The organism is Thauera sp. 2A1 (genome assembly GCF_009469595.2).
Taxonomy (GTDB): domain Bacteria; phylum Pseudomonadota; class Gammaproteobacteria; order Burkholderiales; family Rhodocyclaceae; genus Thauera.
Genome location: NZ_SSXV01000001.1, coordinates 168497 through 225618, shown reverse-complemented (window position 1 = coordinate 225618; position 57122 = coordinate 168497). Strand labels below are relative to the sequence as shown.

51 protein-coding genes (1 of these 51 cut by a window edge) are annotated in these 57122 nt (G+C 66.7%); 35 read left to right on the top strand and 16 right to left on the bottom strand.

What is annotated here, in order from left to right; translation table 11 throughout:
* Nucleotides 1-327: the end of a methyltransferase domain-containing protein gene (locus GH664_RS01125; protein ID WP_228111318.1), read on the top strand. Its footprint begins 630 nt before the window's first position; 327 of the gene's 957 nt are visible here — the last part of the coding sequence; the start codon falls outside the window, past its left edge; the stop codon is at nucleotides 325-327.
* A 32-nt stretch (nucleotides 328-359) separates the two neighbouring features.
* Nucleotides 360-1007, top strand: a complete 648-nt coding sequence (locus GH664_RS01120) for a pyrimidine 5'-nucleotidase (protein WP_153166304.1) — start codon at nucleotides 360-362, stop codon at nucleotides 1005-1007.
* A 54-nt stretch (nucleotides 1008-1061) separates the two neighbouring features.
* Here the strand turns inward: GH664_RS01120 and hemB are convergent, their stop codons facing one another.
* Together hemB and yihA are read right to left on the bottom strand one after the other, a co-directional pair.
* Complete coding sequence (hemB, locus tag GH664_RS01115) at nucleotides 1062-2078, bottom strand: porphobilinogen synthase (protein WP_153166303.1); 1017 nt, start codon at nucleotides 2076-2078, stop codon at nucleotides 1062-1064.
* A gap of 219 nt (nucleotides 2079-2297) precedes the next feature.
* Nucleotides 2298-2948, bottom strand: coding sequence for a ribosome biogenesis GTP-binding protein YihA/YsxC (yihA, locus tag GH664_RS01110; RefSeq protein ID WP_153166302.1), 651 nt, complete (start codon nucleotides 2946-2948; stop codon nucleotides 2298-2300).
* Nucleotides 2949-3070: 122 nt separating this feature from the next.
* On the opposite strand from yihA, the gene GH664_RS01105 reads away from it, so the two are divergent.
* The 3 genes from GH664_RS01105 (at nucleotide 3071) to ccsB (ending at nucleotide 7064) form a co-directional block, all read left to right on the top strand.
* Entirely contained in the window at nucleotides 3071-3700 is a 630-nt protein-coding gene (locus GH664_RS01105; RefSeq protein WP_153166301.1) for a cytochrome c, read from the top strand.
* Nucleotides 3701-3830: 130 nt separating this feature from the next.
* The gene (locus tag GH664_RS01100; RefSeq protein ID WP_153166300.1) at nucleotides 3831-5876 is read left to right on the top strand and encodes a cytochrome c biogenesis protein ResB; all 2046 of its coding nucleotides are present in this window, start codon (nucleotides 3831-3833) and stop codon (nucleotides 5874-5876) included.
* Nucleotides 5877-5888: 12 nt separating this feature from the next.
* Nucleotides 5889-7064, top strand: a complete 1176-nt coding sequence (gene ccsB / locus GH664_RS01095; protein WP_228111317.1) for a c-type cytochrome biogenesis protein CcsB — start codon at nucleotides 5889-5891, stop codon at nucleotides 7062-7064.
* Nucleotides 7065-7149: 85 nt separating this feature from the next.
* On the opposite strand, the gene GH664_RS01090 is transcribed toward ccsB, so the two are convergent.
* Nucleotides 7150-7953 carry a ferritin-like domain-containing protein gene (locus GH664_RS01090; protein ID WP_153166299.1) on the bottom strand — a complete coding sequence of 268 codons (804 nt, stop codon included), beginning with the start codon at nucleotides 7951-7953 and terminating at the stop codon, nucleotides 7150-7152.
* A 113-nt stretch (nucleotides 7954-8066) separates the two neighbouring features.
* On the opposite strand from GH664_RS01090, the gene glp reads away from it, so the two are divergent.
* Genes glp through phoU form a run of 3 tightly spaced genes read left to right on the top strand, consistent with a single transcriptional unit; the run spans nucleotide 8067 to nucleotide 10803 of the window.
* Entirely contained in the window at nucleotides 8067-9314 is a 1248-nt protein-coding gene (gene glp, locus GH664_RS01085; RefSeq protein ID WP_153166298.1) for a gephyrin-like molybdotransferase Glp, read from the top strand.
* Nucleotides 9315-9365: 51 nt separating this feature from the next.
* Entirely contained in the window at nucleotides 9366-10052 is a 687-nt protein-coding gene (gene rpiA, locus GH664_RS01080) for a ribose-5-phosphate isomerase RpiA (protein WP_153166297.1), read from the top strand.
* Nucleotides 10053-10098: 46 nt separating this feature from the next.
* Nucleotides 10099-10803 carry a phosphate signaling complex protein PhoU gene (gene phoU, locus GH664_RS01075; RefSeq protein WP_153166296.1) on the top strand — a complete coding sequence of 235 codons (705 nt, stop codon included), beginning with the start codon at nucleotides 10099-10101 and terminating at the stop codon, nucleotides 10801-10803.
* A 108-nt stretch (nucleotides 10804-10911) separates the two neighbouring features.
* Here phoU and GH664_RS01070 read toward each other — a convergent pair whose 3' ends face one another.
* From GH664_RS01070 to GH664_RS01055, 4 genes are all read right to left on the bottom strand, one after another.
* A complete protein-coding gene (locus GH664_RS01070) occupies nucleotides 10912-11184 on the bottom strand; it encodes an oxidative damage protection protein (RefSeq protein ID WP_153166295.1) in 273 nt (90 codons plus the stop codon).
* Nucleotides 11185-11228: 44 nt separating this feature from the next.
* On the bottom strand, nucleotides 11229-12608 hold the full coding sequence (locus tag GH664_RS01065) for a diguanylate cyclase (RefSeq protein WP_153166474.1): 1380 nt from the start codon (nucleotides 12606-12608) through the stop codon (nucleotides 11229-11231).
* A 48-nt stretch (nucleotides 12609-12656) separates the two neighbouring features.
* Complete coding sequence (argA, locus tag GH664_RS01060; RefSeq protein ID WP_194270288.1) at nucleotides 12657-14012, bottom strand: amino-acid N-acetyltransferase; 1356 nt, start codon at nucleotides 14010-14012, stop codon at nucleotides 12657-12659.
* A gap of 156 nt (nucleotides 14013-14168) precedes the next feature.
* Nucleotides 14169-14891, bottom strand: coding sequence for a 16S rRNA (uracil(1498)-N(3))-methyltransferase (locus GH664_RS01055; protein ID WP_153166294.1), 723 nt, complete (start codon nucleotides 14889-14891; stop codon nucleotides 14169-14171).
* Between the two features lie 128 nt (nucleotides 14892-15019).
* Here GH664_RS01055 and GH664_RS01050 point away from each other — a divergent pair, with 128 nt between their 5' ends.
* Nucleotides 15020-15829: an inositol monophosphatase gene (locus GH664_RS01050; RefSeq protein ID WP_153166293.1), complete on the top strand. Its 810-nt coding sequence runs from the start codon at nucleotides 15020-15022 to the stop codon at nucleotides 15827-15829.
* Between the two features lie 23 nt (nucleotides 15830-15852).
* A complete protein-coding gene (locus GH664_RS01045) occupies nucleotides 15853-16728 on the top strand; it encodes a phosphoribulokinase (protein ID WP_153166292.1) in 876 nt (291 codons plus the stop codon).
* 20 nt (nucleotides 16729-16748) lie between these two features.
* On the opposite strand, the gene GH664_RS01040 is transcribed toward GH664_RS01045, so the two are convergent.
* Nucleotides 16749-17027, bottom strand: coding sequence for a type II toxin-antitoxin system HicA family toxin (locus GH664_RS01040; RefSeq protein ID WP_153166291.1), 279 nt, complete (start codon nucleotides 17025-17027; stop codon nucleotides 16749-16751).
* A 222-nt stretch (nucleotides 17028-17249) separates the two neighbouring features.
* Here GH664_RS01040 and tkt (GH664_RS01035) point away from each other — a divergent pair, with 222 nt between their 5' ends.
* The 3 genes from tkt (GH664_RS01035) (at nucleotide 17250) to GH664_RS01025 (ending at nucleotide 21679) form a co-directional block, all read left to right on the top strand.
* Nucleotides 17250-19265 carry a transketolase gene (tkt, locus tag GH664_RS01035; protein WP_153166290.1) on the top strand — a complete coding sequence of 672 codons (2016 nt, stop codon included), beginning with the start codon at nucleotides 17250-17252 and terminating at the stop codon, nucleotides 19263-19265.
* A 136-nt stretch (nucleotides 19266-19401) separates the two neighbouring features.
* Entirely contained in the window at nucleotides 19402-20430 is a 1029-nt protein-coding gene (gene gap / locus GH664_RS01030; protein ID WP_153166289.1) for a type I glyceraldehyde-3-phosphate dehydrogenase, read from the top strand.
* Between the two features lie 64 nt (nucleotides 20431-20494).
* The gene (locus GH664_RS01025; protein ID WP_153166288.1) at nucleotides 20495-21679 is read left to right on the top strand and encodes a phosphoglycerate kinase; all 1185 of its coding nucleotides are present in this window, start codon (nucleotides 20495-20497) and stop codon (nucleotides 21677-21679) included.
* Nucleotides 21680-21938: 259 nt separating this feature from the next.
* Here GH664_RS01025 and GH664_RS01020 read toward each other — a convergent pair whose 3' ends face one another.
* Entirely contained in the window at nucleotides 21939-22334 is a 396-nt protein-coding gene (locus GH664_RS01020; protein WP_153166287.1) for a group I intron-associated PD-(D/E)XK endonuclease, read from the bottom strand.
* A 631-nt stretch (nucleotides 22335-22965) separates the two neighbouring features.
* Here GH664_RS01020 and GH664_RS01015 point away from each other — a divergent pair.
* Together GH664_RS01015 and GH664_RS01010 are read left to right on the top strand one after the other, a co-directional pair.
* Entirely contained in the window at nucleotides 22966-23958 is a 993-nt protein-coding gene (locus GH664_RS01015; protein WP_153166286.1) for a tripartite tricarboxylate transporter substrate binding protein, read from the top strand.
* 177 nt (nucleotides 23959-24135) lie between these two features.
* Entirely contained in the window at nucleotides 24136-26007 is a 1872-nt protein-coding gene (locus GH664_RS01010) for a radical SAM protein (protein ID WP_153166472.1), read from the top strand.
* A gap of 33 nt (nucleotides 26008-26040) precedes the next feature.
* Here the strand turns inward: GH664_RS01010 and GH664_RS01005 are convergent, their stop codons facing one another.
* Nucleotides 26041-26508: a hypothetical protein gene (locus GH664_RS01005; RefSeq protein ID WP_153166285.1), complete on the bottom strand. Its 468-nt coding sequence runs from the start codon at nucleotides 26506-26508 to the stop codon at nucleotides 26041-26043.
* An 84-nt stretch (nucleotides 26509-26592) separates the two neighbouring features.
* Here GH664_RS01005 and pyk point away from each other — a divergent pair, with 84 nt between their 5' ends.
* Together pyk and fba (GH664_RS00995) are read left to right on the top strand one after the other, a co-directional pair.
* Nucleotides 26593-28038, top strand: coding sequence for a pyruvate kinase (pyk, locus tag GH664_RS01000; RefSeq protein ID WP_153166284.1), 1446 nt, complete (start codon nucleotides 26593-26595; stop codon nucleotides 28036-28038).
* 141 nt (nucleotides 28039-28179) lie between these two features.
* Entirely contained in the window at nucleotides 28180-29244 is a 1065-nt protein-coding gene (fba, locus tag GH664_RS00995; protein WP_153166283.1) for a class II fructose-bisphosphate aldolase, read from the top strand.
* Nucleotides 29245-29358: 114 nt separating this feature from the next.
* Here fba (GH664_RS00995) and GH664_RS00990 read toward each other — a convergent pair whose 3' ends face one another.
* From GH664_RS00990 to GH664_RS00980, 3 genes are all read right to left on the bottom strand, one after another.
* Nucleotides 29359-29604 (bottom strand): hypothetical protein, encoded by a 246-nt coding sequence (locus GH664_RS00990; protein ID WP_153166282.1) that lies wholly within the window; start codon nucleotides 29602-29604, stop codon nucleotides 29359-29361.
* Nucleotides 29604-30053, bottom strand: a complete 450-nt coding sequence (locus GH664_RS00985; protein ID WP_228111315.1) for a putative toxin-antitoxin system toxin component, PIN family — start codon at nucleotides 30051-30053, stop codon at nucleotides 29604-29606. The genes GH664_RS00990 and GH664_RS00985 overlap by 1 nt, the downstream gene beginning before the upstream one ends.
* A 106-nt stretch (nucleotides 30054-30159) precedes the next feature.
* Nucleotides 30160-31080 (bottom strand): LysR substrate-binding domain-containing protein, encoded by a 921-nt coding sequence (locus GH664_RS00980; protein ID WP_153166281.1) that lies wholly within the window; start codon nucleotides 31078-31080, stop codon nucleotides 30160-30162.
* Nucleotides 31081-31187: 107 nt separating this feature from the next.
* On the opposite strand from GH664_RS00980, the gene GH664_RS00975 reads away from it, so the two are divergent.
* The 10 genes from GH664_RS00975 to GH664_RS00930 all read left to right on the top strand — a co-directional run bounded on the left by GH664_RS00975 (nucleotide 31188) and on the right by GH664_RS00930 (nucleotide 44628).
* On the top strand, nucleotides 31188-32654 hold the full coding sequence (locus GH664_RS00975; RefSeq protein WP_153166280.1) for a form I ribulose bisphosphate carboxylase large subunit: 1467 nt from the start codon (nucleotides 31188-31190) through the stop codon (nucleotides 32652-32654).
* Nucleotides 32655-32769: 115 nt separating this feature from the next.
* Nucleotides 32770-33195 carry a ribulose bisphosphate carboxylase small subunit gene (locus tag GH664_RS00970; RefSeq protein ID WP_153166279.1) on the top strand — a complete coding sequence of 142 codons (426 nt, stop codon included), beginning with the start codon at nucleotides 32770-32772 and terminating at the stop codon, nucleotides 33193-33195.
* A 209-nt stretch (nucleotides 33196-33404) separates the two neighbouring features.
* The gene (gene cbbX / locus GH664_RS00965; RefSeq protein ID WP_153166278.1) at nucleotides 33405-34349 is read left to right on the top strand and encodes a CbbX protein; all 945 of its coding nucleotides are present in this window, start codon (nucleotides 33405-33407) and stop codon (nucleotides 34347-34349) included.
* A 27-nt stretch (nucleotides 34350-34376) separates the two neighbouring features.
* Nucleotides 34377-35465: a class 1 fructose-bisphosphatase gene (locus GH664_RS00960; RefSeq protein ID WP_153166277.1), complete on the top strand. Its 1089-nt coding sequence runs from the start codon at nucleotides 34377-34379 to the stop codon at nucleotides 35463-35465.
* Nucleotides 35466-35488: 23 nt separating this feature from the next.
* Complete coding sequence (locus GH664_RS00955; RefSeq protein WP_153166276.1) at nucleotides 35489-36370, top strand: phosphoribulokinase; 882 nt, start codon at nucleotides 35489-35491, stop codon at nucleotides 36368-36370.
* Between the two features lie 448 nt (nucleotides 36371-36818).
* The gene (gene tkt, locus GH664_RS00950) at nucleotides 36819-38846 is read left to right on the top strand and encodes a transketolase (RefSeq protein WP_153166275.1); all 2028 of its coding nucleotides are present in this window, start codon (nucleotides 36819-36821) and stop codon (nucleotides 38844-38846) included.
* A 298-nt stretch (nucleotides 38847-39144) separates the two neighbouring features.
* Nucleotides 39145-40383, top strand: a complete 1239-nt coding sequence (locus tag GH664_RS00945; protein WP_153166274.1) for a phosphoglycerate kinase — start codon at nucleotides 39145-39147, stop codon at nucleotides 40381-40383.
* Nucleotides 40384-40539: 156 nt separating this feature from the next.
* Nucleotides 40540-41589, top strand: a complete 1050-nt coding sequence (gene fba, locus GH664_RS00940; RefSeq protein ID WP_153166273.1) for a class II fructose-bisphosphate aldolase — start codon at nucleotides 40540-40542, stop codon at nucleotides 41587-41589.
* 271 nt (nucleotides 41590-41860) lie between these two features.
* A complete protein-coding gene (locus tag GH664_RS00935; protein ID WP_153166272.1) occupies nucleotides 41861-43204 on the top strand; it encodes a dicarboxylate/amino acid:cation symporter in 1344 nt (447 codons plus the stop codon).
* Nucleotides 43205-43332: 128 nt separating this feature from the next.
* Nucleotides 43333-44628 carry a DUF3422 family protein gene (locus GH664_RS00930; RefSeq protein ID WP_153166271.1) on the top strand — a complete coding sequence of 432 codons (1296 nt, stop codon included), beginning with the start codon at nucleotides 43333-43335 and terminating at the stop codon, nucleotides 44626-44628.
* A 77-nt stretch (nucleotides 44629-44705) separates the two neighbouring features.
* On the opposite strand, the gene GH664_RS00925 is transcribed toward GH664_RS00930, so the two are convergent.
* Complete coding sequence (locus tag GH664_RS00925) at nucleotides 44706-45713, bottom strand: amidohydrolase family protein (RefSeq protein WP_153166270.1); 1008 nt, start codon at nucleotides 45711-45713, stop codon at nucleotides 44706-44708.
* A 351-nt stretch (nucleotides 45714-46064) separates the two neighbouring features.
* Here GH664_RS00925 and GH664_RS00920 point away from each other — a divergent pair, with 351 nt between their 5' ends.
* From GH664_RS00920 to argB, 8 genes are all read left to right on the top strand, one after another.
* Nucleotides 46065-47000, top strand: a complete 936-nt coding sequence (locus GH664_RS00920) for a phosphoribosylaminoimidazolesuccinocarboxamide synthase (protein WP_153166269.1) — start codon at nucleotides 46065-46067, stop codon at nucleotides 46998-47000.
* Between the two features lie 64 nt (nucleotides 47001-47064).
* Nucleotides 47065-48333 (top strand): MFS transporter, encoded by a 1269-nt coding sequence (locus GH664_RS00915; RefSeq protein ID WP_153166268.1) that lies wholly within the window; start codon nucleotides 47065-47067, stop codon nucleotides 48331-48333.
* Nucleotides 48334-48491: 158 nt separating this feature from the next.
* Entirely contained in the window at nucleotides 48492-49265 is a 774-nt protein-coding gene (locus tag GH664_RS00910; protein WP_153166267.1) for a DUF2189 domain-containing protein, read from the top strand.
* A 131-nt stretch (nucleotides 49266-49396) separates the two neighbouring features.
* A complete protein-coding gene (locus tag GH664_RS00905; RefSeq protein ID WP_153166266.1) occupies nucleotides 49397-51499 on the top strand; it encodes a M3 family metallopeptidase in 2103 nt (700 codons plus the stop codon).
* Complete coding sequence (locus GH664_RS00900) at nucleotides 51496-51990, top strand: DUF4124 domain-containing protein (RefSeq protein WP_153166265.1); 495 nt, start codon at nucleotides 51496-51498, stop codon at nucleotides 51988-51990. Before GH664_RS00905 ends, GH664_RS00900 begins: the two co-directional genes overlap by 4 nt.
* Before the next feature lie 158 nt (nucleotides 51991-52148).
* Entirely contained in the window at nucleotides 52149-52916 is a 768-nt protein-coding gene (xth, locus tag GH664_RS00895; protein ID WP_153166264.1) for an exodeoxyribonuclease III, read from the top strand.
* Between the two features lie 92 nt (nucleotides 52917-53008).
* Nucleotides 53009-53200, top strand: coding sequence for a DUF2892 domain-containing protein (locus GH664_RS00890; RefSeq protein WP_153166263.1), 192 nt, complete (start codon nucleotides 53009-53011; stop codon nucleotides 53198-53200).
* 222 nt (nucleotides 53201-53422) lie between these two features.
* The gene (gene argB, locus GH664_RS00885) at nucleotides 53423-54325 is read left to right on the top strand and encodes an acetylglutamate kinase (RefSeq protein WP_153166262.1); all 903 of its coding nucleotides are present in this window, start codon (nucleotides 53423-53425) and stop codon (nucleotides 54323-54325) included.
* 27 nt (nucleotides 54326-54352) lie between these two features.
* Here the strand turns inward: argB and GH664_RS00880 are convergent, their stop codons facing one another.
* Together GH664_RS00880 and GH664_RS00875 are read right to left on the bottom strand one after the other, a co-directional pair.
* Entirely contained in the window at nucleotides 54353-55882 is a 1530-nt protein-coding gene (locus GH664_RS00880) for a DHA2 family efflux MFS transporter permease subunit (RefSeq protein WP_153166261.1), read from the bottom strand.
* Between the two features lie 13 nt (nucleotides 55883-55895).
* On the bottom strand, nucleotides 55896-57122 hold the full coding sequence (locus GH664_RS00875; protein WP_153166260.1) for an HlyD family efflux transporter periplasmic adaptor subunit: 1227 nt from the start codon (nucleotides 57120-57122) through the stop codon (nucleotides 55896-55898).

Here is a 57122-nt window from a genome sequence, read left to right as displayed (position 1 = left end):
GGCGATGCGCTGGTGAAGGCCGGTTTTGCCGACCCGGTGATGGACATGGAGATGGTGACGCTGACCTATGCCGACATCGACGGCCTGCTCGCCGACCTGCGCGCCACCGGCAGCACGAATGCCAGCACGGCACGCCCGCGCGGGCTGGCCGGACGTGCCGGCTGGGCTGCGGCGCGGGCCGCCTACGAGCGCCTGCGCCGCGACGGCCGCCTGCCGGCTACGTTCGAGGTGATCCAGGGACACGCCTGGAAGGCTGCGCCCAAGACCACCGACGACGGCCGTGCCATCATCCGCTTCCAGCCCCGCCCCGGCAGCCCGGGCGCCTGAACGGGCCGTCCCCTCGCCTCCTCGAGCGCACCATGTCCCCCACCCCCGTCTGGCTCTTCGACCTCGACAACACGTTGCACGACGCCAGCCCGCACATCTTTCCGCACATCAACCGCAGCATGACCGCGTATCTGCAGCGGCATCTGGCGCTCGACCGTGACGAGGCGAACGCATTGCGCATGCACTACTGGCGGCGCTACGGCGCCACGCTGCTGGGGCTGATACGGCACCATGGCACCGATCCGCGGCATTTCCTCGTCGAGACGCACAGTTTCGACCGGCTGCACGAGATGATGGTGTTCGAACGCGCCCTGCGCGGCATGCTGCGCCGCCTGCCCGGCCGCAAGATGGTGTTTTCCAACGCGCCGCGGCACTACGCCGAGGCCGTGCTGGAGATCATGGGCATCCGGCGCGAGTTCGAGGAGGTGGTGGGGATCGAGGACCTCGATTATCAGCCCAAGCCGGGCATCCGCGGCTATCGCAAGCTGATCGCCAGCCGGCGGCTCAACCCCCGCCGCTGCATCATGGTGGAAGACTCCGCCGTCAACCTGCGCACCGCGCGCCGCCTGGGCATGCATACGGTGCTGGTCGGGCGCGGACTCACGCAGCCGGCCTATGTGGACCTGAAGATCCGCTCCATCCTGGATCTGCGCCGAAACAGCGGACGGCTGGCAGGCTGAGGCGCTCATTGCCAAGCGGGCCGCCCGCGCGCGGCGACCCGGCTGGCGGGGGCCTCAGGCGCCAGCCTTCATCCAGCGCGCAGCATCGAGCGCAAAGTAGGTCAGGATGCCGTCGGCGCCGGCGCGCTTGAAGGACAACAGCGCCTCCATTGCGCACGCCTTCTCGTCCAGCCAGCCGTTGAGCGCCGCCGCCTTCAGCATGGCGTACTCTCCGCTGACCTGATAGGCATAGGTCGGCACCTGCAGCTCCGACTTCACGCGGCGCACGATGTCCAGGTAGGGCATGCCGGGCTTGACCATGAACATGTCCGCCCCCTCGGCGATGTCGAGCGCCACCTCGCGGATCGCCTCGTCGCTGTTCGCCGGATCCATCTGGTAGGTGTACTTGTTGCCCTTGCCGAGGTTGCCGGCCGAGCCCACCGCGTCGCGGAAGGGGCCGTAGAAGCTCGACGCATATTTCGCCGAGTAGGCCAGGATGCGCGTGTAGATGCGGCCGTCACCGTCGAGTTCGGCACGAATGCGCGCGATGCGGCCGTCCATCATGTCCGACGGCGCCACCACGTCGGCGCCGGCCTGCGCATGGCACAGCGCCTGCTTGGCGAGCGCTTCCAGCGTCTCGTCGTTCATCACGTAGCCGCGCGGATCGGCCGGGTCGATCAGGCCATCCTGCCCGTGGCTGGTGTAGGGGTCGAGGGCGACGTCGGTGATCACCCCCAGCTCGGGGAAGCGTTCCTTGAGCGCGCGCACCACGCGCGGCACGAGCCCGTCCGGATTCCACGCCTCCTCGGCGCCCTCGGACTTGTGCTGCGCGTCGATCACCGGGAACAGCGCGAGCGCCGGCACCCCGAGCGTCTGCGCCTCTTCGGCGACGCGCAGCAGATTGTCGAGCGAGACACGGCTCACTCCCGGCATCGACGGCACCGCCTGGGTCGCGTCCTGGCCCTCGAGCACGAACACCGGGTAGATCAGATCATTGGTCGTGAGCACGGATTCGCGCATCAGGCGCCGGGAGAAGTCGTCGCGGCGCATGCGGCGCATGCGCGCCGAAGGAAAGGCGGGTGTAGGTCTCATGGTTTCAGCTTGGATGGTTTCAGCGGACGGTCGGAACATGCACAGGGTGTCGCGTCAGCACCGGCGCTCACCCCGGCTCCGAAAAACATGCAGAAACGAAATCGATCATGAACTTCTTGCGCGATGGTCTATCTTAGAGTGCAGATGGTGCTGAGCCGTCTCCCGCTTCACCTCCCTGAGCGGGTGCCTTACCCCCCAGTAAGGCATTTTCACCCCCGGCTATATCCCCTGGTCGGGGGTTTTTGTTTCCTGCCCTCCGGCGCTGCCATCGGCCGAGCCCAACCCCAGCCAGCCGGCGATGATGCGCTCGGTTTCTTCCACGCCGGCCTTCTTGAGGCTGGAGAAGAGCTGCACGGTCACCTGCGGCCCAAACCCGGCCAGCTCCCGCCGCACGGCCTGCAATGTCGCGCTCGCTGCGCCACGCGACAGCTTGTCGCTCTTCGTGAGCAGCACGTGAAGCGGCCGACCGGAGGGCGCGAACCAGTCGATCATCTGCCGATCGAGGTCGGTGAGCGGATGGCGCACGTCCATGATCAGCACCAGGCCGATCAGGCTCTCGCGCTTCTTCAGGTAGGCCTCGATCAGCCCCTGCCATTGGCGCCGGATCTTCTCCGGCACGGCGGCATAGCCGTAGCCGGGCAGATCGACCAGCAAGGCGCCGCAGTTGAGGCGGAAGAAGTTGATCAGTTGCGTGCGCCCCGGCGTCTTCGACACGAAGGCAAGCCTCACATGCCCCGCCAGTGTGTTGATCGCGCTGGATTTGCCGGCGTTGGAACGGCCGGCGAAGGCGATCTCCGCGCCGCTCGGCGGCGGGAGGCCGGAAGGTTTGGCGATCGAGATCTCGAATTGTGCGCTGCGGAACAATGACATGAAAAAACCGGGTGAAAACCTGCTGGACTGCGGGCTGAGGCCCACATCGCATCGCGCAAGGCGCATTTCATGCGATAGAATACCGCGTTTGAAACATTCACTCACGGCTTTCAGAGGACATCATGATGAAGCGTTCCCTGCTGCTTTCGTCGCTGCTGCTGGTTGCCGGCAGCCTTCAGGCCCAGACGCCGGCTCCCGACCTCGCCAAGGCGAAGCAGACTGCAGAGACGGTCTGCGCGGGCTGCCACAACGCGGACGGCAACAGCGCGATTCCGGCCAACCCGAAGCTGGCAGGGCAGCACGCCGACTACCTCTACAAGCAGTTGCACGAATTCAAGGGCTGGGACGGCAAGAAGGCCGTGCGTGAAAACGCCATCATGTCGGCAATGGCTGCGGGCCTGGAAGAAGCTGACATGAAGGGCCTGGCCGAGTATTTCTCGTCGCAGAAGCTGCAGCCCGAACCGGCCAAGAACGTGGCCACCGTCGACCAGGGCCAGAAGATCTGGCGCGGCGGCATTCCGGCCAAGGGCGTCCCCGCCTGTGCGGCCTGCCACGGCCCGGCCGGCGCCGGCCTGCCGGCGCAGTACCCGCGCCTCTCGGGCCAGTTCGCCGACTACACCGAAGCGCAACTGAAGTCGTTCCGCGACGGTGTCCGGGCCAACGACCCGAACCGCATGATGCGCATGATCGCGCTCAAGATGACCGATCCCGAGATGAAGGCCGTCGCCGACTACGCGGCCGGCCTGCGCTGATCCTCCAGGCATCGGAGCAATCAAAAAAGGGGGTGGTGATGGCCGCCCCTTTTTCTTTTCAGTCGTAGGCCTGATGCGCCGGGCTGACACCAGCCGATCCGGCGCAAGCCTTCCTTCCTCAGAGACCAGCATGCAACGCGGCACTGCGCGCGCCCTGTTCGAGCTGTTGAGCTCGATGCGTTTTGCCATCAGCCTGCTCACCATCCTTGCGATCGCATCGGTGGTCGGCACGGTGGTGAAACAGAACGAGCCCTTCAACGCCTACCTGAACCAATTCGGCCCGTTCTGGTTCCCGGTGTTCGAGAAGCTCGGCATCTACTCCGTCTACAACACGAGCTGGTTTCTCGTCATCCTGGCGTTCCTGGTGGTGTCCACCTCGCTGTGCATCATCCGCCAGACCCGCCCGATGCTGCGCGAGATGCGAAACTTCCGCGAGCATGCGCGCGAAGCTTCACTGCGGCAGTTCAGCCATCAGGCAAGCATGGTGCCGGCGAGCGGCGTCGCCGTCTCCCTGGATCGTGCTCGCGCCTATCTTGCGCGCTCGGGTTTCCGCTTCCGCGCGAGCGAGCGCGAAGACCACGTGCTGCTCGCCGCCAAGCAGGGCAGCGCCGGCCGTGCCGGCTACTTCCTCGCCCACGGCGCGATCGTGCTGATCTGCATCGGGGGCCTGCTCGACGGCGACCTGCCGCTCAAGCTGCAGATGGCCACTGGTGGCAAGCAGGCGACGTCCGGCAACCAGTTGATCGCCGACATCCCGGCTTCAGCACGCCTGGGCACCGGCAACCCCAGCTTCCGCGGTAACGTGTTCATCCCCGAAGGTCGCTCGGCAAGCACCGCGGTGCTCAACGTCGGCGACGGCATCCTGCTGCAGGAATTGCCCTTCTCGATCTCGCTGAAGCGCTTCCACATCGATCACTACGAGAACGGGATGCCCAAGCGCTTCGCCAGTGACATCCTGATCACCGACGACAGCGGCAAGGCCCTCGAGCGCACGATCGAAGTCAACAAGCCGTTCGAATACCGCGGCATCACCCTGTACCAGTCCAGCTTCGAGGACGGCGGCTCGCTGCTGAGCCTGGCCGTCCATGGCCTGGCGCGTGGGGTGCCGCGACTGACGAACATGCAGGGCGCAGTCGGCGACACCGTGCCGCTGCATGCGGGCGATGCACGCTACACGCTCGAGCTGACGCAGTTCCGTGCGTTCAACGTCGAAGACATGGGCACGGCGAAGGACAGCGACGCGCCGGCATCGGGCATGGCTCGTTTCGAGCAGCACCTGGGCAGCGGCGCGAAATCGCCGACGCAGAAGAACCTGCGCAACATCGGCCCGAGCTACACCTTCAAGCTGCGCGACGAAGCCGGCCAGGCGCGCGAATTCAACAATTACATGATGCCGATCGAGCAGCAGGGCCGCTGGTATCTGTATTCGGGAACACGCGACAGCCAGGCAGAAGCCTTCCGCTACATGCGCATTCCGCTCGACGTCGAGGGCAAGGCGGAGACGTGGTTCGCCCTGCACGACATCGTCTTCGATCCCGCGCTGCGTGCCCAACTGGCGCAGCGCGTCGCGGCGCGCAGCGCCACGGGCACAAGCGCAGCCGACAACGGCATGCGCGACCGCCTCACCCAGACGGTCGAACACACGCTGACGCTGTTCGCCGACCGCGGGTACGAGTCCATCGGCCGCTTCATCGAGGCGACGGTGCCTGCCCCCGAGCGCGAACGCGCCGCCGATGTGTTCGTCAAGATCATGCAGGGCGCCGTGTGGGAAGCCTGGCTGATGACGCGCGAACGCAGCGGGCAGGCCGCGCCGGCGCTGGACGAGAACAATGCCATCTTCCTGCGCGACAGCATCGCCGCGCTTTCCGACAGCCTGTTCTACGGCGCGCCGGTGTACCTCCAGCTCACCGCCTACGACGAGCGCCAGGCCACCGTGCTGCAGGCAACCCGCTCGCCCGGCAAGGCACTGGTTTTCCTCGGCTCATTGCTGCTGGTGCTCGGCGTGTTCGCTATGCTCTACATAAGGGAGCGGCGTCTTTTCGTGCTGATCAAGCCGAACGAAGTGCTGGTTGCGATGTCCTCCAACCGCAAGGCCATCGATGTGGACGAGACCTTCCAGCGCCACGTCGACGGGCTGCGCGAGCTCTTCGCCGCCCCCGAAAACCGCCCAACCTGAATCGCGAGACGCATGATGGAACTGGCCCGCATCTCCCACCAACCGCAACCCGGCGGCGCCGTGCCACGTTCTGGAGACTGGCTGCGCAGCCTGGGCCTTGGCGACTGGCTCTATGCCGCCGCACTGGTGCTCGGCGCATTCTTTGCGCTGCAGCAGTACGGTGCATCGATGGACGTCTACGACAAGGGCATCCTGCTGCTGCACGTCCCCATCCTGATGGCGGTCGGCTGGCACTGGAAGGCGTTTCGCCCCTTCCTTGCGGCCGTCGCGGCAGTATCGCTGGCGAGCATCTCGCTCTATCAGGGTGAGCTTGCGCGTGCGGAACAGTCCTTCCTGCTCAAGTACCTGATCTCCAGCCAGACCGCGATCATGTGGATGAGCGCGCTGATCTTCATGGCCACCGCGGCCTACTGGCTGGGGCTCGCGCTGCGCTCGGACTTCGCCGAAAAGACCGGCAACGTGCTGACCTGGGCGGCGGTGACCATGGGCACCAGCGGGCTCTTCGTGCGCTGGTACGAGTCCTACCTGATCGGGCCGGACATCGGCCACATCCCCATCAGCAACCTGTACGAAGTGTTCGTGCTGTTCAGCCTGCTCACCGCGCTGCTCTACCTATACTACGAGCTGCGCTATGGCACGCGACGGCTGGGCGCCTTCGTGCTGACGGTGATCTCGGCCGCAGTGGGCTTCCTGCTGTGGTACACCTTCACGCGCGAAGCCCACCAGATCCAGCCGCTGATCCCGGCATTGCAGTCCTACTGGATGAAGGTGCACGTCCCAACCAACTTCATCGGCTATGGGGCTTTCGCCCTGTCGGCAATGGTGGGCAGCGCCTATCTGCTGGCCGAGCGCGGCGTGCTCGCCAGCCGCCTGCCGCCGCTGCGGGTATTGGAAGACGTGATGTACAAGGCGATCGCCATCGGCTTCGCCTTCTTCACCATCGCCACCATCCTCGGCGCACTGTGGGCGGCCGAAGCCTGGGGCACCTACTGGCAGTGGGACCCGAAGGAGACCTGGGCGCTGATCGTGTGGCTGAACTACGCCGCCTGGCTGCACATGCGCCTGACCAAGGGCCTGCGCGGATCGATGCTGGCGTGGTGGGCGGTGGTCGGCCTCGTCGTGGTCACGTTTGCCTTCCTCGGCGTCAACATGTTCCTGTCGGGCCTGCACTCATACGGCTCGCTGTGAGCCGCGTGGCGCAGCGCCCGTTGCTGCGCCCGCGCGCCTGCCCTCCGAAGCCGTGCCCCCGCAAGGCGCCGCGCCAGCGTGCTCCTCAACGCCCGCCGGACAGGGCGTCGAGCTCCGCATCGCTGAACCCCGCCGCACGCCGCGCCTCGCGATGCAGCGGCGGATGTGGTCGTGGCGCATCGAAACTGTCGATCAACGCGAGGTAAGTGGCTTCCGGCTCCAGGCCGCGCTGTGCGCACAGGAGCCGGAACCAGCGGTCGCCGATGGCGACATGGCCGATCTCATCGCGAAGGATGACTTCGAGCACCGCAACGCTCCGATCGTCGCCAATCGATCTCAGCCTCGCCATGATGGGCGGCGTCGCATCCAGGCCGCGCGCCTCCAGCACGCGGGGGACCAGCGCCATGCGTGCCAGCAGGTCATGCGCAGTGCGGCAGGCCATCAGCCACAGGCCGTTGTGCGCGGGAAAATCGCCGTAATCGAAACCGAGCGCCTGCAGGCGCGCACGCACCAGGCCGAAATGGTGAGCCTCTTCGGCCGCCACCCGCAGCCAGTCGTGGTGGAAGGCGGGCGACATGCTGCGGAAGCGATGCACGCAATCGAGCGCAAGATTGATCGCGTTGAATTCGATATGCGCGATGGCGTGCAGCAGCGCCGCATGCCCCTCGCGGCTGCCGATGCCGCGCCGGGGCACATCGCGGCCGTCGACCAGGATCGGCCGCCGCGGCCGCCCCGGCACGATGATCGGTTCGGCGCGGTCCGGCCCTGGCACCACCTGCAGCCCCCCCTGCGTGCAGGCCGAATGCACTGCCTGCGTTGCTGCGCATTTTTCGTCCGGATCACACAGCAACAGGGCGTGGAGTGCGGCGTCGTGAATCGATGCGTTCATGCGCGCAAGTCTACCAAAGCCGCTGCGCCTCCCCCGCTGTGCTGCCTCTGCGGCACCACATTGTGGTAAAAGGAAACCAATTGCACCGTCGATCGCAACACGGATCACCACAGATGCCCAAGGACCGCCCCGCAGACACTGAACGCAACCAGGTCAGTGTCGCCGCCGCACGCAGGATCATTCTCGACAGCATCTCCCCGGTCAGTGGATGGGAACGCGTCGCCGTGCGCGCCGCGCTCGGCCGCGTGCTGTGCGAGGACGTGATCGCGCCGTGCAACGTGCCCGCGCACGACAACTCGGCCATGGACGGTTACGCGGTGCGCGCCGCCGACCTGTCAGCCGAGGGAGACACCGCACTGCATGTGGTGGGCACGGCCTTCGCCGGCCAGCCTTTTTCCGGCATCGTCGGCGCCGGCCAGGCCGTGCGAATCATGACCGGGGCCGCGATTCCTGAAGGCGCCGACACCATCGTCGTGCAAGAAGTGGTTCGCCGCGAGGCGGACCGCATCTTCGTTCCTCCGGGACAGAAAGCGGGCCAGAACTTGCGCCGTGCCGGCGAGGACCTGCCGCTGGGCGGCGTGGCGTTGGCGGCCGGAACGCGCTGCGGGCCGGCCGAGCTCGGCCTCATCGCCTCGCTCGGCATCGCCGAGGTGACGGTGCGGCGGCGCCTGCGGGTCGCCTTCTTTTCCACCGGCGACGAGATCGCCTCCATCGGCCGCCCGCTGGCGCCTGGCCAGGTGTACGACAGCAACCGCTACACCCTGTTTGGTGCGCTCAGCCGGCTGGGCTGCGAGTTGCTGGACATGGGCGTGGTGCCCGACGACCCGGCCGCCCTGGAAGATGCCTTCCGCGACGCCTGCAGCGCAGCCGACGTCGTGATCACCAGTGGCGGTGTCTCCGTGGGTGAAGCGGATTTCATCCGCGACATGATGTCGCGCATGGGCGAAGTCGCGTTCTGGAAGCTGGCCATCAAGCCCGGCCGGCCGATGGCCTTCGGCCGCATCGGCAACGCGGTGTTGTTCGGCCTGCCCGGCAACCCGGTGGCGGTGCTGGTGACCTTCTACCAGTTCGTGCAGGACGCCCTGCTGCAGATGATGGGCGTGTCTCCGCTCCCGGCGCCACAGCACTTTGCAGTGCCCTGCGCGGTGGCCATCCGCAAGCAGCCGGGCCGCTGCGAGTTCATGCGCGGCAAGCTGCTGCGCGAGGGCGCACGACTGTCGGTGACGCTGGCCGGCGCGCAGGGCTCGGGCGTGCTGCGCTCGATGTCCGAAGCCGACTGCTTCATCGTGCTGCCCGAAGACTGCGGCGGCATCGAACCCGGCGAACCGGTCCTCGTTCAGCCTTTCTCCGGACTCGTCTGAGCCCGGAACGCGCTGTTCCCACATCCTCACGCCTTGCAACCGGAAGACCCGATGACACAGGACGAACTGAAGAAAGCCGCGGCGCTCGCCGCCCTCGACTACATCGTCGACGACACCATCGTCGGCGTCGGCACGGGCTCGACCGTCAATCACTTCATCGACGGGCTGGCGACGATCCGTTCGCGTATCCGCGGCGCCGTCTCCAGCTCCGAGGCAAGTTCCGCGCGGCTGGCAGCGCACGGCATCCCGGTGTTCGACCTGAACGGCATCGACCGGATTCCGGTCTATGTGGATGGTGCGGACGAGATCGACGGCCGCTTCTGCATGATCAAGGGCGGCGGCGGCGCGCTGACACGCGAGAAAATCGTCGCGGCGGTGGCAGATCGCTTCGTCTGCATCTGTGACGCCAGCAAGCGCGTCGACACCCTGGGCCGCTTTCCGCTGCCCGTCGAAGTGATTCCGATGGCCCGCGCGCACGTGAGCCGCGAGCTGGCCCGGCTCGGCGGACAGCCGCGTGTGCGCGAGAATTTCGTCAGCGACAACGGCAACCTGATCATCGACGTGCACGGACTCGCCATCACCGATCCGTGCGCACTCGAAGGCGAGATCAACCAGATCGTGGGCGTCGTCACCAACGGGCTGTTCGCCAGTCGCGGCGCGGACGTGCTGCTGCTGGCGGGCGCCGGCGGAGTCGAGCGCCTCGCGCGCGACGCATCCCCCGACGCAACAAGAGATTAATATTCGGCTGGTAACCTACAGCGTCCTGGACTGGATCATGGCAACAATGAACGAACACACTTACCGGCAGTTCGACTCCGAACTCGAGGCGGTACGCAGCGGCGTGCTCAAGATGGGCGGCCTGGTCGAGACCCAGGTGGCGAACGCGATGGAAGGCTTGAAGTCGGGCAACATCGCCTTGCTCGATCAGGTGATCGAGAGCGATCACCGCATCAATCTGCTCGAGATGCAGATCGACGAGGAGTGCAACCACATCATCGCCAAGCGCCAGCCGACCGCGGTGGACCTGCGCCTGGTGATGACCGTGGTGAAATCGGCTTCCGACCTCGAGCGCATCGGCGACGAGGCGAAGAAGATCGCCAAGGCCGCCAAACGCCTGCATGGCGGCGACCAGCCCATTGCACCGCGCGTGGAACTGGGCCACAGCGCAGACATCGCGCTCGAGATGCTGCGCGGCGCACTCGATGGCTTCGCCCGTGCCGACGCATCCAGCCTCAACACGATCAAGCTGCAGGACGCGGAAGTCGACGCCAATTTCAAGGGCACGATGCGCCAGCTCATCACGTTCATGATGGAAGACCCGCGCACCATCACCAACAGCCTCGATCTGCTGTTCATCGCCAAGTCGATCGAGCGCATCGGCGATCACGCCAAGAACATCGCCGAGTTCGTGGTCTTCCTCGTTCAGGGCAGCGACGTGCGCTACGAAAAATCGATCGCGAAGGAAGCCGCCAGGAACAAGGAGTCCTGAGCGTTCCGAGCCGCATCCACAAAGCAGAAGGGGATGGCCACCGGCCATCCCCTTCTGCTTTGTGCCATCCGCCGGCCGCCCGCAAGCGGGAGCCGATGGTTGGCGCGCTTACTGCGCAGGCGGCACGTAGCCGCTGACCTGGTCGGCACCACCGCCAAAGAAGTGCTTTTCCATCTGTTCGGCGAGATATTTGCGGGCCCGCGCATCCATCAGGTTCAGGCGGTTCTCGTTGATCAGCATGGTCTGGTACTTGACCCATTGCTGCCAGGCCTCCTTCGACACGCTGTCGAAGATCCGCTTGCCCATCTCGCCCGGAACCGGGGGAAGATCCAGCCCTTCGGCCTCGCGGCCGAGCTTCACGCAGTTCACCATGCGCGCCATCGTTCAATCCTCAGAATGATTCATCAAGAAGCCGAGGCCGCATTCTAGCCCGAATGTGGCCCCAACTCGCCCACCCGGCGCGACGACAACGTCCAGCGGTTGCGTCCTTCGCTTTTCGAGCGATACAGCGCCTCGTCGGCGGCCGCGATCAAGCCTCCGGCGTCGGCCGCGTGCTCGGGAAAGATCGCCATGCCGATGCTGGCGGTGACGCCCACCTCACGGCCCTCGAACGTGAACGGCAGCGCCGCGATGCCCTCGCGCAGGCGGGTGGCGAGCTCGGACAGGCCGTGAGTATCCGTGTCCGGCACCAGGAGCGCGAATTCGTCACCCCCGAGGCGAAAGAGCATCTCGTTGCGGCGGATGATGCGCCTCACACCCTCGGCCAGGCCCACCAGAACCTCGTCGCCGGCCTGGTGACCGAAGGCGTCATTGATCGGCTTGAAACCGTCAAGATCGACCGCCACCAGGCCCACCTTGCCGTTGCGCCGCGAGGCATCGACGAGCATGCGCTCGAGCTCCTCGTGGAAGCGGCGCCGGTTGTACAGGTTGGTGAGCGGGTCGCGTTCCGCAAGCGCCACCAGTTGTTCCGAAACCCGGCGCGACTCAGTGATGTCCTCGTAGATCCAGAGCCGTCCGATGGCATGCTCCTGCTGTCCCCCCCCCACCACCGCCGACATGTCGGTCACGATGCGGCCATCGCGGAAGCGGATCTCGAACGGCTCGCTGACCGCGAGGTGGTTCGCGACGACATGGTCGAGATGGGCAAGGAAGGCCTCGGGCTCGACCAGCAGCGGCGCTCCCGACGCCTTGAGCACTGCCTCGCGCGTGCCGATGAGGTTGGTGTCGGGCGGATAGCCCCAGATCTCGAGCATCGCGCGGTTGGCGTAGAGCACGCGACGGTCGTTGTCGATGAACAGGATGCCAAGCCGGATCAGGTTCAGCAGGGCCGCAAGTCGCTGGCGCTCGTCGTTGCTGCGCAGCAGATAATGCTCGCGCAGCGCCTGGGCACGACGCAGCTCGGCCACCGTCTCCAGCAGCTTGTACTCGGTTTCCTTGCGCGACTGGATCTCCTCGGCCGACAACTGCAGCAGCGGCGACGCCCCTGCGTCCTCATCGACCCGTCGCCAGTGGGTGGCCATCCACACCACGCTGCCGTCGGCGCGGGAGAAGCGCAGTTCCGCGTCCTGCGCCGCACTGTCGGACAAACCCTGCGCAAAAAGGCGGCGGCCGTATTCGCGGTCGGAATCCATCACCAGAAGTTCGATCGCGTCACGGGCGGCCAGGCATTGCGCTGGCGTGCGACCGGTGACGCGCTCGATCGACGGACTGATCCACAGCAGCCGGGCGTCGGCATCGAGCAGCGCCTCCACGCCATGGATGCCTTCGGCAACCCGGCGCAGCAGGGAGAGCTCCCCGCCCTTCATCACGCGTCCCGCCTCATCGGCTGCGCACACGAGCGGCGACGGCGATCGTCATAGCGACTTCACGAAGACCTTGGAACGGCGCTGGTAGTTGTACAGATCGCGCTTCTTCTGCGGCAGCGTCTCGGGGCCGGTTTCGGAGAAACCGCGCTCGCGGAACCAGTGCGCGGTGCGCGTGGTGAGTACGAACAGGCGCTCCAGGCGCTGCACCCGGGCGCGCCGCTCGATGCGCTTGAGCAGTTGATCGCCGAGGCCGGCGCGACGATATTCGGGCGTCACCGCCAGGCAGGCGAGTTCGGCAGCGTTCTCCTCGCTGAAAGGGTACAGCGCCGCGCAGCCGACCAGCACGCCGTCGTGCTCGACCACGGTGAAGCGCTCGATTTCCTGCTCGAGCAACTCGCGCCCCCGTCGCACCAGCGTGCCGTCGGCCTCCATCGGCGAGATCAGCGAAACCAGCGCACCGACGTCGTCGATCGTGGCCTCGCGCAGGCGGAACAGCGGATCGCGCGACACCACGGTGCCGACACCCGCCCGCGTGAAGAACTCGAGCAGCAGCGCGCCATCCTTGTCGCGGTCGATGAGGTGACAGCGCGACACGCCGCGTCGCACCGACCGGATCGCACACGGCAGGTACAGGTGCAGATCCTCGGTGAGCCCCTCGCGCGCATCGAGCTTCTGCTGCGCCTCGTCGGCCGTCACCGACTCGATCAGGCGGCCGTCGCTGTCGAGCAGACCGGGCGCATCGCACAGGTAGATCAGCTTTTCCGCCTTGAGCGCAACCGCCACTGCCTCGGCCACCTCCTCCATCGCGAGGTTGAAGATCTCGCCGGCCGGAGACACGCCCAACGGCGTGATCAGCACCACGTTCTGCTGGTCGAGGTCGGCGTTGATCTCCTCGGCGATGATGCGGCGCACTGCACCGGTGTATTGGTAATCGACGCCATCGACCACGCCCACTGGCCGCGCGGTGATGAAGTTGCCGCCGGTCACGCGCATGTAGCTGCCGGCCATCGGCGTGTTCGGCAATCCCTGCGACAGCAGCGCCTCGACCTCGAAACGCGTCACCGCCATCGCCGCCTTGACGCACTCCAGCGCGGCGGCATCGGTCACCCTCAGCCCCTGGTGAAAGCGCGGCTCGAGGCCGCGCCGCGCCAGTTCGGTGTCGATCTGCGGGCGGGCGCCATGCACCAGCACCAGGCGGATGCCCAGCGCGGCGAGCAGGTTGCAGTCGTAGGCCAGGGTCTGGGCACGCTCGCCGGCCGCGACCTCGCCGCCGAAACCGAGCACGAAGGTCTTGCCGCGAAAGGCGTGGATATAGGGCGCCGCGCCCCGCACCCAGGCGACGAATTGCGAAGTGGAATCTGCCGGCGCTGCAGCGGCCGGGACAGGCAGGGAATCGGCGTTCAAGCGCTCACCGCATCGTTGCACCGGCGAGGCCTTGGCCACCGCCTCGCCGGACTGTTTGTGATTGCCGCGATTCTAGCGGAAGCCATACGCCTCGGGCGGCATCGCGCCGCCTGTCCGGGGCACGCCACAGCGAAATGCGGCGGCCGGCGCTACCGCTCAGAGATCGCCCCAGCGTGCCTGCAGCACGGAGATCGCCGCCAGGCCCGCGGTCTCGGTGCGCAGCACGCGCGGACCAAGGCCGACGGCAATGCAACCGTCAGCACGGCAGGCTGCCAGCTCGGACTCCGTCCATCCGCCTTCCGGCCCGATCGCCAAGTGCACCTCGACCGCCGGCGCTGGCCCTGCTCCGAGGACTGATTCGCCGCCGGGCGCAAGCACGTAGCGCACCGCTGCGGATTCGCGCCCGAGCCACTGTGCGAGCGGCAGCGGCGCCGCCACTTCCGGTACGCGATTGCGGCCCGACTGCTCGCAGGCCGAAACGGCCACCTGCTGCCAGTGCGCACGCCGCTTGTCGGCACGCTCGCCAGCAAGGCGCAGGACCGAGCGCTCGGCCTGGATCGGCTGTATGGCCGACACGCCCAGCTCCACCGCCTTCTGCACGATCCAGTCCATCTTGTCGCCGGTGGCCAGCGCCTGCACCAGCACCAGGCGCAGCGGCGACTCGCGCTGCGGCTCGCGGTAGCCGCCAAGCGCGGCAAAAGCCGTCCTGCCACGCAGCACCAGGCGCGCCTCGACTTCTCCACCGGCACCGTCGAACAACACCAGCGGATCGCCATCGCCCAGGCGCAGCACCCTCACCGCGTGATGGGCGACGGACTCGGGCAGCTCGATCTCGCCGGCATGCGGCACGGGCGTCGGGAAATGAAAGCGGGAAATCATCGTAAAATTATAAGCCCGCCCCGAAGTGAAGACGCCGCGCCGCGCGCGTCGCCGATGCGGGGCGATACGTCCGGTGCAGGCGCGGCCCTGGCCTCGCCTCTACTGGACATCACCGCCAGAGGCCCGAGATGAACAACGCAAGCAGCCGCCTGACCCAGGCGCGCGCCCTCGAATCGGTCGTGCGGGACATCGCGCGCGAGGAGATCCTGCCGCGCTACCTGAAGTCGGCGCGCAACCGCAAGAGTGACGGCTCCCTGTTCACCGAGGCCGACATCGCCTCGCAGCAGCGCTTCACCGAGGCGCTGCCGCAGCTCCTGCCCGGCGCCGTGCTCGGCGAGGAAATGAGCGCGGAGCAGCAAGCCCGCCTGTGGAGCACCGGCCGCGACGGCCTGTGGTGCATCGACCCGATCGACGGCACCACCAATTTCGCCAACGGCATCCCCTTCTTCGCGGTGTCCATCGCCTACCTGGTGGATCATCAGCCGGATTTCGGCGTCGTCTACAATCCGGTGACGGATGAAGCCTTTTATGCAGCGCGCGGCGCCGGTGCGTTTCTGAACGGCGTTGCGCTGCCGCTGCGCGCCCCGGCGACGCAGGTTGCCGACGCCGTGGCTGGCGTCGATTTCAAGCGCGTCAGCAATCGCCTCGCCGACGAGCTGGCCGTCAGGCCACCCTACTATTCGCAACGCAACTTCGGCTCCAGCGCGCTGGAATGGTGCTTCGTCGCCGCCGGCCGCCTCGACGTCTATCTGCACGGCGGCCAGATGCTGTGGGACTATGCCGCGGGCGCGCTGATCCTCGCCGAAGCGGGCGGCTCCGCTGCCGCGCTCGACGGCGGCACGCTGATGGCTGGCCCGGCGGTCAAGCGTGGCGTGATCGCGGCGGCCAGCCCCACCCTGTTCGCCGAATGGTCCGCCTGGCTCAAGGGCCGGTCCTGAGCACGGTCGAACGGAGCACATCCATGTCCAAGAAGCACCCGATCATCGCCGTAACCGGCTCATCCGGCGCCGGCACCACGACGGTCAAGCACACGTTTGAAGCCATCTTCCACCGCGAGGAGGTGAACGCCGCGATCGTCGAAGGCGACAGCTTCCATCGCTACACCCGCAGCGAGATGAACGCGCTGATCGAGGATGCCGAGCGCGTCGGTCAGCGCGGCATCAGCCACTTCGGACCGGAAGCCAACGCCTTCGAGGAGCTCGAGGCGCTGTTCCGCGGCTATGGCGAATCCGGCATCGGCCGCCGCCGCCACTACATCCACTTCGAGAGCGAGGCCGTCGCCTGGGGCCAGCCACAGGGCACGTTCACGCCATGGGAAGACCTCCCCGTCGGAACCGACTGCCTGTTCTACGAGGGGCTGCACGGCGCGGTCGTCACCGATCGGGTCGACGTCACCCGATATGTCGACCTGCTGATCGGCGTCGTGCCGGTGGTAAACCTCGAATGGATCCAGAAGCTGCACCGCGACAAGCGCACTCGCGGCTACTCCACCGAGGCGGTGACCGACACCATCCTGCGCCGCATGCACGATTACGTTCATTACATCGTGCCGCAGTTCTCGCGCACCCACATCAACTTCCAGCGCGTGCCGGTGGTCGACACGTCCAATCCATTCATTGCACGCGAAGTGCCCACGCAGGACGAATCGCTGGTGGTGATCCGCTTCCGCGATCCGCGCGGCGTGGATTTCCCCTACCTGCTGCGCATGATCCACGACTCGTTCATGAGCCGCGCCAACACCATCGTCATCCCCGGCGGCAAGCTCGACCTGGCGATGCAGCTCATCCTCACGCCGCTGATCTGGAAGCTGACGGAGCGGCGCCGCAAGCATCTGTGATGCCGCGGCGGACGACAGGCTCAGTGCTGGCTGCCTTCGTAGCTGGCGAGCGTGACGCCGGCCCGGGCAAGGAATTCGCGCAGGGTCTTGATGTCCTGCTTGCCGCAGGTGCTGCTGTTGTGCGGATGATGCAGGAAGACTTCCATGTGGTTCAGCACGACCCGGAAACGCGCGCCGTGGGCCGGTTCGACCGTCGCGCCGAGGTGGGTCAGCAGCGACTCCACCTCGCGCCAGTGGATGTTGCCGCTGGGCGGATCCTGATAGATCGCGCGCAGAAGATGCAGGTGTTTGTGGCTCATGATTCCTCCCACTCTTGCACCGGGCGCGCCCGACTGCGCCCGCAGGCCGGCGTGCCCGACGCGACATTATCGCACTGCGGGGCGCGACCCGGCAGCCATGCAGCGGGCGGTTCCCAGCGGCGCACTCCGCGGCGGGATCGTGACCGTCGTCCTACCAAACACCCGCGCAATCAAGGATAATTCGCGCTTTAGCCATTGAGCCCCGCGTCGGCCCACCACGCCATGTCGTCTTCGAGCGCAGCCCGTTCCCCCGTCTTCAATCCAATCACCGGCGCGATCCGCGCCCTGGCCATGGATGCCGTGCAGCAGGCCAATTCAGGCCATCCCGGCGCGCCGATGGGCATGGCCGAGATCGCTGAAGTGCTGTGGCGCCGCCACCTGAAGCACAACCCGGCCAACCCGAAGTGGGCCGACCGCGACCGTTTCGTGCTGTCCAACGGCCACGGCTCGATGCTGCTCTACGCGCTGCTGCACCTCACCGGCTATGACCTGCCGATCGAGGAGATCAAGCGCTTCCGCCAGTTGCACAGCAAGACCCCGGGCCACCCCGAATACGGCTACGCCCCCGGTATCGAGACCACCACCGGCCCGCTCGGCCAGGGCATCACCAATGCGGTGGGCATGGCGCTGGCCGAGAAGGTGCTGGCGGCCGAGTTCAACCGCCCGGGCCACACCGTGGTTGACCACCGCACCTGGGTCTTCCTCGGTGACGGCTGCCTGATGGAAGGCATCTCGCATGAGGCCTGTTCGCTCGCCGGCACCTGGGGCCTGGGCAAGCTCACCGCCTTCTACGACGACAATGGCATTTCCATCGACGGTCACGTCGAAGGCTGGTTCACCGATGACACGCCCAAGCGCTTCGAAGCCTACGGCTGGCAGGTGATCCGCGACGTAGAGGGCCACGACCCGGAGGCGATCGAAGCTGCCATCGAGCAGGCGAAGGCCGACACCACCCGCCCGACGCTGATCTGCTGCAAGACGGTGATCGGCGCCGGCGCACCGAACAAGCAGGGCAGCCACGACGTGCATGGCGCGCCGCTGGGCGCCGCCGAGATCGAGGCCGCGCGCGCCCACATCGGCTGGACGCACCCGCCCTTCCACATCCCGGCCGACGTCTATGCCGCCTGGAACGCACGTGCCAACGGCGGCGTGCTCGAAGCCAACTGGAACGCCAAGTTCGCCGCCTACCAGGCCGCCTTCCCCGAACTGGCCGCCGAGTTCAAGCGCCGCGTCATCGACAACGAACTGCCGGCGGAATGGCCGCAGCACGTCGAAGCGGTGCTGGCGAAGATCGCCGACAAGGCCGAGACCATCGCCACGCGCAAGGCCAGCCAGAACGCGATCGAAGCCTTCGCCCCCAAGCTGCCCGAACTCATCGGCGGCTCGGCCGACCTCGCCGGCTCCAACCTCACGCTGTGGTCGGGCGCGAAGGGCGTCAGCAAGACCAGCGGCGGCAACTACATCTACTACGGCGTGCGCGAGTTCGGCATGGCGGCCATCGCCAACGGCATCGCGCTGCACGGCGGGCTGATTCCCTACACCGCCACCTTCCTGATGTTCAGCGAATATGCGCGCAACGCGCTGCGCATGGCGGCGCTGATGAAGCTGCGCCAGGTCTTCGTGTTCACCCACGATTCGATTGGCCTCGGCGAGGACGGCCCGACGCACCAGCCGGTGGAGCAGACCGCCACGCTGCGCCTGATCCCCAACATGGACGTCTGGCGTCCCTGCGACACCACCGAATCGGCGGTCGCCTGGGCCTGCGCCATCGAGCGCAAGACGGGCCCATCGTCGCTGTGCTTCTCGCGCCAGAACCTGCCCTTCCAGGTGCGCAGCAGCGAGCAGGTCGCGGCGATCCGCAAGGGTGGCTACGTGTTGTCCGAAGCGCCCGGCCAGGCCCGTGCGGTGATCATCGCCACCGGCTCGGAAGTCGCGCTGGCCATGGCGGCGCAACAGGCGCTGGCCGACGAAGGCATTGCAGTGCGCGTGGTGTCCATGCCCTCGACCAACGTGTTCGACCGCCAGGACGCGGCCTGGAAGGCCGGCGTGCTGCCCGCCGGCCTGCCGCGCGTCGCTGTCGAGGCCGGCTGCACCGACGGCTGGTACAAGTACGTCGGGCTCGAAGGCCGTGTGATCGGCATCGACCGCTTTGGCGAATCGGCCCCGGCGGGCGAGCTGTTCAAGTATTTCGGCATCACCGCGAATGCGGTGGTGCAGGCAGTGAAATCGGTGCTCTGACGAGAACCTCGCGCGGGAGCGGCTCCGGAGACGGACCGCTCCCGCAGCACATCAGGGCGCGGTCCGGCGCGAGCCGGCAGGGCATCAGCAAACATCAACATCCGGTTTTTCGCCGTTATCTCAGGGAGAAGCATCGATGAGCATCAAGGTCGCCATCAACGGTTTCGGTCGTATCGGTCGCTGCACGCTGCGCGCCATCTACGAGCAGGGGCTGCAGAACGAATTCGAAGTGGTCGCCATCAACGCCTCCGGCGATCTGACCACCAACGCCCACCTGCTCAAGTACGACACCACCCACGGCCGCTTCGCCACCTCGGTCGACACCGAGGGTGAGAACATCATCATCATCGACGGCAAGAAGATCCCCTTCTACTCCACCAAGGACCCGAAGGGCGTCAACTGGGGCAGCCATGGCGTGGACGTGCTGCTCGAATGCACCGGCGCCTACACCACCAAGGCCAAGGCGCAGGCCCTGCTCGACCAGGGCGCCCGGCGCGTGCTGATCTCCGCCCCGGGCGGTGACGACGTGGACACCACCATCGTGATGGGCGTGAACGAGGAAGTGCTGAAGGGCGACATGACCGTCGTCTCGAACGCCTCGTGCACCACCAACTGCCTGGCCCCGGTCGCCAAGGTGCTGGCCGACAGCGTCGGCATCAAGCAGGGCCTGATGACCACGATCCACGCCTACACCAACGACCAGGTGACCGTGGATGTGCGCCACAAGGACCTGCGCCGCGCGCGCGCCGCCGCCGCCAACATCATCCCGACCAAGACCGGCGCCGCCAAGGCCGTCGGCCTGGTGCTGCCGCAGCTCGCCGGCAAGGTCGATGGCTTCGCGCTGCGCGTCCCGACGATCAACGTCTCTCTGGTCGACCTCACCTTCACCGCCGAGCGCACCACCACCAAGGAAGAGATCAACGAGCTGATGACCGCCGCGGCCAACGGCCCGCTGAAGGGCATCCTGGCCGTCAACACCGAGCCGCTGGTGTCCTCCGACTTCAACCACACCACCGTGTCCTCCACCTTCGACGCGACCCAGACCCGCGTCATCAAGGGCGAAGACGGCTCGGTGCTGGTCAAGGTGCTGGCCTGGTACGACAACGAGTGGGGTTACTCCTGCCGCATGCTCGACGCCGCGCGCGCCTTCGCCAACGCCAAGTAACACGGACATCCAGTCGAACCGACGCCCTGCCCCGCAGGGCGTTTTCACGAGACCGAAGCGAATCATGCAAGTCAAGAAACTCACCGACCTCGACGTGCGCGGCAAGAAGGTGTTCATCCGCGCCGACCTCAACGTGCCGCAGGACGACGCCGGCAACATCACCGAGGACACCCGCATCCGCGCCTCCATCCCGTCGATCCAGTACTGCCTGGACAACGGCGCCGCAGTCATGGTCACGTCCCACCTCGGCCGCCCGACCGAGGGCACCGTCGGTCCCGACGACACCCTGGCTCCGGTCGCGGTGCGCCTGGGGCAGTTGCTGAACAAGCCGGTGCGCCTGGTCGCGGACTGGGTGGATGGCGGCTTCGAGGCCAAGCCGGGCGAAGTCCTCCTGCTGGAGAACTGCCGCTGCAACAAGGGCGAGAAGAAGGACAACGAAGAGCTGGCGAAGAAGATGGCCGCGCTGTGCGATGTCTACGTCAACGACGCCTTCGGCACCGCCCACCGCGCCGAAGCCACCACCCACGGCATCGCCCGTTTCGCCCCGGTGGCTTGCGCCGGCATCCTGATGGGTGCCGAGATCGATGCGCTGTCCAAGGCGCTGCACAACCCCGCGCGGCCGCTGGTGGCGATCGTCGGCGGCGCTAAGGTGTCCACCAAGCTCACCATCCTCAAGACCCTGGCCGACAAGGTCGACCAGCTCATCGTCGGCGGCGGCATCGCCAACACCTTCCTGCTGGCGGCGGGCAAGCGCATCGGCGAATCGCTCGCCGAGCCGGAGATGGTGCGCGAGGCGCAGCAGGTGATGGACATCATGAAGGCGCGCGGCGCCGAAGTGCCGCTGCCCACCGACGTGGTGGTGGCCGACGAAGTGTCGGCGCTGGCGCGTGCCAACCGCATCTCGGTGGATGAAGTCGGCCCGCACGACCGCATCCTCGACTTCGGCCCCAAGACGTCTGCCAAGCTCGCCGACATCATCGCGCACGCCGGCACCATCGTCTGGAACGGGCCGGTCGGCGTCTTCGAACACGCCCAGTTCGCCGGCGGCACGAAGATGATGGCCTCGGCCATCGCCCACTCCGAAGCCTTCTCCATCGCCGGCGGCGGCGACACGCTGGCGGCCATCGCCAAGTTCCACATCGCCGACGACGTGGGCTACATCTCCACCGGCGGCGGCGCCTTCCTCGAATTCCTGGAAGGCAAGACCCTGCCGGCGATCGCGGCGCTCGAGGCACGTTACGCGGACTGAGACCCGTCGGCCGCAGGCACGCAGGGTCAGAAGATGCTGCGTGCCCGGTGATACAACTGACCCGAGACGCTACGGCACCAGAGGAATGTCGACGCGCGACGTTCCTCCAGAGGTGACCCGACAGAACCAGTAGAAGAATCGAATATCTCGCGAGTCGCTGTTCGAACCGCCACCTTATGAATCACCGTTCCGACCCAATGTTCGCAGTCGCTGGGCTGACGAGATTGATCCGCGCCGACGAAGCGTAAACTTCCGCGGCTCATATCCGCGCAAAGGCCTTAAGGAAATTCTTCGGGTGGAGATGGAATCGCAGATGGTCCGGCGCGTTCAACGGCTTCGTGTCCTCCTCAAAAGCCGGCGTGATGTACCCCCAGTCAGCTGTGCGGGAAAAGTACACCACGTAGTCGATCTTCGCGCCCTTCCACCTGTTCTCTACTCTGACGTTTTCTGCGGCGGACTCGAGACTCTTGACCTGAATGCGGTAATAGCGAGTGTCGTCAGCGATGACGAGATCCGTCTTCTTGCCGTGATCGATTGCAGGTATCAGGACTTCCCAACCGTCACTCAGAAGCCAAGCGGCGAGAGGGCTCTCATAGGAGAGTTGCTTGTGCGCCGCGAGCGTAGTCCCTTTGACAATGGCGTTTTTGACAGGCATGGCATGACCCTTTCAGGTAATGCCGTACGACAGCCTTGGGTGGCTTCCTGTATACGGTCCGAAGCGGTTGGACGCCGACTTCCCGGTCTTGATCACCGCAGTGCATACCGCACATGCCGAGCAGCCAAGGTTGCCAAACCCCCGCAAAACATAAACCTTGAATCTGCGTGAAGGCAGCTCTCAGACCCTACAGGGCCGTGATCGTGGATTGGCATGATTCTGTGCGAGCAGGCGGCATTGAGTCAAGAAGCGGGCGCAGCCGCCTACTAGTACGCATGATCGCGATGCATCGAGAGCGCCTTGCCGGCGTTGCACTAACGGCTAGCCTCGTTGGTCGAAAAGATGGCCCGGGATCATCTTGACCCCGGTTTGCCGCTTCATCGAACAAACCCGCCATCTCGATCATGCTGTCGCTCGTTCTGTGGTGATTGTGGCGAACGCGCTGCCACACCGGCGAAGGTATGCTCAAAATGGACGCATGGACCTGATCAACGCATTGATTTGACAAGCATCAGATCGCCTGAAGTGCTCCGAGTGCAGACTTGATCCGTTACTTCAGACACCCACACTCAGGATATCGAGCATCCGGTTCGCTGCGGGTCGTCATCGTCTGTCAGGGGAGGAGCAAACCATGAAGCAATCCAGAATCGCTGCGGCCTGTATCGTCGCGCTGAGCATCGCGGGGTGCGCATCGGTGGGCAATGCACCGACGTTTCCGGCGCAACCGGTGAAGGTCATCATTCCTTACCCGGCCGGCAATGCGGCGGACATCGTCGGACGAATCGTCGTGGACAAGCTGGCACAAACGTGGGGGCAGCCGGTTTCGGTCGAGAACCGTCCCGGCCAGACGACCATTCCGGGCGTCGACGCGGTCGCCAAGGCGCGGGCCGACGGCTATACGCTGCTGGTCCATTCGGTGTCCTACGCGGTTGACGCCGGTCTGTACTCCGGCCTGCCATACGATCCGGACAAGGATCTGGTCGCCGTCGCACCGTTCGCAAAGCAGCCGTTCGCGCTCGTCACCTCGGCGTCCCTGGGCGTGAAGAGCGTCGCCGAACTCGCAGCGAAGGCCCGCATGACGCCGCTGAAGTTCGGCTCGCTGGGTCCCACGACGCAGATCTATTTCGTCGCCGAGCAGTTCCGCAAGCAGGCCGGCGTCAGCGCCACCCACGTTCCCTACAAGTCACTCGTCGAAGCCAACGAAGCAGTAGCGAAGGGCGACGCGGCCTTCTGGTTCCCGCCGGTGGCCGGTGCCATGTCGGCGATCCGCGACGGCAAACTGGCAGCGCTCGCGGTAACCAGCGCTCAGCGCGTACCTCAACTGCCGCAGGTACCGACGATGGCCGAGGCGGGCGTGAAGAACATGGAAAGTGCCGCCTGGTTCGGCTTGTGGGCGCCTGCCGGGGTGCCGGCCGCGGTGATCGACAAGATTGCGAAGGATGTCGATCTGGCGCTCGCTGCACCGGACGTACGCGAGAAGCTCACCAAGGCCGGCGCACAACCGATGTCGATGACGCCAGCGCAATTCGCGCGCTTTGTGAACGACGAGACCGAATCCAGTCGCCAACTGATGAAGGAACTCGGCATCGGTGTGCGGACCTACGCCCCGCCCGCGAAGCCCTAAGACCCGGTTCGAGGCAACAGCAGACGGACGGATCGCCTCGTCACCTGCGACGGAAACAGGCCAATTGGGCCCGAGTGGATTTATCGTTCACACCTTCGCCCCGATCCGCTGCCAGCCTTGACCGACACACACCTCCCCTGTCCGCAGCCGCAACGCGTGCTCTCCGTCATCCCGCCGATGACGCAGTTGAACACGCCCTACCCTTCCACCGCCTACATCACCGGCTTCCTACGTTCGCGTGGCATCGATGCGGTGCAGGAGGATCTCGCGCTGGCGCTGGTGCTCGAACTGTTCAGCCACGAAGGGCTGGAGCAGATTCGCGAACGCGCCCAGGCCGTGCCGGCCCGCAAGCGCTCGGCGATGGTGAGCTTCTTCCTCGAGCATTTCGACCGCTACCGCGCGACGATCGATCCGGTGATTGCCTTCCTGCAGGGGCGCGACACCACGATTGCGCACCGCATCGCCAGCCGCGCCTTCTTGCCCGAAGGGCCGCGCTTCGATGCGCTCGATGTGTACGTGGATCCGGACGACCCGACCGGCGGCGATCCGCTGGCCTGGGCCTTCGGCGCGCTGGGCACCCAGGACCGCGCCCGTCACCTGGCCACGCTCTACCTCAACGACCTTGCCGACGTCCTGCGCGACGCAGTGGATCCGCGCTTCGAGTTCGTGCGCTATGCGGAATCCCTGGCGCAGAGCCAGCCCAGCTTCGAGCCGCTGGCCACCGCGCTGTCCGCCCAGCCGAACCTGGTCGACGACACGCTGCGGCAACTCACCCTCGCTGCGCTCGAACGCCATGCACCTTCCGTGGTGCTGCTGTCGGTGCCTTTCCCCGGGTCGGTGTATGGCGCGTTCCGCATCGCCCAGGCGGCAAAGGCCTTCGACCCGGCCATCGTCACCGTGCTGGGTGGCGGCTTCGTAAACACCGAACTGCGCGAGCTGGCCGAGCCGCACGTGTTCGATTTCTTCGACTACGTCACGCTGGATGCCGGCGAACGGCCGCTGCTGGCGCTGCTCGAGCACCTGGCCGGAAAGCGCTCGCGCCAGCGCCTGGTGCGCACCTTCGCGCGCGATGCGGAAAGCGGGCAGGTGCGTTACATCAACTTCGCCGAACCCGACGTTCCCTTCGCCGAAGTCGGCACGCCCACCTGGGACGCCCTGCCGCTCGACCGCTACCTGTCGGTCCTCGACATGCTCAACCCGATGCACCGCCTTTGGTCCGACGGGCGCTGGAACAAGCTCACCGTGGCGCACGGCTGCTACTGGAAGAAGTGCAGCTTCTGCGACATCAGCCTCGACTACATCTCGCGCTACGACGGCGCCACCGCATCAACCCTGGCGGACCGCATCGAGGCGATCATCGCCGAAACCGGCCAGAGCGGCTTCCACTTCGTCGACGAGGCCGCACCGCCGAAAGCGCTGAAGGCGCTCGCGCTCGAGCTGCTCGAGCGCAAGCGCGCAATTTCGTGGTGGGGCAACATCCGATTCGAGAAGTCGTTCACACCCGAGGTGTGCCAGTTGCTGGCCGACAGCGGCTGCATCGCCGTCTCCGGCGGCCTGGAAGTCGCCTCGGACCGGCTGCTGCAGCTGATGAAAAAAGGCGTGTCGGTGGAACAGGTGGCACGCGTCACCCACGGTTTTGCGGAAGCCGGCATCCTGGTGCACGCCTACCTGATGTACGGTTTCCCGACGCAGACCGTGCAGGACACCGTGGATGCACTCGAATACGTGCGCCAGTTGTTCGCGGCCGGCTGCATCCACTCGGGATTCTTCCACCGCTTCGCCTGTACCGTGCATTCGCCGGTCGGCCAGCAGCCCGAAGAGTTCGGCGTGACGCTGAAGCCACTGCCGCCGATCAGCTTCGCCAAGAACGACGTCGGCTTCATCGACCCTACCGGCACCGACCACGCCACGCTGGGCATTGCCTTGAACAAGGCGCTGTACAACTACATGCACGGCATCGGCCTGGACGAGGATGTGCGCGCCTGGTTCGACGGCCGCGTGCCACGCAGCCGGGTGCCGCGCAACTTCATCGCTCGCGCGCTGCGCTGAACCCACAGCACGCGAACCCGGCGCCAGCAGGCCTCAACTCGCGGGGTGGAATACCCCGTCGGTCTTGCGCCGACCCGCAGTGGCGCGACGGTCGAGTTCCCCCTCGGCGTCCGGGGCGCCGTGCTGCGGCCGGGGCGACCAGATATTGCGGCGCGCATGGTGGCGGCGGTCGTCGTGATGCGCGTATGTGCAAGTGCAATTGAGCGCGCTGCAGCCCGGCAGCGGCAGCGTCGGCGCCTCATGGGCGAGGAAGCGCAAGCCTTCCAACCGTCTTGCCACTGCACAGGCATTCGAAGCCGACTTGATCGACACGCAGTGGTACGGATGAAGCTCACGCAACGCGACCGGTTCGCTAGGCGCAGGCTTGCTGCGGCCGAAGAAACGCACCATCGCCGTGACCAGGATGAGTGCCAGCGCGCCCCAAACAATCCCTTCCGCCATGATCAGCCCCCCAATCCAGATGACATCATTATAGGACAGCGAAGCGCAGCCTGTCGGCAAGAAACCGTCGCAGCACCCGGCCAACGCTCCAAGCGACGGGCGCTAGAATGCGGGGATCCGAAAAGCACAATCACGGGAGACAACATGCCGCGCCACACCAAGATCGTCGCCACGCTGGGCCCTTCCTCGACCGATCCGCAGGTGCTGGAGCGCATGGTGCACGCCGGCATCGATGTGGTGCGCATGAACTTCTCCCACGGCAAGACCGAGGATCACATCGCCCGCGCCGAGGCCGTGCGCGAAGCCTCGGCACGGGCCGGCCGCCCGGTCGGCATCCTCGCCGACCTGCAGGGCCCGAAGATCCGCGTCGGCCGCTTCGCCGATGGCAAGGTGACACTGCAAAAGGACGCCGAGTTCATTCTCGACGCCCGCTGCGAACTGGGGAACGCACAACGCGTGGGGCTGGACTACAAGGACCTGCCCAAGGACGTGAAGACGGGCGACGTGCTACTGCTCGACGACGGACGGCTCAAGCTGGGGGTGACGCGGGTCGTCGGCCACGAGATCCGCACCGTGGTGAAGGTGGGCGGCGAGCTGTCGAACAACAAGGGCATCAACCGCCAGGGCGGCGGTCTGACCGCGCCGGCGCTCACCGCCAAGGACATGGACGACATCAAGACCGCGGCGCAGATCGGCGTCGATTTCGTCGCCGTGTCCTTTCCCAAGAGCGCCGCCGACATGTACATGGCACGTCAGTTGATGCGCGCGGCCGGCGCCGATGCGCTGCTGATCGCCAAGATCGAGCGCACCGAGGCAGTGGCCAACCTCGACGAGATCCTCGACGCCTCCGACGGCATCATGGTGGCGCGCGGCGACCTCGCGGTGGAGGTGGGCGACGCGGCAGTGCCGGCGCTGCAGAAGAAGATGCTCCGTGCCGCGCGCGACCGCAACAAGCTCACCATCACCGCCACGCAGATGATGGAGTCGATGATCAACAGCCCGGTGCCAACGCGCGCCGAAGTGTCGGACGTGGCCAACGCCGTGCTCGACGGCACCGACGCGGTGATGCTGTCGGCGGAGACGGCCTCCGGCCAGTTCCCCATCGAGGTGGTGGAGGCGATGAGCCGCGTCTGCCTGGAAGCGGAAAAGTCCGCCGAAGTCAGCCTCGACCGTGAAGTGCTGAACCGCGTCTTCACCCGCATCGACCAGTCGATCGCAATGGCGGCGATGTGGACCGCCTATCACCTCAACGTGAAGGCCATCGCCTCGCTCACCCAGACCGGCTCGACCGCGCTGTGGATGAGCCGGCTCAACTGCGGCGTGCCGGTGTATGCGCTGACGCCCGAGATCCGTGCGCGCAACCAGATGACGCTGTACCGCGAGGTGTATCCGCTGCTGATGAGCCAGACCCACCACGACCGCGACGTGCTGCTGTGGGAAGCCGAGCAGGTGCTGCTCGAGCAGGGCGTGGTGGAATACGGCGATCTCATCGTGCTCACCATCGGCGAGCCGATCGGCGCTTCGGGCGGCACCAACACGCTGAAGATCGTGCGGGTGGGGGATCATCCGGCGCCGGGCACGCTGGAGTGAGGGCGCATCCCTCCGTGCGATCACGCACGGCCATTTGTGACTATCCTCGTTGGCCCGTTCCGGCGCCGGAATGCTCGGGCTAGAATTCAGCTTTTACCTCACCCGCACTGCCGGCCCCGGCCGGCCCCTCGGAGATCAGAAATGCCCCTCGTTTCCATGCGCCAGCTGCTCGACCACGCGGCTGAACACAGCTATGGCCTGCCCGCGTTCAACGTCAACAACCTCGAACAGGTCCAGGCCATCATGGAAGCGGCAGCCGAGTGCGACAGCCCGGTGATCATGCAGGCCTCGGCCGGCGCGCGCAAATACGCCGGCGAGGCCTTCCTGCGCCACCTGATCGACGCCGCCATCGAAGCCTACCCGCACATCCCCGTCGTGATGCACCAGGACCACGGCCAGAGCCCGGCGATCTGCATGGGCGCGATCCGCTCCGGCTTCTCCAGCGTGATGATGGACGGCTCGCTGATGGAAGACGGCAAGACCCCCTCCTCCTACGACTACAACGTCGCCGTCACGCGCGAGGTGGTGAAGTTCTCGCACGCCATCGGCGTCACCGTCGAAGCCGAGCTGGGCTGCCTGGGCTCGCTGGAAACCGGCATGGCGGGCGAGGAAGACGGCATCGGCGCGGAAGGCAAGCTCGACCACAGCGCGCTGCTCACCGACCCCGACCAGGCCGCCGACTTCGTCAAGCAGACCGACTGTGACGCGCTGGCGATCGCCATCGGCACCAGCCACGGCGCCTACAAATTCACCCGCAAGCCCACCGGCGACATCCTCGCCATCGACCGCATCAAGGCCATCCACGCGCGCATCCCCAACACCCACCTGGTGATGCACGGTTCGAGCAGCGTGCCGCAGGAGCTGCTCGCGATCATCCGCCAGTACGGCGGCGACATGAAGGAAACCTACGGCGTGCCGGTCGAGGAGATCGTGCAGGGGATCAAGTACGGCGTGCGCAAGATCAACATCGACACCGACATCCGCCTGGCGATGACCGGCGCGATCCGCAAGTTCCTGTTCGAGAACCCGTCCAAGTTCGACCCGCGCGAATTCAACAAGCCCGCGCGCGAAGCCGCAAAGCTGGTGTGCAAGGCCCGCTTCGAGGCCTTCGGCTGCGCCGGCATGGCGAGCAGGATCAAGCCGCTCTCGCTGGAAAAGATCGCGGCACGCTACAAGGCCGGCGAGCTGACCCAGGTCGTACGCTGAGCCTGGCCTGCTGACGCAATCCGAAACGCGCCTCAGGGCGCGTTTTCATTTCCGCATTCCCCAGCCACAGAGTCACCGGCTGCACCCGACTCATCCTCGAAGCACGCGGCAGGTTCAAGCTCCAGGAAGTTCGTCTCCTGGCATTGGTTCGGCCTCGGGGCTCGCAGCAAGCCACGCATCGAAACCGGCCATGTCACCGCGAGCCTGGCGTTCGCGAAAATAAGCCTCTGTCTTCAGTGCGGAAACCTTCTCGGCAATCGCAGTGACGAAGAACTGGTTCATCGACACGTGCTCCTCCTCCGCCACCTGGCGGGCGTAATTCATCAGGGAGTCTGGAACGCGCAGCGCGTAGTTGGCCATCAGTCGATCTCCTTGGAGAGTCGTTGCAGGAACTGGCCGGGCGTCCAGACTTTCATGCCGAAGCGCTCAGCGGCGGAGAAGTCCCTTACGTTGAAGGTGACGAGCGCATCGGCTCGACCATTGAGTGCGGTTTCCAGCACCATTTCATCGCCCGGGTCGCGAAGCTGAGGTCGCCACAGAAAGTGCAAGTGGACCGGCTCAACCACCAATGCAAGCGCATCGAGGAAGGCGTCGATCATCGCAGCGTCGCGGCTTCCGATCTCGAGTTGATCCAGCCGCTTCAGCACCGCCTCATACTCCACGAACAGCGGAACCGATGCGAGCAACCCGAACTTCCGTCCGCGCAGAGCTTGGAGCAGCGCAAAGGACGCACCTTTGCGACTTCGTCCCGCCGCGACCAGGATGTTGGTATCGAGCACAACCCGATATATCTTCATATTGCGGATCATATGACTCAGACAGCCTGAGTCAAGTTCAGTGCCGCAAGCAATGAACTGGCGATGTGGCTCCGGCCAGCTCCGGGCGCACGCGGAACCGGAGGTGCAACAGGTGCCTTCACCGCTCCATCGCCCGCATCATCGCCGCCCCTTCCGTCTGCAGGAACTCCAGCAGCGCCTCCAGCGCGGGGGTGAGCGGGCGGTCGGCGCGGGCCACCACGTTCCATTCGCGGATCACCGGCGTGTCCTGGATGTCGAGGCGCTGCAGGCGGCCGTATTCCGCTTCCATGGCGAAGGTGTGATGCGACAGGAAGGCGATGCCCATGCCGGCCATCGCCGCCTGCTTCAGGGTCTCGTTGCTCCCGAGCTGGTCGGCCGCCAGCGGCTTGACGCCGTTGGCGCGCAGGAAACGCTCGAGGTTGTCGCGCGTACCCGAGCCCTGCTCGCGCAGCAGCAGGTGCTCGTCGGACAAGGCCGCTACCGGGATGTTGCGCTTCGCCGCGAGACGGTGGTCCGGCCGCGCGACGAAGGACAGCCGGTGCGGTGCGAAGGGAATGCGCCGCAGGGCGATACCGCGCGGGGGCTGGCCCATGATCGCCAGGTCGACGCGGTTCTCCTGCAGCAGCGCATGCACCCGCTCTCGGTTGTCGACGGTCAGGCGAAAGACGATGTCGGGATGCCGGCGACCGAACTCCGCCAGCAGGTGCGGCACGAAGTATTCCGCGGTGGTGATCGCCACCACGTCCAGCGTCCCGGCCGCCACGCCCATGCGCGCCTTCAGCTCCACCTCGGCGCGCTCCAGGCCATCGAGCGCCTCGCGCGCGGCGCGCAGCAGGATCTCGCCGGCGGCGGTCAGGTGGATCTCGCGCCGGCCATCCACCAGCACCTGGCCGACGACGTCCTCCATGTCGCGGATCTGCATCGAGATCGCTGGCTGCGTCAGGTGCAGCAGGCGTGCGGCCTGGGTGAAGCTCGCGCTGTCGGCCACCGCCACCAGGGCACGCAGTTGCTTGAGGGTGAGGCGTTGCGCAAGCTTCATCAGAAAACCTTATTTCAAATCGCCATAAAACGTCATTGGAGCTTATTTACGCATCGGCCTATTGTCCAGTCACCACCACCAAGGATTCACCCACCGAGGAGACGACAATGGGCGCCGCAGACACCCCGCAGCAGATTCTCGACCCGAAGAAGCGCTACCAGGCCGGCGTGCTGAAGTACGCCCAGATGGGCTACTGGGATGCCGACTACGAGCCGAAGGACACCGACGTGCTCGCGGTCTTCCGCATCACCCCGCAGGAAGGCGTCGATCCGATCGAGGCCGCCGCCGCGGTGGCGGGCGAATCTTCCACCGCCACCTGGACGGTGGTGTGGACCGACCGCCTGACCGCCTGCGACAAGTATCGCGCCAAGGCCTACCGCATCGACCCGGTGCCCGGCCAGGAAGGCCAGTACTTCTGCTGGGTGGCCTACGACCTCGACCTGTTCGAGGAAGGCTCGATCGCCAACCTCACCGCCTCGATCATCGGCAACGTGTTCAGCTTCAAGCCGCTCAAGGCCGCTCGTCTGGAAGACATGCGCCTGCCGGTGGCCTACGTGAAGACCTTCCGCGGCCCGCCGACCGGCATCGTCGTCGAGCGCGAGCGCCTGGAGAAATACGGCCGCCCGCTGCTGGGCGCGACGATGAAGCCCAAGCTCGGCCTGTCGGGCAAGAACTACGGCCGCGTGGTGTACGAAGCCCTGCGAGGCGGGCTGGACTTCACCAAGGACGACGAGAACATCAACTCGCAGCCCTTCATGCACTGGCGCGACCGCTTCCTGTACTGCATGGAAGGCGTGAACCAGGCCGCCGCGCAGACCGGCGAATCCAAGGGCCACTACCTCAACATCACCGCCGGCACCATGGAGGAGATGTACAAGCGCGCCGAATTCGCCCGCGACCTCGGCTCCTGCATCGTCATGATCGACCTGGTGATCGGCTGGACCGCCATCCAGTCGATCAGCAACTGGTGCCGCGACAACGACATGATCCTGCACATGCACCGCGCCGGCCACGGCACCTACACGCGGCAGAAGAACCATGGCGTGAGCTTCCGCGTGATCGCCAAGTGGCTGCGCCTGGCCGGCGTCGACCACCTGCACGCCGGCACCGCGGTGGGCAAGCTCGAAGGCGACCCGATGACGGTGCAGGGCTTCTACAACGTCTGCCGCGACATGGTGACGAAGCAGGATCTCACCCGCGGTGTGTTCTTCGACCAGGACTGGGCCAGCATCAAGCGCGTGATGCCGGTCGCCTCCGGCGGCATCCACGCCGGCCAGATGCACCAGTTGCTCGGCCTGTTCGGCGACGAGGTGGTGCTGCAGTTCGGCGGCGGCACCATCGGCCACCCGATGGGCATCCAGGCCGGCGCCACCGCCAACCGCGTCGCGCTCGAAGCCATGGTGCTCGCCCGCAACGAAGGCCGCGACATCGCCAACGAAGGCCCGCAGATCCTCGCCGACGCCGCCAAGTGGTGCCAGCCGCTGCGCGCCGCCCTCGACACCTGGGGCGACATCACCTTCAACTACACCAGCACCGACACGTCGGACTTCGTGCCGACGGCGTCGATCGCCTGAGCCAAGCACTTCGATGGCGGGCTGAAGCCCGCCCTACGACCCCACAGATCCAAGCGCTACATCGTAGGGCCGACTTCAGTCGGCCAACCACGCCCGATAGAACCTGGAGACCATCATGCGCATCACCCAAGGCTGCTTTTCCTTCCTGCCCGACCTCACCGACACGCAGATCGCCGCCCAGGTGAACTACTGCCTCGAGCAGGGCTGGGCCGTGTCCCTCGAATTCACCGACGACCCGCACCCGCGCAACACCTACTGGAACATGTGGGGCCTGCCGATGTTCGACCTGCGCGCCCCCGCCGGCGTGATGGGCGAACTGAAGGCCTGCCGCGAGGCCAACCCCGAGACCTACATCCGCATCAACGCGTTCGACTCGACCAAGGGCTGGGAGACGGTGCGCATGTCCTTCATCGTGCAGCGGCCAACGGCTGAGCCCGGCTTCCGCCTCGTCCGCCAGGAAAACCGCGGACGCAGCCTGCACTACACGATGGAGAGCTACGCAGTGGGCAGGAGTCCGGAGGGGGCGCGGTACGCGCCGTGACCATTCAAAGCCAGTCGGAGGCAAAAGCAGAGGCTGGTCGGGGGATTCCTGGAGGCGGGCGAGGACTGTCTGAGCCCGGAGGGCGAGTTCCGCAGCCCACCGGAAGGAATCCCCCGACCAGCCGGCGGACATGCACCCAACGTTTCACGAGATCCACCCGACCAGCCAGCTCCAGCATCACTGAGACGAGACCGACAGGAGACGCCACCATGAACGCCCCCGAGCAGGCCCCCATCGCCCCGCCCGCTGCCAGCGTCAGCGCTGCGATCGACCTCGGCGCGGAGTTCCGCGAGGCCGGTATCGGCGAAGTGCTCGACGCGCTCGAGCGCGACCTCGTCGGCCTCGCCCCGGTCAAGCGCCGCGTGCGCGAGATCGCCGCCCTGCTGCTGGTCGACCGCGTGCGCCAGCGCCTCGGCCTGGCCACCGAACACCCCTCGCTGCACATGAGCTTCACCGGCAACCCCGGCACCGGCAAAACCACGGTAGCGATGCGCATGGCCGAGATCCTGCACCGCCTCGGCTACTGCCGCCGCGGCCACGTCGTCGCCGTGACCCGCGACGACCTCGTCGGCCAATACATCGGCCACACCGCCCCCAAGACCAAGGAAGTGCTCAAGCGCGCCATGGGCGGCGTGCTCTTCATCGACGAGGCCTACTACCTCTACCGCCCGGAGAACGAGAAGGACTACGGCCAGGAAGCGATCGAGATCCTGCTGCAGGTGATGGAGAACCAGCGCGACGACCTGGTGGTGATCCTCGCCGGCTACGCCGACCGCATGGAGCGCTTCTTCGAATCCAACCCCGGCATGAAGTCGCGCATCGCTCACCATGTGGACTTCCCCGACTACAGCGATGCTGAACTCGCCGAGATCGCGCAGCGCATGCTCGCTGGCTGGAACTACCGCTTCGACGACGCCGCGCGCGCCGCCTTCGACGAATACGTCGTGCTGCGCCGGGCGCAGCCGCACTTCGCCAATGCGCGCAGCATCCGCAACGCGCTCGACCGCATGCGCCTGCGCCAGGCCCTGCGCCTGTTCGAGGCTGGCGGCCTGGTCGATGCCGAAACCCTCACCACCATCACCGCCGCCGACGTGCGCGCCAGCCGCCACTTCCACGCCGACAGCGCAAGCCGCACCCATAACGAAAAGCCCTGATCCCGCGCCGATCCGGAGGAGACCATCATGTTCAGCCTCGACCGCAGCACGCTCACCGAATACCTGATCGAGCACCGCCGCCGCAACCCGGAAGCCACCGGCGAATTCAACGCCCTGATCCTGCAGGTCGCCCAGGCCTGCAAGGCGATCTCGCGCGCGGTCGCGCACGGCGCGCTCGCCGACGTGCTCGGCAGCCAGGGCAGCTCGAACGTACAGGGCGAGGAGCAGAAGAAGCTCGACGTGCTCGCCGACGAGATCTTCCTGCGCGCGACGCACTGGGGCGGCGACCTCGCCGGCATGGTGTCGGAAGAGAACGAGGCGCCCATCCCGCTGCCCGCCAGCGACCAGCGCGGCAAGTACCTGCTCGCCTTCGACCCGCTCGACGGCTCCAGCAACATCGACGTGAACGTCGCGGTGGGTTCGATCTTCTCCATCCTGCGCGCGCCCACCCCCGGCACCGATGCGCAGACGCCCGACTTCCTGCAGCCCGGCACCCGCCAGGTGGCCGCCGGGTATGCGATCTACGGCCCATCGACGATGCTGGTGCTGACGGTCGGCCGTGGCGTCGCGGGCTTTACGCTGGACCCGATCATCGGCGAGTTCTACCTCACGCACCCCGACATCCGCGTGCCCGAGACCACCCACGAGTTCGCCATCAACGCCTCAAACGCGCGCTTCTGGGAGCGCCCGGTGCGCCGCTATGTGGACGAGTGCCTCGCCGGCCGCAGCGGTCCGCGCGGCGCCGATTTCAACATGCGCTGGATCGCCTCGCTGGTGGCCGAGACCCACCGCATCCTGATGCGCGGCGGCGTGTTCCTGTACCCGCGCGACCGCAAGGATCCGAAGAAGCCGGGCCGATTGCGCCTGCTGTACGAGTGCAACCCGATCGGCTTCATCGTCGAGCAGGCCGGCGGACGCGCCAGCACCGGCGTGCGTCCGGTGCTGGAGGTGCAACCCGAGAACCTGCACCAGCGCATCGGCTTCGTGTTCGGCTCGAAGTCAGAGGTGGAGCGCGTCGAGCGCTACCACCAGGAGCGCGAGCCCGACGACGACCTGCCCGAACAGCCGCTGTTCCACAGCCGCTCGCTGTTCCGCGACACCGAACTGAGCCAATAACGACCCAGACGGGGGAGACCATCATGTCCGAACGCCATCCCATCATCGCCATCACCGGTTCGTCCGGCGCCGGCACCAGCACGGTGCAGCGCACCTTCGAGGAGATCTTCCGCCGCGACGGCGTCACCGCCGCGGTGATCGAGGGCGACAGCTTCCACGCCTACGACCGCAAGACGATGCGCGCAAGACTCGCCGAATGCGAGGGCAACGCCTCGTGCCAGCTCAGCCACTTCGGCCCCGAGGCGAACCTGTTCGGCGAGCTGGAGAACCTGTTCCGCACCTATGCGGAAACCGGCGGCGGCATGCGCCGGAAGTACCTGCACAGCGCGGAGGAGGCCGAGCACTACAGGCAGGAGCCGGGCACGTTCACGCCGTGGGAGGAGTTGCCGGCCGGCACCGACCTGCTGTTCTACGAGGGCCTGCACGGCGCGGTGAAGCATGAGGAGGTGGATGTGGCGCGCTTCGTCGATCTGCTGATCGGGGTGGTGCCGGTGGTGAACCTGGAGTGGATCCAGAAGCTGCACCGCGACAAGAGCACGCGCGGTTATTCGACCGAGGCGGTGACGGACACGATCCTGCGCCGGATGCACGATTACGTGCATTACATCTGCCCGCAGTTCGCGCGCACGCATGTGAATTTCCAGCGGGTGCCGATGGTGGATACGTCCAACCCCTTCATCGCGCGCTCGATTCCGACCCCGGACGAGTCGATGGTGGTGATCCGTTTCGCGAATCCGAAGGGGATCGATTTCCAGTATCTACTGAACATGATCCACAACAGTTTCATGAGCCGGGCGAACACGATCGTGGTGCCGGGCGGAAAGATGGAGCTGGCGATGCAGTTGATCTTCACGCCGTTCATCTGGCGGCTGATCGAGCGCAGGAAGAAGGCGCTGAGCCAGTAGTCGAATCGAGCCCCACCCGCCCCGCGAGCACCGCGATTGCCTAGTGGCGTAGTCGAGGTATCCGTGGAATGGGCGAGGACTGTCCGAGCACCGAGCGCAGCGAGGGCGAGTTCCGCAGCCCATGGAACGGATACCCCGGCTGCGCCGCGGGTTAGGAGCAACGGCCGTGGCTGCTTGGGGGTGAGGAAGAGGGAAAAACCTTCCCTGCCCTGCGTCTATCCCACGAAACGCGAGGCGCACGGGGTGTTCCTTGCGACGGCTGCGGAACTCGCCCTTCGGGCTCAGACAGTCCTCGCCGTCTCCAGGAACACCCCGCACGCCTCGCTCGCCGAGTTCGTGCTCGCTTGCCTAGTTCGTGCTCGCTTGCCGGGTCCGTGATCGCTTGCCGAGTTCGTGATCACTCGACCCCTACATCTGATTCGGAATCCGACTTCTTGAGGATCTTCCAATGAACATGCGACTCACCCAGGCGGCCATCGACACCCTGTGCGCCAACGCCCTGCGCTTCCTCGCCATCGATGCCGTCGAAGCCGCCAAATCCGGCCACCCCGGCATGCCCATGGGCATGGCAGAGATCGCCGTCGCACTGTGGACGCGCCACCTCAGGCACGACCCGGCCGACCCCACCTGGCCCGACCGCGACCGCTTCGTGCTCTCCAACGGCCACGGCTCCATGCTGCTCTATGCCCTGCTCCACCTCACCGGCTACGACCTGCCGCTGGACGAGCTCAAGCGCTTCCGCCAGCTCGGCAGCCGCACCCCCGGCCACCCCGAAGTGGGCCACACTGCAGGCGTCGAGACCACCTCCGGCCCGCTCGGCCAGGGCCTCACCAACGCCGTCGGCATGGCGCTGGCCGAGAAGCTGCTCGCCGCCGAATTCAACCGCCCCGGCCACACCCTCGTCGATCACCGCACCTGGGTCTTCCTCGGCGACGGCTGCCTGATGGAAGGCGTCAGCCACGAGGCGGCCAGCTTCGCCGGCGTGCAGCGGCTGTCGAAGCTGATCTGCTTCTGGGACGACAACCGCATCTCCATCGACGGCGACGTCGCCGGCTGGTTCGGCGACGACACGCCGGCGCGCTTCCGCGGCTATGGCTGGAATGTCGTCCCCGATGTTGATGGTCATGACGTCGACGCGGTCGACCGCGCCATCCGCGAGGCGCTCGCCAATGCCGACAACGACATCGGCCCCACGTTGATCTGCTGCCGCACCCGCATCGGCTGCGGCAGCCCGGCCAAGGAAGGCAGTGCCGACGTGCATGGCGCGCCGCTGGGCGCGGCCGAAGTCGCCGCGACGCGCGCCGCGCTCGGGTGGACGCACGCTCCCTTCGAGGTGCCGGAAGAAGTGCGCACCGCGTTCGATGCGCGCGCCGATGGCCGGATGCACCACAAGGAATGGAAGGCGCGACTGGCCGCGTATGTAGCCGACCATCCGCAGCTCGCTGCCGAATTCAGTCGCCGCATGCGTGGCGAGCTGCCCGGCGGCTTTGCGGTGCTGGCCGATGCGCTGGTGGCGACGGTTAACGAAGAAGCGGCCACGATCGCCAGCCGCAAGGCGAGCCAGCTCGCCATCAGCCGGCTGGCAGGGGCCTTGCCGGAGCTGCTCGGCGGCTCGGCCGACCTGACGCACTCCAACCTCACCGACTGGCCGGGCTGTGGCGCGGTGCGCGCCGACCAGCCGGGGCGCCACATCAACTGGGGCGTGCGCGAGTTCGGCATGAGCGCGGCGCTGAACGGCATCGCGCTGCACGGCGGCTTCATTCCCTTCGGCGCCACCTTCCTGGTGTTCTCGGACTATGCACGCAACGCCATCCGCATGAGCGCGCTGATGCGGCAGCGGGTGGTCTATGTGATGACGCATGATTCCATCGGCCTCGGCGAGGACGGCCCCACCCACCAGCCGGTGGAGCATCTGCCCAGCCTGCGCCTGATTCCGGATCTGGACGTGTGGCGGCCGTGCGACGCGGTGGAGACGCAGGTGGCGTGGAATGCCGCGGTGGCGCGGCGTGATGGTCCGACGCTGCTCGCGCTGTCGCGTCAGAACCTGCCGCACCAGCCGCGCAGCGACGCGCAACTGCGGGCGATCGCCCGCGGCGGCTACGTGCTGGCGGATGCTCCCGCGCCAAGCCTGGTGATCATCGCGACCGGCTCGGAAGTGGCGCTGGCGATGGAGGTGCGCGCCGCGCTGCAGGCGGAAGGCGTGGCGCTGCGGGTGGTGTCGATGCCCTGCACCAGCGTGTTCGATCGCCAGCCCGACGATTACCGCGCTGCCGTGCTGCCGGCCGGCGTGCCGCGCCTGGCGATCGAGGCGGCGCGCAGCGACGGCTGGTGGAAGTACCTCGCCGGCGTGCGCGGGGCGGTGCTCGGCATCGACCGCTTCGGCGAATCGGCACCGGCCGGCGATCTGCTGCGGCAGTTCGGATTCACGGTGGATGCGGTGCTCGAACGGGCAAGGGCGCTGCTGTCGGCGACTTGATGCGGCTAACGAAGTGCCCCCGGCGCGAGGGGTTCCACCCCAAGCTGGGACAACGGCCCGATTGCGCCAAATCCGGTCTGGCGGTGGGGGATGCGCTCCACGTCCTGCCGCTACGCGGCCTACGCCTTGCGGAGTTTACGTAAATGCGCGACCTCGCTTCGCTCGGGACTCGGACAGTGCTCGTCCGTTCCACGCATCCCCCACCGCCAGACCTGCCGTATTGCAGACACCCGCCCGCTTTACCGCAACCTTCATGCAATCGTTTTGAAGGACATCTGAACAACCCGAGGAGACTCCAATGAACTTCCTTCGTCTTTCCGATGTGGATCTCGCCGGCAAGCGGGTCTTCATCCGCGCCGACTTCAACGTGCCGCTGCAGGCCGATGGCACGCTGGCGGACGACACCCGCATCCGCGCCGCGCTGCCCGGCATCCTCGCCTGCCTGGAGGCCGGGGCGGCGGTGATGATCACCTCGCACCTGGGCCGGCCGCGGGAAGGCGCGCTGACGGCGGCCGACTCGCTGGCGCCGGTGGCCGCCTGCCTCGGCGACCTGCTGGGACGGCCGGTGCCTTTGGTGCGCGACTGGGTGGATGGCGGCTTCACCCTGCGTCCGGGCGACGTGGTGCTGCTGGAGAACTGCCGTGGCAACGTCGGCGAGAAGGCCGACGACCCGGCGCTGGCCGCGCGCATCGCCCGCTTCGTCGACGTGTATGTGAATGACGCCTTCGGCACCGCGCACCGCAAGGAATGCACGCTGCACGCGCTGGCGATGGCGGCGCCGGTGGCCTGCGCGGGGCCGCTGATGTGCGGCGAACTCGACGCCCTGGGCCGTGCGCTGGCGCAGCCGGCGCGGCCGCTGGCGGCCATCGTCGCCGGCTCCAAGGTGTCGACCAAGCTCACCATCCTCGAGAGCCTGGCCGACAAGGTGGATGTGCTGGTGCTCGGCGGCGGCATCGCCAACACCTTCCTCGCCGCGCGCGGCTACCCGGTGGGCCGGTCGCTGTACGAGCCCGACCTGACCGACGCTGCGCGCGCGGTGCAGCGCCGGCTGGCAGCACACAACGGCGTCGTGTGGCTGCCCGAGGACGTCGTCGCCGCCGACCGCTTCGCCGCCGATGCGCGCACCCGCTGCGTGCATGTCGATGAGGTCGCAGCCGACGAGATGATCCTCGACATCGGCCCCGACAGCCGGCGCTCGCTCGCCGAGCTGCTCGAGCGCGCCGGCACCATCGTGTGGAACGGGCCGGTCGGCGTGTTCGAACTCGAGCCCTTCGCCGCCGGCACCGCCGCGCTGGCGGGTGCAGTCGCGGCGAGCCCCGCCTTCAGCATCGCCGGCGGCGGCGACACGCTGTCGGCGATCGCTCGCTTCGGCGTGGCAGACCGCATCGACTACATCTCCACCGGCGGCGGCGCCTTTCTCGAGTTCCTCGAAGGCCGCGAGCTGCCCGCCATCGCCGCGCTGAAGGCGCGCGCACGGCCGGGCAGCCGGCGCGTCGAGCCCGTGCCGGCGTTCGAGCACGAACCCGAAATGACCTGATTCACAAACAACGTGCCGCGGGAGCTGGCTTGACCGCGATTGCCGCGGTTGTCGCGGTCAAGCTGAACCCGCAATGTAGGAGCGCGCTTGAGCGCGACGAACACCGCAATCGCGGTCAAGCCCGCTCCTACGAGCACCCCATGAGGAGACCTCGCCATGTCCATGATCGCCCTGCGCCAACTGCTCGACCACGCCGCCGAACACGGCTATGGCGTGCCCGCCTTCAACATCAACAACATGGAGCAGATCCACGCGATCATGCTCGCCGCCGAGGCCACCGACAGCCCGGTAATCCTGCAGGCCTCGGCCGGCGCGCGCAGCTATGCCGGCGAAGTCTTCCTGAAGAAGATGGTGGAGGCCGCCGTCGAGCAGTGGCCCGACATCCCGATCTGCCTGCACCAGGACCACGGCGCCAGCCCGGCGGTGTGCCAGCAGTCGATCCGCAGCGGCTTCACCAGCGTGATGATGGACGGCTCGCTGCGCGAGGACATGAAGACGCCGGCGAGCTACGCCTACAACGTCGACGTGACCCGTCGCGTGGTGGAGATGGCGCACGCGGTGGGCGTGTCGGTGGAGGGCGAGCTCGGCTGCCTCGGCTCGCTCGAGACCGGCCAGGCCGGCGAGGAGGACGGCGTCGGCGCCGAAGGCACGCTGGACCACAGCCAGATGCTGACCGACCCCGCGGAGGCCGCCGATTTCGTCGCCGCCACCGGCGTCGATGCGCTGGCGGTGGCGATCGGCACCAGTCACGGCGCCTACAAGTTCTCGCGCCCGCCCACCGGCGACATCCTCGCCATCGACCGCATCGCCGCCATTCATGCCCGCATCCCCAACACCCACCTGGTGATGCATGGCTCCAGCAGCGTGCCGCAGGAATGGCTCGCCATCATCCGCGAGCACGGCGGCGAGATCGGCGAGACCTACGGCGTGCCGGTGGAGGCCATCGTGCAGGGCATCAGGAGCGGCGTGCGCAAGGTCAACATCGACACCGACCTGCGCCTGGCGATGAGCGGTGCGATGCGCCGGCTGATGGCGACCGACCGCAAGGAGTTCGATCCGCGCAAGTTCTTCAAGGCCGCCCGCGACGCCGCGCGCGACATCTGCCGCGAACGTTTCGAGGCGTTCGGCTGCGCCGGGCAGGCGAGCGGTATCAGGCCGCTGCCGCTGGAGGTGCTGGCGAAACGCTACGGGTCGGCACCACGGTAGGTCTGGCGGTGGGGGATGCGTGGAGCGGACGAGCACTGTCCGAGTCCCGAGCGAAGCGAGGTCGCGCATTTGCGTGAACTCCGCAGCGCGTTGGCCGCGTAGCGGCAGGCTGACGGAGCGCATCGCCCACCGCCAGACCGAGTTTGCGGCACTGGTCGTGCGCTCCGGTGCAAGAACGCGGCATGCGTAGTTTCCACAGTGTGGATGAACACAATTTCCACCCCGGATGGCGGCGGACACAATCCGCCCACCTTCCAAGGAGGAGACAACCATGATCCGGAAATCGCTGTTCCGCTCGCTGTACTTCCAGGTGATCGTCGCGATCATCCTGGGCGTGTTGCTGGGCCACTTCTACCCCGAGACCGGCGCGGCGATGAAGCCGCTGGGCGACGGCTTCATCAAGCTCATCAAGATGATCATCGCGCCGATCATCTTCTGCACCGTGGTCGTCGGCATCGCCGGCATGGAAGACATGAAGAAGGTCGGCAAGACCGGCGGCCTTGCCCTGCTGTACTTCGAGATCGTCAGCTCGATCGCGCTGATCGTCGGCCTCATCATCGTCAACGTGGTGCAGCCAGGCGCCGGCATGAACGTAGATCCGGCCACGCTGGACACCAAGGCGATCGCCGCCTACACCGCGCCGGGCAAGATGCAGACGACCACCGACTTCCTGCTCAACGTGATCCCGACCACCGTGGTGGATGCGTTTGCCAAGGGCGAGATCCTGCAGGTGCTGCTGTTCTCGGTGCTGTTCGGCTTCGCGCTGCATCGCTTCGGCGGCCGCGGGACGCTGGTGTTCGACATGATCGAGAAGTTCTCGCACGTGCTGTTCGCCATCGTCGGCTACATCATGAAGGTCGCCCCCATCGGTGCCTTCGGTGCCATGGCCTTCACCATCGGCAAGCACGGCGTCGGCACGCTGGCCCAGCTCGGCATGCTGATGGGCACCTTCTACGCCACCTGCCTGATCTTCATCTTCGTCGTGCTCGGCACCATCGCGCGGCTGCACGGCTTCTCGGTGGTGAAGCTCATCCGCTACATCAAGGAAGAGCTGCTGATCGTGCTCGGCACCTCGTCGTCGGAATCGGCCCTGCCGCGCATCATGGCCAAGCTCGAGAACCTGGGCTGCAAGAAGTCGACGGTCGGCCTGGTCATTCCCACCGGCTACTCCTTCAACCTGGACGGCACCTCCATCTACCTGACGATGGCGGCGGTGTTCATCGCCCAGGCGACCAACACGCCGATGGACCTCACCCAGCAGATCACCCTGCTGCTGGTGCTGCTGCTCACCTCCAAGGGCGCCGCGGGGATCACCGGCAGCGGCTTCATCGTGCTGGCGGCCACGCTGTCGGCAGTGGGCGGCGTGCCGGTGGCCGGTCTGGCGCTGATCCTGGGCATCGACCGCTTCATGTCGGAAGCCCGCGCGCTGACCAACCTGATCGGCAACTCGGTGGCGACGGTGGTGGTGGCCAAGTGGTGCAATGATCTCGACGAAGAGCGCCTGCGCTCGCATCTGAACAACGAGACCGAACTCGAGGCCGACGAGCCCGAGGTGGTGCTGGACGCGGTTGAATCCCACCTGCACGTGACCTCGATGGCCGGCCAGAAGGCCTGAGCCCGGCGGCGGGGAGGCCGGCACGGACCTCCCCTTCGCACCGCCGCGCTTGTCCCGACATCGAGCCTGGGCAAGAATGCGGCTTCCTCATTCAACGCGGGTGCCCCGGGGCGCCCGCCGCGCATTCAATGCCCTTCTTCGAACAGCACCCGCTGCGCCAGACGCTCAGCGACGAAGTCCATGCCCGGCCGCCGGTCGCGCTCGACACCCCCGAGTTCGTCACCTACCTCGCCTTCCTGCACCACGAAGGCAGCGCCGAGCGCGAAGCGGATCACCTGAGGGCGCTGGCCGCGCAGCTCGACCTGCCGGAGCCGGACTTGGCGTCGGGCCACCTGCTGCTGCAGTCGGCCGGCTTCCGGCTGAAGTGGGAGCGGCACAACGAATTCTCCAGCTACTGCTTCTTCCGCCGCATCGATCCCACCGACACGGCCGACGAATACGCGCTGCTCCACGTGCCGGCTGCCTGGCGCAAGGACATTCCGGGGCAACTGATCGCCGCCACCCACATCGAGGTGCGCAGCACCGACGAGGTGCGGCCCGAGACGGTGCTGCAACAGCAGTCGCCCCGCGGCCAGGCCATGGTGGCGTCGCAGGTGGCCGACGGCGCCGGCTGGGTGCTGACCGACTTCCACCTGCATGAGGGCTTCTCGCACTTCCTGGTGCTGGACGACGACCTCACGCCGCGCCAGGCCGGCCGCATCGCCCAGCGCCTGGTGGAAATCGAGACCTACCGCGTCATGGCGCTGCTCGCCTTCCCGGTCGCCAAGCAGGTGGGCCGCCTGCTGTCGCGCGCGGAGGACGAGCTGGCCGACCTGATGGACGGCATGGGGCAGGCACGCAGCGCCGAGGACGACCGCGCAGTGCTCGGCCGCCTGTCACGGCTCGCCGCCGAGGTGGAACGTTCCGTCGCGCGCACCACCTTTCGCTTCGGTGCAGCGGCGGCCTACTACCGGCTGGTGCAACAGCGCATCGACGACCTGCGCGAGCAACGCCTGCCCGGCTTCTCGCCCATCGGCGAGTTCATGGATCGGCGCCTGGTGCCGGCGATCGACACCTGCGCCTCCATCGCCCGCCGCCAGGACGACCTGTCGGCGCGGATCGCGCGCAACTCGCAACTGCTGCGCACGCGGGTGGACATCGAACTCGAACGCCAGAATCAGGAGCTGCTGGCGCAGATGAACCGCCGCGCCAAGATCCAGCTCCACCTGCAGGAAACGGTGGAAGGCCTGTCAGTGGTGGCGATCACGTATTACGCGTCGCAACTGGTCAATTACATGTCCAAGGGCGCCAAGCACCTGATCGAGCCGGTGACGCCGGAGATCCTCACCGCCGCATCGATCCCGGTGATCGCCGGCTTCGTGTACATGGGCCTGCGGCGGATGCGCAAGCTGTTGGGCAAGGAGGAAGGCGACGCGCATCAGTGAGTAGGGCTCCCCCTCGCCTCGGCGGCAGGGGGCGGAGCCGTCGGTCGCCATTTCGGTCGGCAGGAACGTGAACCCACTCAGAGTTTCAACAGCTTCCTGGCTGTTTCGCCCAGGATCAGTTTCTTGTCCGCCGCGTTGAGAAAGTCGTAGCCTTCGACCTTGTCGCAGGGGCGCTCATAGCCCATGTCGAAGCAGTAATCGCTGCCCAGCATGATCCGGTCGGCACCGACCAGCTTCACCAGATACTCCATGACTTCGTTGGAGTGGGAAATATTGTCGTAGTAGAAGCGTTTCAAATAAGCATCCGCGCCCCGACCCTTGCTGGCGTCGAGACCGCCTTTGCTCCGTTCCCAGGCGCGGGTCATGCGACCGAAAAGAATCGGATAGACGCCGCCTGCGTGCGGCAGGACAACCTCCAGCTTCGGAAAGCGGTCAAGGATGCCGCTATAGATCAGCCGCGATGCGGCAATGCCGGTGTCCACCGGATTACCGATGGTGTTGACCATGAAATACTTGCCCAGGCGCGCCGGCTCGACCACATGCACCGGATGCAGGAAAAGGGGCAACCCCATGGCTTCGAGGCGCTCCCACAGGGGATACAGGGACTCGTCATCGATCTCCTTGTTCCTGGAGATCCGGGTTTCGGAATAAATCCCCTTCAGGCCGGGCATGTTCGCAATGCGATCGAGTTCCGCGATCGCCAGATCGATGTCGTCGAAAGGCAGCGTTGCGAGTACGCAAAGCCGATCCGGATATTTTTGATAGGCCTCGAACGCCGCGTCATTATGAGCTTCAACCAGTTGTTGTTGAAGCTTGGCGCCGGCCCAGAGAATCATCGGCATGGTCATGGAAATTGCATGCACATCCACGCCTATCCTGTCCATGTCCTCAATCCGGGCCTCCATATGAATGAAGCGATCTTCCAGGGCTGAAATCGTCGGGGCCGATTTGATCACTGGCCTGGAAGGATTCGAGGTGTCCACCATGGCACCGAACTCCGATCCATATTTTTCAATCAGACGGATATAGGATTCCGGATAGTAGTGCGCATGGATATCGATGGACGAATGGGCGTGGTGATGCATGGCTTTACTCCTCTGGCCAAGAACAGGCTGACAAGAACCGATCACAGGTGACGAACGCCAGGTGCTTCAACACCCTGCCAGGCGCTGTACGCAAACGCCCAACCGCTTGACGCGCTGGCATCCTACGGGGGATCGAACGTTACTCCAGAAGCAGGTTTTTCATTGACGATGCGGGATCGACCTTCTCGACCCGAGATGGGAAGAAATCGAGTTCAAGGATTGCAGCTTGCGGGCCGAACGGCAATGCGTTTTTTCGGTATGCGCGTTTGTCAATCGTCACCCCCCTCTCACGCTCGAAAGAGCGCGCCCCTCCCCTATAATCCCTGCTTTGCCAGCAACCGAGGCCCCGCCGTGGCGACTCCCCTGTTCGAATCCTCCATCAAGAGCCTGCCGCTGCTCGGCCGCGGCAAGGTGCGCGACATCTACGCGGTCGATGCCGACCGTCTGCTGATCGTCACCAGCGACCGCCTGTCGGCCTTCGACGTTGTGCTGCCCGATCCGATTCCGGACAAGGGCCGCGTGCTGGTGGCGCTGGCGAACTTCTGGTTCGACAGGCTCGCCCACATCCTGCCCAACCAGCTCACCGGCATCGACCCCGAGACCGTGGTGGCCGCCGACGAGCGCGACCAGGTGCGCGGGCGTGCGCTGGTGGTCAAGCGCCTGAAGCCACTGCCAATCGAGGCGGTGGTACGCGGCTACGTGATCGGCTCGGGCTGGAAGGACTACCAGGCCACCGGCGCGATCTGCGGCATCGCCCTGCCCGCCGGCCTCAAGCAGGCGGCCAAGCTGCCGGCGCCGATCTTCACGCCCTCGTCGAAGGCCGACATGGGCGAGCACGACGAGAACATCTCCTTCGAGCAGGCACAGGCGCGCTGCGACGCGCTGCTGAAGGACGCGCTCGCCGGCACCGGCAAGACCGGCGCCCAGCTTGCCGAGGAGGCACGCAAGGCGGCGATCGCGCTGTATTCGGAAGCGGCCGACTACGCTGCCAGCCGCGGCATCATCATCGCCGACACCAAGTTCGAGTTCGGCATCGACGCCCAGGGCACGCTGCACCTGATCGACGAGGCGCTCACGCCGGATTCGTCGCGCTTCTGGCCCGCGGACAGCTACCGCGAAGGCATCAGCCCGCCCTCCTTCGACAAGCAGTACGTGCGCGACTATCTCGAGACGCTGGATTGGGGCAAGACGGCCCCCGGCCCCAAGCTGCCGGCCGACGTGATCGAGCACACCGCGGGCAAGTACCGCGAAGCCTACGAACGCCTGACCGGCCACAAGCTGGCGTAACCAACGCCGGCAGCACCCAGCGGAGGAGCCCGAGAAGAGGCTCCCCGCCCTCGAGGGGATCTCCATGCAAGTGCCTGCTTCCGGCCGCACGCTGGCGATGGCTGTCGTCGTCGCCGCCTACATGCTGTCGTTCTTCCACCGCTTCGCCCCCGCGGGCATCGCGCAGGATCTCGCCGCCGCGTTCCAGACCAGCGCCGCCTCGCTCGGCGCGCTCGCGGCCACCTACTTCTACGTCTACACGATCATGCAGGTGCCGACGGGCATCCTGGTCGACACCCTCGGCCCGCGCCGCATCCTGCTGCTTGGCGGACTGGTCGCCGGCGCCGGCAGCGCGCTGTTCGGCCTCGCCCCCAGCCTGGAGGTCGCGCTGGTCGGCCGCACGCTGGTCGGCCTCGGCGTGTCGGTGGTGTTCATCGCCATGCTCAAGCTGATCGCCGTCTGGTACGACGAGCGCCGCTTCGCCACGCTCGTCGGACTCGCGATGCTGCTCGGCAACCTTGGCTCCATCCTCGCCGGCACGCCGCTGGTGGCGGTGGCGCAGGCCACGTCCTGGCGCGGCGTTTTCCTTGGCGCCGCGGTGCTGTCGGCGCTGCTCGGGGTGGCGTGCTGGGCCTTCATCCGCGAGAGCCATTCGGCCGACGCGCCGCGGCCGCGCATCGACCGCACCGCGATCATCGGCGGCCTCGCCGGCGTGCTGCGCAATCACGCCACCTGGCCGGCGGTCTGGGTCAATTTCGGCCTCGCCGGCAGCTTCTTTGCCTTCGGCGGCCTGTGGGCCACACCTTACCTGATGCAGGTGCACCAGCTCAGCCGCGTGCAGGCCGCCAACCACCTGTCGCTGTACTTTGCCTGCCTCGCTGTCGGCTGCCTGGTCGTGGGCAGCCTGTCCGACCGCATCGGCAAGCGCAAGCCGGTGCTGATCGCGGGCAGCGTCGCCCTGTGCATGCTGTGGCTGGTGTGGCTGTCGGCCGTGCGCATGCCCGTCCCGGTCAGCTACGCGCTGTTCGCGCTGATGGGCCTCGTCACCGCGAGCTTCTCGCTGACCTGGGCCTGCGCCAAGGAAGTGAATCCACCACAGTTGTCGGGCATGAGCACCAGCGTGACCAACATGGGCGGCTTCCTTGCTGGCGCCCTGCTGCAACCGGCGGTGGGCGCGATCATGGATTTCGGCTGGGAAGGCACCATCGTCGACGGCGTGCGGATGTATCCGGTGGAGACCTTCCGCTACGGCCTGGGCCTGCTCGCCGCCGCCGGACTGATCGGCACCGTTTCCACGCTGTTCCTGCGCGAAACCGGATGCCGCAACATCTGGAGGGCTGCCAATCGGGATTGAAGCGCGGCGGGGACGCGATAGCGAACGCCAATCAATCTCATTGATGAACTCATGCGATTTTGTCCTGATCTAAGTTCGAGACCGTGGTGCGTCGAGGGCACGCCCGACGCCTGCGGTCAAGAATCCACCTGGACGTTCCTCACCGCACGGAGGTTGTCATGGACAAATCGATGCATTCGCTGGACCAGCACTTCCACCTGCCGCACATTCGCGAAGTCAGCGCTTCGCGCCCCCTCCACTGGCTGAAACTGGGATGGGGCGACATGCGTGACAACCTCGGCGCCAGTCTGACGTACGGCATCTTCTTTGCCGCGGTCGGCTATTTGATCCTGGCCTACGCAAGCGGCAAGCCCTACCTGTTCACCGCCGCCATCTCGGGCTTCTTCCTCGTCGGCCCGATCGCCGCGGCCGGGCTGTACGAAATCTCGCGCCGCCACGATGCGGGCGAGCCGGCGTCCTTCGGCGCGTCGCTGCGCGGGCTGACCCGACACGGCGACAGCCTGATGTACTTCGGCCTGTTCCTCGCCATCACGCTGATCGCGTGGGAGCGCTTGTCCGCCATCCTGTTCGCGCTGTTCTACCAGGGCGCTGTACCGGAGCTGTCCAACTTCGCGCGTGACGTCTTCCTGTCGGGCGACTACACCCACTTCGTCGTCGCCTACCTCGTCGTCGGCGGCGCGCTCGCAGCGGTCGTATTTGCGCTGTCGGCGATCGCCATCCCGATGATCATGGACCGCGACATCGATGCCATCAGCGCGGCGATGACCAGCGCCAAGGCGGTCGGCGTGAATCTCGGCGCGATGGCGGTCTGGGCGGCGCTGATCGTCGCGCTGGTCGCGATCGGCTTCGCCACGATGATGATCGGCATGGTCGTGCTGCTGCCGCTGCTTGGGCACGCCACCTGGCACGCCTATCGCGACCTGGTCGACTGACTCGGGACTGTGCGGCGGTACTCACCACGATAGTCGCAACAGCCGGGCGCCCATCGCGGCGCCCGGCGTATTTTTTGCGGCAGAATAGTTACAGACAACGCAACGAAATCCCCAACGGATATACAGTGACCATGACGACGCCAACGTCCTCCCCTGCAGACAACGCATCCAACCCGCTGCTGGATTTCTCCGGCTTTCCCCGCTTTGCCGATATCCGACCCGAGCACGTCGCCCCGGCGATCCGCCAGTTGCTGGACGAGAACCGGGCGCTGATCGAACGCCTCACCGCCGATCCCTCCGTCCCCACCTGGGAAGCTTTCGTCGAGCCGATGAACGAGGCCGGCGAGCGTCTCGGCCGCGCCTGGGGCGTGGTCGGCCACCTGCACAGCGTGAAGGACGTCCCCGAATGGCGCGAGGCCTACAACGCGCTGCTCCCCGAGGTGTCGGGCTTCTTCGCCGAAGTCGGGCAGAACCTGGCGCTGTTCCACAAGTACAAGGCGCTGCACGACGGCGCCGAATACGCCACGCTGACGCCCACCCGCCAGTTGATCCTCGACCACGAGGTGCGCGACTTCCGCCTGTCCGGCGCCGAGCTGCCGGACGAACTCAAGCCGCGCTTCAAGGAAATCCAGGAAGAGCAGTCGCAGCTCGCCGCGAAGTTCTCCGAAAACCTGCTCGACGCGACCAACGCGCACGAGGAGCTGATCACCGACGAATCCGAGCTTGCCGGCATCCCCGAAGATGCGCTGGCGATGGCCCGCGCCGCGGCCGAGGCCGAAGGCAAGCCGGGCTGGCGCTTCACGCTGCACATGCCGTCCTACCTGCCGGTCATGCAGTACGCCGACAACCGCGCGCTACGCGAACGCATGTACCGCGCCTATGCCACGCGCGCCTCCGAGCAAGGCAAGGCAGATTGGGACAACGGCCCGCTGATCGGCCGCATCCTGGCGCTGCGTGCGGAAGAGTCCCGCATGCTGGGCTACGCCAACTTCGCCGAAGTGTCGCTGGTGCCCAAGATGGCCGACACGCCGGCCCAGGTGCTTGCCTTCCTGCGCGAGCTGGCGGCCAAGGCCAAGCCCTTCGCCGAACGCGACCTCGCCGAACTGAAGTCCTTCGCCAAGGCGGAACTCTGGCTCGATCCGCTGGAGCCCTGGGACGTCGCCTATGCCTCGGAGAAGCTGCGCCAGTCGCGCTACGACTACTCCGACCAGGAAGTGAAGCAGTACTTCCCCGAGCCCAAGGTGCTCGACGGCCTGTTCGGCGTGATCCGCGCGCTGTACGGCGTCGACATCCTGCCCGACGAGGCGCCCACCTGGGACCCGGACACCCGCTTTTTCCGCATCGAGAAGAACGGCGACCTCGTCGGCCACTTCTACCTCGACCTGCACGCGCGCCCGACCAAGCGCGGCGGTGCCTGGATGGACTCGGCGCGCAGCCGCCACCGCAGCGCGCACGGCACCGAGACGCCGGTCGCCTACCTGGTGTGCAACTTCCCGAGCGCGGTCGGCGGCAAACCGGCCACCTTCACCCACGACGACGTGCTGACGCTGTTCCACGAATGCGGCCACGGCCTGCACCACCTGCTGACCAAGGTCGAGGACCTCGCGGTGTCGGGCATCCACGGCGTGGAGTGGGACGCGGTCGAACTGCCCAGCCAGTTCATGGAGAACTTCTGCTGGGAATGGGACGTGCTGCAGGGCATGACCGCCCACGTCGACACCGGCGAGCCGCTGCCGCGCGCGCTGTACGACAAGATGATCGCCGCGAAGAACTTCCAGAGCGGCATGCAGACGGTGCGCCAGCTCGAATTCTCGATGTTCGACCTGCGCCTGCACGCCGAGCTCGACGCCAGCGCGGACAAGACCTCGGGCCCGGTGCCGGTCGAGCGCGTGATGGCCCTGCTCGACGAAGTGCGACGCGAAGTGGCGGTGCTGATTCCTCCGCCCTGGCATCGATTTCCGCACAGTTTCTCGCACATTTTTGCGGGCGGCTATGCAGCGGGCTACTACAGTTACAAGTGGGCGGAGGTGCTGTCGGCCGACGCTTTCGAAGCCTTCGAGGAAGCCGGCGCCGGCAAGGGCAGCCTGCTCGATGCCGAGACCGGCGCCCGCTTCTGGCGCGAGATCCTCGCCGTTGGCGGCAGCCGTCCGGCGATCGAATCCTTCAAGGCCTTCCGCGGCCGTGAGCCGCGCGTCGACGCGCTGCTGCGTCACAACGGAATGGTGGATGCATGAGTGGAGCGGGCGTTCCCTGGCGCATGGCAGTCGGTGCGGCCGTCGTGCTGGGCAGCCTCGGCGCCCCGGCCTGGGGCGCCGAGACCTATCGCTGGGTCGATGAGAGCGGACGGGTGAACTACTCGGACCGGCCGCCGCCGCAGAACGTGCGCAAGGTGATCGAGAAGCAGCTCGGCGACGCGCCAGCCGACACCGCGCTGCCCTACACGACACGCAAGGCGGCCACCGACTTCCCGGTGACGTTCTACACCAGCGACAACTGCGGCGGCCTGTGCGACGAGGCGCGCAACCTGCTGACCCGGCGCGGCGTGCCCTTCGCCGAGCAGAAGCTCGCCACCGAGGCCGACATCGCCGCCTACCGCGAACGCTTCGGCACACCCGAGGAAGTGCCGGCCATCAGCGTCGGCAACCAGGTGCAGAAGGGCTACGAAGCCGTACGCTGGACCCGCATGCTGGACGACGCCGGCTACCCCAAGGCGCCTTCGAAGTGACGGTTCGTGAGAGCCCGCCGCCTGACCGGGGGCGTGGCATAGGTGCAATTTCATGGACCCCTCTGCAGCCGCCGCGCTGAACGGTGCAAGGGGCGCGTTACAATGCGCGCCCTTTCGCAAGGCCGGCGACAACGCTGTGCGCCACGACCGGATAGCCCATGAAGATCGCCACCTGGAACGTCAACTCGCTCAAAGTCCGCCTGCCGCAGGCGCTCGACTGGCTCGCCGCCCACCAGCCCGATGCGCTGTGCCTGCAGGAGCTCAAGCTCGAGGACAAGGCCTTCCCACTCGCTGAACTGCAAGCGGCCGGCTACCACGCCGCCTTCATCGGCCAGAAAACCTATAACGGCGTCGCCATCCTGAGCCCGGCGCCGATCGACGAAACGACCGTGGTGCGCAACATCCCCGGCTTCGAGGACGAGCAGAAGCGCCTCATCGCCGCCACCATTGCCGGCGTGCGTGTGGTGTGCGGCTATTTTCCCAACGGCCAGGCGGTGGGATCGGACAAGTTCGAATACAAGCTGCGCTGGCTCGCCGCGCTGACCGACTGGCTGCGCGAGGAACTGAAGGCACACGACAAGCTGGTGCTGGTGGGCGACTTCAACATCGCACCGGAAGACCGTGACGCCCACCCCGACTGGAAGGACGAGATCCACGTGTCCGAACCCGAACGCGCCGCCTTCCGCGCGCTGCAGGGGCTGGGCCTGATCGACGCCTTCCGCCTGTTCGAGCAGCCGGAGCGCAGCTTCTCGTGGTGGGACTACCGCATGATGGCCTTTCGCCGCAATTTCGGCCTGCGCATCGACCACATCCTTGTGTCGCCCGCGCTGCGCGAGGCCTGCCGCAGTTGCACCATCGACAAGGCGCCGCGCAAGCTGGAACGCCCTTCCGACCACGCACCGGTCGTGCTGGAACTCGACGCCTGACGGCCGGCGCGCGGCACATTCCGCAGCCAGCCCAGATCGTCGGCATTCGTGCTATATTAGAAAAGTCTTACGAACACTTATCGGAGGCTTGCATGAAAACGAACGTTGGCGGCATGGACAAGATCGTGCGCATCCTGGCGGGCATCGCGCTCATCGCCTGGGCGCTGATGGGCGGCCCGGTGTGGGCCTGGATCGGCGTGGTGCCGCTCGCCACCGGCCTGATGGGCTGGTGTCCGGCCTACACGCTGTTCGGCATGAACACCTGCCCGCTGCAGAAGAAGTAAGCCCGCATCCGGCGCGACCGCATCGCGCACCGGGATCGCCAAATGCACACGAACAAGGCCGGGAACACCCGGCCTTTCGTTTTGTTGCACCCCGCCGCGCCGCGCGAGGGTGCCGCCCACGCTGCGGCGCATTAGAATTCGACGGTTACCCGCGCAACGCGGTCATCATGCCCGGCGGCCCCGCGCGCGGCATGCCCCCATCGAACCCGTCAGAGGAAGACCATGAGCGACTCCACTCCGAAGCAAGACGTCACCCCCGCCCGCAAGGCCGAGATCCTCGCCGAGGCGCTGCCCTACATCAAGCGCTTCTTCGACAAGACCATCGTCATCAAGTACGGCGGCAACGCGATGACCGACCCGCACCTGAAGGAATGCTTCGCGCAGGACGTGGTGCTGCTCAAGCTGGTCGGCCTCAACCCGGTGGTGGTGCACGGCGGCGGGCCGCAGATCGAGAACCTGCTCGCCCGCGTGGGCAAGAAGGGCGAGTTCATCCAGGGCATGCGCGTCACCGACGCCGAGACCATGGAAGTGGTGGAAATGGTGCTGGGCGGCCAGGTGAACAAGGAGATCGTCAACCTGATCAACCAGGCGGGCGGCAAGGCAGTGGGCCTCACCGGCAAGGACGCGAGCTTCATCCGCGCCAAGAAGCTGCTGATGCAGAAGCTCGACGCGCCCGCTGGCGACGTGGTCGATGTGGGCCAGGTCGGCGAGATCACGCAGATCGACCCCAGCCTGATCTCCTTCCTCGACCAGGGCGACTTCATCCCGGTGATCGCGCCGATCGGCGTCGGCGAAGGGGGCGAGACCTACAACATCAACGCCGACGTGGTCGCCGGCAAGCTGGCCGAAATCCTGAAGGCGGAAAAGCTGGTGCTGCTCACCAACACCCCGGGCGTGCTGGACAAGTCCGGCAAGCTGCTGACGGGCCTGACGCCGCGGCAGATCGACGAACTGGTGGCCGACGGCACGCTGTCGGGCGGCATGCTGCCCAAGATCGGCTCCGCGCTGGACGCCGCGCGCAACGGCGTGAAGTCGGTGCACATCATTGACGGCCGCGTCGAACACTGCCTGCTGCTCGAGATCCTGACCGACCACGGCGTCGGCACGATGATCAAGAGCAAGTGAGGCCGAGCCGGGCGGCCGGCGCGCGAGTCAGTGCGCCCCGCCCGCAGGCGTGAAGGGCGGGCGCGTCCACCAGATCAGGCCCAGCAGGCTGATCATCAGCACGCCGCTCACCAGGAAGACGTCGTTGGTCGCCAGCAGGTAGGCCTGCACCGTCACCTCGCGGTTGGCGTGCGCGAGTGCCTGCTCCGGGCTCAGCCCCAGGCTGCCGAGGCGCCCGAGATAGTCCAGCGCGGCAGGATCCTGGCGGGTGATGTGCTCGGTCAGCACCGCATGGTGATGGATGCCGCGGTGATCCCACAGCGAAGTCACCGCCGCGGTGCCGAAGCTCGATCCCAGGTTGCGCATGAAGTTGGACACGCCCGACGCACCGGCGAGCTCCGGCCCGCTCAAGCCCGACAGGTTGATCGTGATCAGCGGCAGGAAGAAGCAACTGATGCCGATCCCCATCACCAGCCGGGTCAGCGCCACCGTCCAGTAATCGACATCGGGCGTGAAGGTGGTGCTCCAGAACGCGGTGCCGGCGAACACGATGAAGCCGAAGGACGCCACCGCGCGCGCATCGATGCGATGCAGGTTGGCACCGACGATGGGGCCGAGGATCACCGCGAACACCCCGCCGAAGGCCACCGCCTTGCCCGCCCACAGCGGCGTGTAGTCGTGGTAGGTCTGCAACCACAGCGGCAGGATGACCACCGTGCCGAAGAAGGCGACCGTGCCCAGCAGCAGGCAGACCACGCCGATGCCGAAATTGCGCCGGGTGAACAGCCGCAGGTTCACCACCGGATGCGGGTCGTACCACTCCCAGATGACGAAATAGGTCAGCGCGACGGCCGACACGCAGGCCAGCGTGACGATCAGCGGCGAGCCGAACCAGTCGAGCTCGTTGCCCTTGTCGAGCAGGATCTGCAGCGAGCCGATGCCCACGACCAGCAAGGCGAGGCCGACGTGATCGACCGGTTTCTTCACGATCGGCGTCTCGCGCTCGGCCAGCAGCTCCCAGGCGAACAGGCTCACCAGCAGGCCCACCGGCAGGTTGATCAGGAAGATCCAGTGCCAGGACAGATTCTCGGTCAGCCAGCCGCCGGCCAGCGGCCCCGCGATCGGCGCCACGACGGTGGTCATCGACCACAGGCCCATCGCCAGGCCGCGCTTTTCCGGCGGGTAGATGGAGGTCATCAGCGCCTGCGACAGCGGAATCATCGCCGCGCCGAAGATGCCCTGCAGCACGCGCGCCGCCAGCAGCATCGGAAAGCTCACCGACATCCCGCACAAGGCGGAGGCCAGCGTGAACAGCAGCGTGGCGACGGCGAACATGCGCACCTGGCCGAAGCGCCCGGCCAGCCAGCCGGTGAGCGGCAGCATGATGGCCTCGGCCACCGCGTAGGAGGTGATGGTCCACGTGCCCTGGGTGACGCTCACGCCGAGATCGCCAGCGATGGTCGGCACCGACACGTTGGCGATCGACAGGTCGAGGATGTTCATGAACGACGCCAGCCCGAGCGCTGCCGTCGCCAGCACCAGCGTGAAACCCTTCAGCGGAGGATGGACGGGTTGCACCGGCCGGACTCGTTCAGCGGTTGGCCTGGATGACGCGGGCGATCAGCGCATCGGCCTCGGCAGCGCGGCTGGCATAGACGTCGGTCTGGAAAGCCGGCCCCGGGCGCGGTGCGCTCGCCAGGCGTTCGCCGTCGGTCTGGTGCACATCGACGGAGGCCTTCATCGACAGGCCGAGCCGCAGCGGATGCTCCTTGAGGCCATCCGGCGCCAGCGCGATGCGCACCGGCAGCCGCTGCACCACCTTGATCCAGTTGCCCGAGGCATTCTGCGCCGGCAGCACCGAGAACACCGCACCCGTGCCCGAGGCGATGCCCGCCACCGTGCCGCGGTATTCCACGCCGCTGCCGTAGAGGTCGGACGCGAGCGTCACCGGCTGGCCGAGACGCACGTCGCGCAGCTCGGCCTCCTTGAAGTTGGCCTCCACCCACAACTGGTCGTCCGGCACGATGGACAGCAGCGGTGCACCCACCGCGATGCGCGCCCCCACCTGCGCGCTGCGCTTGGCCACATGCCCGCGCACCGGCGCGAGGATGCGCGTGCGCGCCAGCGCGAGAGAAGCTTCGCGCAGTTGCGCCGCCGCGGCCTGCACGCGCGGATGCGTTTCCAGCGAAGTGCCATCGACCAGGCCCTCTGCCCCGGCCTGCTGGCTGCGCGCCTGGGCGACCGCCGAGCGCGCCTGCTCCAGCGCGGCGCTCGCCGCGTCGCGGCTGGCGCGCGCCGAATCGACCGCGGTGCGCGCCACCTGCAGCGCCTCGCTGGAGATGAACTTCTGCCGGTAGAGCGATTCACGCCGCGCCAGCTCGTCGGCGGCGCGGCGCAACTCGGCCTGTGCGCGGTCCAGCTCGTGCTGGTTGCGCTGCACGTCTGCCAGACGCTGGGCGACACCTGCACTGGCCTCGCCTTTGCTGGCGTACAAACCGCGCACCGCTCTCACCGCCTCACCCAGCGCCGCCTCCGCAGCCTGCACTTGCACCTTCGCGTCGGCATCGTCGAGCTGCACCAGCGGCGCGCCGGCCTCGACGAGGTCGGTGTCGTCGGCGAGGATCGCCACCACCGTTCCCGGCACCTGGGCCGAAACCTGCACCAGGTTGCCGGCCACATAGGCGTTATCGGTGGTGACGTGGTAGCGCCCCCACAGCGCCCAGTAGGCCGCGAACGCCAGCGCGGCGATGAAGAGGAAGGCGGTGAAGGCCAGCAGGACCCGCTTGCGCTTGCCCGACAGGGCGGATTCGTTTTCCAT

Excerpts from the sequence above, each read along its gene's own strand:
- GH664_RS01120 (WP_153166304.1), top strand. The coding sequence starts at position 360 with ATGTCCCCCACCCCCGTCTGGCTCTTCGACCTCGACAACACGTTGCAC.
- hemB (WP_153166303.1), bottom strand. The coding sequence starts at position 2,078 with ATGAGACCTACACCCGCCTTTCCTTCGGCGCGCATGCGCCGCATGCGC.
- yihA (WP_153166302.1), bottom strand. The coding sequence starts at position 2,948 with ATGTCATTGTTCCGCAGCGCACAATTCGAGATCTCGATCGCCAAACCT.
- GH664_RS01105 (WP_153166301.1), top strand. The coding sequence starts at position 3,071 with ATGATGAAGCGTTCCCTGCTGCTTTCGTCGCTGCTGCTGGTTGCCGGC.
- GH664_RS01100 (WP_153166300.1), top strand. The coding sequence starts at position 3,831 with ATGCAACGCGGCACTGCGCGCGCCCTGTTCGAGCTGTTGAGCTCGATG.
- ccsB (WP_228111317.1), top strand. The coding sequence starts at position 5,889 with ATGATGGAACTGGCCCGCATCTCCCACCAACCGCAACCCGGCGGCGCC.
- GH664_RS01090 (WP_153166299.1), bottom strand. The coding sequence starts at position 7,953 with ATGAACGCATCGATTCACGACGCCGCACTCCACGCCCTGTTGCTGTGT.
- glp (WP_153166298.1), top strand. The coding sequence starts at position 8,067 with ATGCCCAAGGACCGCCCCGCAGACACTGAACGCAACCAGGTCAGTGTC.
- rpiA (WP_153166297.1), top strand. The coding sequence starts at position 9,366 with ATGACACAGGACGAACTGAAGAAAGCCGCGGCGCTCGCCGCCCTCGAC.
- phoU (WP_153166296.1), top strand. The coding sequence starts at position 10,099 with ATGAACGAACACACTTACCGGCAGTTCGACTCCGAACTCGAGGCGGTA.
- GH664_RS01070 (WP_153166295.1), bottom strand. The coding sequence starts at position 11,184 with ATGGCGCGCATGGTGAACTGCGTGAAGCTCGGCCGCGAGGCCGAAGGG.
- GH664_RS01065 (WP_153166474.1), bottom strand. The coding sequence starts at position 12,608 with ATGAAGGGCGGGGAGCTCTCCCTGCTGCGCCGGGTTGCCGAAGGCATC.
- GH664_RS01055 (WP_153166294.1), bottom strand. The coding sequence starts at position 14,891 with ATGATTTCCCGCTTTCATTTCCCGACGCCCGTGCCGCATGCCGGCGAG.
- GH664_RS01050 (WP_153166293.1), top strand. The coding sequence starts at position 15,020 with ATGAACAACGCAAGCAGCCGCCTGACCCAGGCGCGCGCCCTCGAATCG.
- GH664_RS01045 (WP_153166292.1), top strand. The coding sequence starts at position 15,853 with ATGTCCAAGAAGCACCCGATCATCGCCGTAACCGGCTCATCCGGCGCC.
- GH664_RS01040 (WP_153166291.1), bottom strand. The coding sequence starts at position 17,027 with ATGAGCCACAAACACCTGCATCTTCTGCGCGCGATCTATCAGGATCCG.
- tkt (WP_153166290.1), top strand. The coding sequence starts at position 17,250 with ATGTCGTCTTCGAGCGCAGCCCGTTCCCCCGTCTTCAATCCAATCACC.
- gap (WP_153166289.1), top strand. The coding sequence starts at position 19,402 with ATGAGCATCAAGGTCGCCATCAACGGTTTCGGTCGTATCGGTCGCTGC.
- GH664_RS01025 (WP_153166288.1), top strand. The coding sequence starts at position 20,495 with ATGCAAGTCAAGAAACTCACCGACCTCGACGTGCGCGGCAAGAAGGTG.
- GH664_RS01020 (WP_153166287.1), bottom strand. The coding sequence starts at position 22,334 with ATGCCTGTCAAAAACGCCATTGTCAAAGGGACTACGCTCGCGGCGCAC.
- GH664_RS01015 (WP_153166286.1), top strand. The coding sequence starts at position 22,966 with ATGAAGCAATCCAGAATCGCTGCGGCCTGTATCGTCGCGCTGAGCATC.
- GH664_RS01010 (WP_153166472.1), top strand. The coding sequence starts at position 24,136 with ATGACGCAGTTGAACACGCCCTACCCTTCCACCGCCTACATCACCGGC.
- pyk (WP_153166284.1), top strand. The coding sequence starts at position 26,593 with ATGCCGCGCCACACCAAGATCGTCGCCACGCTGGGCCCTTCCTCGACC.
- fba (WP_153166283.1), top strand. The coding sequence starts at position 28,180 with ATGCCCCTCGTTTCCATGCGCCAGCTGCTCGACCACGCGGCTGAACAC.
- GH664_RS00990 (WP_153166282.1), bottom strand. The coding sequence starts at position 29,604 with ATGGCCAACTACGCGCTGCGCGTTCCAGACTCCCTGATGAATTACGCC.
- GH664_RS00985 (WP_228111315.1), bottom strand. The coding sequence starts at position 30,053 with ATGATCCGCAATATGAAGATATATCGGGTTGTGCTCGATACCAACATC.
- GH664_RS00980 (WP_153166281.1), bottom strand. The coding sequence starts at position 31,080 with ATGAAGCTTGCGCAACGCCTCACCCTCAAGCAACTGCGTGCCCTGGTG.
- GH664_RS00975 (WP_153166280.1), top strand. The coding sequence starts at position 31,188 with ATGGGCGCCGCAGACACCCCGCAGCAGATTCTCGACCCGAAGAAGCGC.
- GH664_RS00970 (WP_153166279.1), top strand. The coding sequence starts at position 32,770 with ATGCGCATCACCCAAGGCTGCTTTTCCTTCCTGCCCGACCTCACCGAC.
- cbbX (WP_153166278.1), top strand. The coding sequence starts at position 33,405 with ATGAACGCCCCCGAGCAGGCCCCCATCGCCCCGCCCGCTGCCAGCGTC.
- GH664_RS00960 (WP_153166277.1), top strand. The coding sequence starts at position 34,377 with ATGTTCAGCCTCGACCGCAGCACGCTCACCGAATACCTGATCGAGCAC.
- GH664_RS00955 (WP_153166276.1), top strand. The coding sequence starts at position 35,489 with ATGTCCGAACGCCATCCCATCATCGCCATCACCGGTTCGTCCGGCGCC.
- tkt (WP_153166275.1), top strand. The coding sequence starts at position 36,819 with ATGAACATGCGACTCACCCAGGCGGCCATCGACACCCTGTGCGCCAAC.
- GH664_RS00945 (WP_153166274.1), top strand. The coding sequence starts at position 39,145 with ATGAACTTCCTTCGTCTTTCCGATGTGGATCTCGCCGGCAAGCGGGTC.
- fba (WP_153166273.1), top strand. The coding sequence starts at position 40,540 with ATGTCCATGATCGCCCTGCGCCAACTGCTCGACCACGCCGCCGAACAC.
- GH664_RS00935 (WP_153166272.1), top strand. The coding sequence starts at position 41,861 with ATGATCCGGAAATCGCTGTTCCGCTCGCTGTACTTCCAGGTGATCGTC.
- GH664_RS00930 (WP_153166271.1), top strand. The coding sequence starts at position 43,333 with ATGCCCTTCTTCGAACAGCACCCGCTGCGCCAGACGCTCAGCGACGAA.
- GH664_RS00925 (WP_153166270.1), bottom strand. The coding sequence starts at position 45,713 with ATGCATCACCACGCCCATTCGTCCATCGATATCCATGCGCACTACTAT.
- GH664_RS00915 (WP_153166268.1), top strand. The coding sequence starts at position 47,065 with ATGCAAGTGCCTGCTTCCGGCCGCACGCTGGCGATGGCTGTCGTCGTC.
- GH664_RS00910 (WP_153166267.1), top strand. The coding sequence starts at position 48,492 with ATGGACAAATCGATGCATTCGCTGGACCAGCACTTCCACCTGCCGCAC.
- GH664_RS00905 (WP_153166266.1), top strand. The coding sequence starts at position 49,397 with ATGACGACGCCAACGTCCTCCCCTGCAGACAACGCATCCAACCCGCTG.
- GH664_RS00900 (WP_153166265.1), top strand. The coding sequence starts at position 51,496 with ATGAGTGGAGCGGGCGTTCCCTGGCGCATGGCAGTCGGTGCGGCCGTC.
- xth (WP_153166264.1), top strand. The coding sequence starts at position 52,149 with ATGAAGATCGCCACCTGGAACGTCAACTCGCTCAAAGTCCGCCTGCCG.
- GH664_RS00890 (WP_153166263.1), top strand. The coding sequence starts at position 53,009 with ATGAAAACGAACGTTGGCGGCATGGACAAGATCGTGCGCATCCTGGCG.
- argB (WP_153166262.1), top strand. The coding sequence starts at position 53,423 with ATGAGCGACTCCACTCCGAAGCAAGACGTCACCCCCGCCCGCAAGGCC.
- GH664_RS00875 (WP_153166260.1), bottom strand. The coding sequence starts at position 57,122 with ATGGAAAACGAATCCGCCCTGTCGGGCAAGCGCAAGCGGGTCCTGCTG.